This is a genomic window from Mesorhizobium sp. B2-3-13, from assembly GCF_006442195.1.
GTDB lineage: Bacteria > Pseudomonadota > Alphaproteobacteria > Rhizobiales > Rhizobiaceae > Mesorhizobium > Mesorhizobium salmacidum.
The window spans coordinates 1-55342 of the sequence record NZ_VFVQ01000007.1 but is presented as its reverse complement, the minus strand read 5'-3'; the positions used below and the strand labels follow the sequence as shown (position 1 = coordinate 55342).

Annotated in this window: 60 protein-coding genes and 1 tRNA gene (1 of these 61 cut by a window edge); 7 read left to right on the top strand and 54 right to left on the bottom strand. The window is 61.7% G+C overall.

Annotated features, from left to right (window positions below; genetic code table 11):
- Nucleotides 1–56, top strand: the end of a protein-coding gene (locus tag FJ941_RS10385; RefSeq protein ID WP_140505236.1) for an alpha/beta fold hydrolase. Its footprint begins 919 nt before the window's first position; 56 of the gene's 975 nt are visible here — the last part of the coding sequence; its start codon lies beyond the left edge, outside the window; the stop codon is at nt 54–56.
- Nucleotides 57–161: 105 nt separating this feature from the next.
- Here the strand turns inward: FJ941_RS10385 and FJ941_RS10380 are convergent, their stop codons facing one another.
- Nucleotides 162–1586: a DEAD/DEAH box helicase gene (locus FJ941_RS10380; RefSeq protein ID WP_140505234.1), complete on the bottom strand. Its 1425-nt coding sequence runs from the start codon at nt 1584–1586 to the stop codon at nt 162–164.
- A gap of 411 nt (nt 1587–1997) precedes the next feature.
- On the opposite strand from FJ941_RS10380, the gene FJ941_RS10375 reads away from it, so the two are divergent.
- Entirely contained in the window at nt 1998–3530 is a 1533-nt protein-coding gene (locus FJ941_RS10375) for an acyl-CoA carboxylase subunit beta (RefSeq protein ID WP_027145594.1), read from the top strand.
- 26 nt (nt 3531–3556) lie between these two features.
- Here FJ941_RS10375 and FJ941_RS10370 read toward each other — a convergent pair whose 3' ends face one another.
- The gene (locus FJ941_RS10370; protein ID WP_140505233.1) at nt 3557–5086 is read right to left on the bottom strand and encodes an NAD(P)H-hydrate dehydratase; all 1530 of its coding nucleotides are present in this window, start codon (nt 5084–5086) and stop codon (nt 3557–3559) included.
- Between the two features lie 357 nt (nt 5087–5443).
- Here FJ941_RS10370 and FJ941_RS10365 point away from each other — a divergent pair, with 357 nt between their 5' ends.
- Together FJ941_RS10365 and glnA are read left to right on the top strand one after the other, a co-directional pair.
- Nucleotides 5444–5782, top strand: a complete 339-nt coding sequence (locus tag FJ941_RS10365) for a P-II family nitrogen regulator (protein WP_006205430.1) — start codon at nt 5444–5446, stop codon at nt 5780–5782.
- An 83-nt stretch (nt 5783–5865) separates the two neighbouring features.
- The gene (gene glnA / locus FJ941_RS10360) at nt 5866–7275 is read left to right on the top strand and encodes a type I glutamate--ammonia ligase (protein ID WP_015317961.1); all 1410 of its coding nucleotides are present in this window, start codon (nt 5866–5868) and stop codon (nt 7273–7275) included.
- A 661-nt stretch (nt 7276–7936) separates the two neighbouring features.
- Here the strand turns inward: glnA and FJ941_RS10355 are convergent.
- The gene (locus tag FJ941_RS10355; protein WP_140505231.1) at nt 7937–8977 is read right to left on the bottom strand and encodes a glutamine synthetase beta-grasp domain-containing protein; all 1041 of its coding nucleotides are present in this window, start codon (nt 8975–8977) and stop codon (nt 7937–7939) included.
- 311 nt (nt 8978–9288) lie between these two features.
- On the opposite strand from FJ941_RS10355, the gene FJ941_RS10350 reads away from it, so the two are divergent.
- Entirely contained in the window at nt 9289–9483 is a 195-nt protein-coding gene (locus FJ941_RS10350; RefSeq protein WP_140505229.1) for a DUF2735 domain-containing protein, read from the top strand.
- Between the two features lie 79 nt (nt 9484–9562).
- Here the strand turns inward: FJ941_RS10350 and FJ941_RS10345 are convergent, their stop codons facing one another.
- From FJ941_RS10345 to rpsL, 40 genes are all read right to left on the bottom strand, one after another.
- Entirely contained in the window at nt 9563–11452 is a 1890-nt protein-coding gene (locus FJ941_RS10345) for an MFS transporter (RefSeq protein WP_140505228.1), read from the bottom strand.
- A 184-nt stretch (nt 11453–11636) separates the two neighbouring features.
- Nucleotides 11637–12428, bottom strand: a complete 792-nt coding sequence (locus FJ941_RS10340; RefSeq protein ID WP_140505226.1) for an ATP12 family chaperone protein — start codon at nt 12426–12428, stop codon at nt 11637–11639.
- 12 nt (nt 12429–12440) lie between these two features.
- Nucleotides 12441–13313 carry a DMT family transporter gene (locus FJ941_RS10335; RefSeq protein WP_181169759.1) on the bottom strand — a complete coding sequence of 291 codons (873 nt, stop codon included), beginning with the start codon at nt 13311–13313 and terminating at the stop codon, nt 12441–12443.
- A 47-nt stretch (nt 13314–13360) separates the two neighbouring features.
- The gene (locus FJ941_RS10330; protein WP_140505223.1) at nt 13361–14341 is read right to left on the bottom strand and encodes an RluA family pseudouridine synthase; all 981 of its coding nucleotides are present in this window, start codon (nt 14339–14341) and stop codon (nt 13361–13363) included.
- A 103-nt stretch (nt 14342–14444) separates the two neighbouring features.
- A complete protein-coding gene (gene crcB, locus FJ941_RS10325) occupies nt 14445–14819 on the bottom strand; it encodes a fluoride efflux transporter CrcB (RefSeq protein WP_140505221.1) in 375 nt (124 codons plus the stop codon).
- Nucleotides 14820–15240: 421 nt separating this feature from the next.
- Nucleotides 15241–16062 (bottom strand): aspartyl/asparaginyl beta-hydroxylase domain-containing protein, encoded by an 822-nt coding sequence (locus tag FJ941_RS10315; protein WP_181166124.1) that lies wholly within the window; start codon nt 16060–16062, stop codon nt 15241–15243.
- A 157-nt stretch (nt 16063–16219) separates the two neighbouring features.
- Nucleotides 16220–16897: a DUF930 domain-containing protein gene (locus FJ941_RS29410; RefSeq protein ID WP_246673764.1), complete on the bottom strand. Its 678-nt coding sequence runs from the start codon at nt 16895–16897 to the stop codon at nt 16220–16222.
- Between the two features lie 5 nt (nt 16898–16902).
- Complete coding sequence (locus FJ941_RS10305) at nt 16903–18210, bottom strand: replication-associated recombination protein A (RefSeq protein ID WP_140505219.1); 1308 nt, start codon at nt 18208–18210, stop codon at nt 16903–16905.
- A 146-nt stretch (nt 18211–18356) separates the two neighbouring features.
- Nucleotides 18357–19850: a DegQ family serine endoprotease gene (locus FJ941_RS10300; protein ID WP_140505218.1), complete on the bottom strand. Its 1494-nt coding sequence runs from the start codon at nt 19848–19850 to the stop codon at nt 18357–18359.
- 176 nt (nt 19851–20026) lie between these two features.
- Nucleotides 20027–20455: a 50S ribosomal protein L17 gene (gene rplQ / locus FJ941_RS10295; protein WP_027145580.1), complete on the bottom strand. Its 429-nt coding sequence runs from the start codon at nt 20453–20455 to the stop codon at nt 20027–20029.
- A gap of 101 nt (nt 20456–20556) precedes the next feature.
- Nucleotides 20557–21567 carry a DNA-directed RNA polymerase subunit alpha gene (locus FJ941_RS10290; protein ID WP_006205443.1) on the bottom strand — a complete coding sequence of 337 codons (1011 nt, stop codon included), beginning with the start codon at nt 21565–21567 and terminating at the stop codon, nt 20557–20559.
- A 102-nt stretch (nt 21568–21669) separates the two neighbouring features.
- Nucleotides 21670–22059 carry a 30S ribosomal protein S11 gene (gene rpsK, locus FJ941_RS10285; protein ID WP_006205444.1) on the bottom strand — a complete coding sequence of 130 codons (390 nt, stop codon included), beginning with the start codon at nt 22057–22059 and terminating at the stop codon, nt 21670–21672.
- A 141-nt stretch (nt 22060–22200) separates the two neighbouring features.
- Complete coding sequence (gene rpsM, locus FJ941_RS10280) at nt 22201–22569, bottom strand: 30S ribosomal protein S13 (RefSeq protein WP_006205445.1); 369 nt, start codon at nt 22567–22569, stop codon at nt 22201–22203.
- Nucleotides 22570–22785: 216 nt separating this feature from the next.
- Nucleotides 22786–23382 carry an adenylate kinase gene (locus FJ941_RS10275; protein ID WP_140505216.1) on the bottom strand — a complete coding sequence of 199 codons (597 nt, stop codon included), beginning with the start codon at nt 23380–23382 and terminating at the stop codon, nt 22786–22788.
- On the bottom strand, nt 23379–24719 hold the full coding sequence (secY, locus tag FJ941_RS10270) for a preprotein translocase subunit SecY (RefSeq protein ID WP_027145578.1): 1341 nt from the start codon (nt 24717–24719) through the stop codon (nt 23379–23381). The genes FJ941_RS10275 and secY overlap by 4 nt, the downstream gene beginning before the upstream one ends.
- A gap of 194 nt (nt 24720–24913) precedes the next feature.
- Nucleotides 24914–25387: a 50S ribosomal protein L15 gene (gene rplO, locus FJ941_RS10265; protein WP_140505214.1), complete on the bottom strand. Its 474-nt coding sequence runs from the start codon at nt 25385–25387 to the stop codon at nt 24914–24916.
- Nucleotides 25388–25409: 22 nt separating this feature from the next.
- Complete coding sequence (rpmD, locus tag FJ941_RS10260; protein ID WP_006205449.1) at nt 25410–25607, bottom strand: 50S ribosomal protein L30; 198 nt, start codon at nt 25605–25607, stop codon at nt 25410–25412.
- A 24-nt stretch (nt 25608–25631) separates the two neighbouring features.
- On the bottom strand, nt 25632–26195 hold the full coding sequence (gene rpsE, locus FJ941_RS10255) for a 30S ribosomal protein S5 (protein WP_032933400.1): 564 nt from the start codon (nt 26193–26195) through the stop codon (nt 25632–25634).
- 128 nt (nt 26196–26323) lie between these two features.
- On the bottom strand, nt 26324–26683 hold the full coding sequence (gene rplR / locus FJ941_RS10250; protein WP_140505212.1) for a 50S ribosomal protein L18: 360 nt from the start codon (nt 26681–26683) through the stop codon (nt 26324–26326).
- A 139-nt stretch (nt 26684–26822) separates the two neighbouring features.
- Nucleotides 26823–27356, bottom strand: coding sequence for a 50S ribosomal protein L6 (gene rplF, locus FJ941_RS10245; protein WP_013895694.1), 534 nt, complete (start codon nt 27354–27356; stop codon nt 26823–26825).
- Nucleotides 27357–27444: 88 nt separating this feature from the next.
- A complete protein-coding gene (gene rpsH, locus FJ941_RS10240; protein WP_006205453.1) occupies nt 27445–27843 on the bottom strand; it encodes a 30S ribosomal protein S8 in 399 nt (132 codons plus the stop codon).
- A gap of 12 nt (nt 27844–27855) precedes the next feature.
- Nucleotides 27856–28161 carry a 30S ribosomal protein S14 gene (gene rpsN / locus FJ941_RS10235; protein ID WP_010909282.1) on the bottom strand — a complete coding sequence of 102 codons (306 nt, stop codon included), beginning with the start codon at nt 28159–28161 and terminating at the stop codon, nt 27856–27858.
- A gap of 27 nt (nt 28162–28188) precedes the next feature.
- Complete coding sequence (gene rplE / locus FJ941_RS10230) at nt 28189–28767, bottom strand: 50S ribosomal protein L5 (RefSeq protein WP_032935916.1); 579 nt, start codon at nt 28765–28767, stop codon at nt 28189–28191.
- Nucleotides 28760–29074 (bottom strand): 50S ribosomal protein L24, encoded by a 315-nt coding sequence (gene rplX / locus FJ941_RS10225; RefSeq protein ID WP_006205456.1) that lies wholly within the window; start codon nt 29072–29074, stop codon nt 28760–28762. Before rplX ends, rplE begins: the two co-directional genes overlap by 8 nt.
- Nucleotides 29075–29086: 12 nt before the next feature.
- The gene (gene rplN / locus FJ941_RS10220; RefSeq protein WP_006205457.1) at nt 29087–29455 is read right to left on the bottom strand and encodes a 50S ribosomal protein L14; all 369 of its coding nucleotides are present in this window, start codon (nt 29453–29455) and stop codon (nt 29087–29089) included.
- Nucleotides 29456–29539: 84 nt separating this feature from the next.
- Nucleotides 29540–29779 carry a 30S ribosomal protein S17 gene (rpsQ, locus tag FJ941_RS10215; protein ID WP_010909280.1) on the bottom strand — a complete coding sequence of 80 codons (240 nt, stop codon included), beginning with the start codon at nt 29777–29779 and terminating at the stop codon, nt 29540–29542.
- An 11-nt stretch (nt 29780–29790) separates the two neighbouring features.
- On the bottom strand, nt 29791–29991 hold the full coding sequence (rpmC, locus tag FJ941_RS10210; protein ID WP_006205459.1) for a 50S ribosomal protein L29: 201 nt from the start codon (nt 29989–29991) through the stop codon (nt 29791–29793).
- A 13-nt stretch (nt 29992–30004) separates the two neighbouring features.
- On the bottom strand, nt 30005–30418 hold the full coding sequence (gene rplP, locus FJ941_RS10205) for a 50S ribosomal protein L16 (RefSeq protein ID WP_006205460.1): 414 nt from the start codon (nt 30416–30418) through the stop codon (nt 30005–30007).
- 27 nt (nt 30419–30445) lie between these two features.
- Complete coding sequence (rpsC, locus tag FJ941_RS10200; RefSeq protein WP_013895697.1) at nt 30446–31171, bottom strand: 30S ribosomal protein S3; 726 nt, start codon at nt 31169–31171, stop codon at nt 30446–30448.
- Nucleotides 31171–31560: a 50S ribosomal protein L22 gene (gene rplV / locus FJ941_RS10195; protein ID WP_006205462.1), complete on the bottom strand. Its 390-nt coding sequence runs from the start codon at nt 31558–31560 to the stop codon at nt 31171–31173. The genes rpsC and rplV overlap by 1 nt, the downstream gene beginning before the upstream one ends.
- A gap of 2 nt (nt 31561–31562) precedes the next feature.
- On the bottom strand, nt 31563–31841 hold the full coding sequence (rpsS, locus tag FJ941_RS10190; RefSeq protein WP_006205463.1) for a 30S ribosomal protein S19: 279 nt from the start codon (nt 31839–31841) through the stop codon (nt 31563–31565).
- A 16-nt stretch (nt 31842–31857) separates the two neighbouring features.
- Nucleotides 31858–32691 (bottom strand): 50S ribosomal protein L2, encoded by an 834-nt coding sequence (rplB, locus tag FJ941_RS10185; RefSeq protein WP_140505210.1) that lies wholly within the window; start codon nt 32689–32691, stop codon nt 31858–31860.
- 22 nt (nt 32692–32713) lie between these two features.
- Entirely contained in the window at nt 32714–33007 is a 294-nt protein-coding gene (locus FJ941_RS10180) for a 50S ribosomal protein L23 (protein ID WP_010909275.1), read from the bottom strand.
- Nucleotides 33004–33624, bottom strand: a complete 621-nt coding sequence (rplD, locus tag FJ941_RS10175; RefSeq protein WP_140505208.1) for a 50S ribosomal protein L4 — start codon at nt 33622–33624, stop codon at nt 33004–33006. The genes FJ941_RS10180 and rplD overlap by 4 nt, the downstream gene beginning before the upstream one ends.
- A complete protein-coding gene (gene rplC / locus FJ941_RS10170) occupies nt 33624–34346 on the bottom strand; it encodes a 50S ribosomal protein L3 (RefSeq protein ID WP_023757978.1) in 723 nt (240 codons plus the stop codon). Before rplC ends, rplD begins: the two co-directional genes overlap by 1 nt.
- A gap of 61 nt (nt 34347–34407) precedes the next feature.
- Nucleotides 34408–34716, bottom strand: coding sequence for a 30S ribosomal protein S10 (rpsJ, locus tag FJ941_RS10165; protein WP_010909272.1), 309 nt, complete (start codon nt 34714–34716; stop codon nt 34408–34410).
- 69 nt (nt 34717–34785) lie between these two features.
- The gene (gene tuf / locus FJ941_RS10160; protein WP_013895701.1) at nt 34786–35961 is read right to left on the bottom strand and encodes an elongation factor Tu; all 1176 of its coding nucleotides are present in this window, start codon (nt 35959–35961) and stop codon (nt 34786–34788) included.
- A 67-nt stretch (nt 35962–36028) separates the two neighbouring features.
- Nucleotides 36029–38119: an elongation factor G gene (fusA, locus tag FJ941_RS10155; protein ID WP_027146624.1), complete on the bottom strand. Its 2091-nt coding sequence runs from the start codon at nt 38117–38119 to the stop codon at nt 36029–36031.
- 29 nt (nt 38120–38148) lie between these two features.
- Nucleotides 38149–38619: a 30S ribosomal protein S7 gene (gene rpsG / locus FJ941_RS10150; RefSeq protein ID WP_008875664.1), complete on the bottom strand. Its 471-nt coding sequence runs from the start codon at nt 38617–38619 to the stop codon at nt 38149–38151.
- 73 nt (nt 38620–38692) lie between these two features.
- Nucleotides 38693–39064, bottom strand: coding sequence for a 30S ribosomal protein S12 (gene rpsL, locus FJ941_RS10145; protein WP_006333356.1), 372 nt, complete (start codon nt 39062–39064; stop codon nt 38693–38695).
- Between the two features lie 465 nt (nt 39065–39529).
- Here rpsL and FJ941_RS10140 point away from each other — a divergent pair, with 465 nt between their 5' ends.
- Together FJ941_RS10140 and FJ941_RS10135 are read left to right on the top strand one after the other, a co-directional pair.
- Entirely contained in the window at nt 39530–39811 is a 282-nt protein-coding gene (locus tag FJ941_RS10140; protein WP_127277968.1) for a transcriptional regulator, read from the top strand.
- Between the two features lie 144 nt (nt 39812–39955).
- Complete coding sequence (locus tag FJ941_RS10135) at nt 39956–40879, top strand: Gfo/Idh/MocA family oxidoreductase (protein ID WP_181169758.1); 924 nt, start codon at nt 39956–39958, stop codon at nt 40877–40879.
- Nucleotides 40880–40883: 4 nt separating this feature from the next.
- On the opposite strand, the gene FJ941_RS10130 is transcribed toward FJ941_RS10135, so the two are convergent.
- The 11 genes from FJ941_RS10130 to FJ941_RS10080 all read right to left on the bottom strand — a co-directional run bounded on the left by FJ941_RS10130 (nt 40884) and on the right by FJ941_RS10080 (nt 55194).
- Complete coding sequence (locus FJ941_RS10130; RefSeq protein WP_140505205.1) at nt 40884–41711, bottom strand: hypothetical protein; 828 nt, start codon at nt 41709–41711, stop codon at nt 40884–40886.
- Between the two features lie 146 nt (nt 41712–41857).
- Nucleotides 41858–42523: an O-methyltransferase gene (locus FJ941_RS10125; protein ID WP_140505203.1), complete on the bottom strand. Its 666-nt coding sequence runs from the start codon at nt 42521–42523 to the stop codon at nt 41858–41860.
- Between the two features lie 82 nt (nt 42524–42605).
- On the bottom strand, nt 42606–46802 hold the full coding sequence (rpoC, locus tag FJ941_RS10120; protein WP_027146628.1) for a DNA-directed RNA polymerase subunit beta': 4197 nt from the start codon (nt 46800–46802) through the stop codon (nt 42606–42608).
- Nucleotides 46803–46932: 130 nt separating this feature from the next.
- The gene (gene rpoB, locus FJ941_RS10115; protein ID WP_027146629.1) at nt 46933–51069 is read right to left on the bottom strand and encodes a DNA-directed RNA polymerase subunit beta; all 4137 of its coding nucleotides are present in this window, start codon (nt 51067–51069) and stop codon (nt 46933–46935) included.
- A gap of 265 nt (nt 51070–51334) precedes the next feature.
- Nucleotides 51335–51712, bottom strand: a complete 378-nt coding sequence (gene rplL, locus FJ941_RS10110) for a 50S ribosomal protein L7/L12 (RefSeq protein WP_027146630.1) — start codon at nt 51710–51712, stop codon at nt 51335–51337.
- A 54-nt stretch (nt 51713–51766) separates the two neighbouring features.
- Complete coding sequence (gene rplJ, locus FJ941_RS10105; protein ID WP_027146631.1) at nt 51767–52285, bottom strand: 50S ribosomal protein L10; 519 nt, start codon at nt 52283–52285, stop codon at nt 51767–51769.
- A gap of 410 nt (nt 52286–52695) precedes the next feature.
- Nucleotides 52696–53394 carry a 50S ribosomal protein L1 gene (gene rplA, locus FJ941_RS10100; RefSeq protein WP_027146632.1) on the bottom strand — a complete coding sequence of 233 codons (699 nt, stop codon included), beginning with the start codon at nt 53392–53394 and terminating at the stop codon, nt 52696–52698.
- Nucleotides 53395–53398: 4 nt separating this feature from the next.
- A complete protein-coding gene (rplK, locus tag FJ941_RS10095; RefSeq protein ID WP_010909262.1) occupies nt 53399–53827 on the bottom strand; it encodes a 50S ribosomal protein L11 in 429 nt (142 codons plus the stop codon).
- A gap of 175 nt (nt 53828–54002) precedes the next feature.
- Nucleotides 54003–54530, bottom strand: coding sequence for a transcription termination/antitermination protein NusG (nusG, locus tag FJ941_RS10090; RefSeq protein WP_015317996.1), 528 nt, complete (start codon nt 54528–54530; stop codon nt 54003–54005).
- Nucleotides 54531–54557: 27 nt separating this feature from the next.
- Nucleotides 54558–54761, bottom strand: a complete 204-nt coding sequence (gene secE / locus FJ941_RS10085; RefSeq protein WP_027146633.1) for a preprotein translocase subunit SecE — start codon at nt 54759–54761, stop codon at nt 54558–54560.
- Between the two features lie 357 nt (nt 54762–55118).
- Nucleotides 55119–55194 (bottom strand) — tRNA-Trp (locus FJ941_RS10080).
- Nucleotides 55195–55342: the final 148 nt, after the last annotated feature.

The window sequence follows — 55342 nt, the reverse complement described above, 5'->3', positions numbered from 1 at the left end:
CCACGGCTTTCCTGGCGCAACGGATTGCTGTCTGGGTCGAGGCGGTGGCGAAGTAAGGTTCGGAGACGAAAAGGGCTGATGAAGCATTGCTTCATCAGCCCCTTTCTTTGTTGGTCAGTCACCAGCCAACCACCAAGGGTTGGCCAACTGCATAAGGCGTATTAAGCAGCTCGCGCCGCCGGACGCTTGCCGCCGAAGCGGCGCTTGTTGTTGCCCTTGAAGGGCTTGGCGCCTTCGGGCTTGCGTTCGCCGGCAAAGGCTGGCTTGTCGCCGAAACGCTTGTTGCCGAAGCCGTTGTTCTGCTTCTTCTCGCCGCCCGGTCGCCGGCCGTCGCGACGCCCATTGCGGTCGCTGCGATCATTGGCGGGTTCGAAGCGCTCGTTCTTTTCCGCCGGATTGCGTGCCGGATCGGGGCTGCCGAGATGGTCGGCAACAACAGGCAGCTTGGTGCGGATGATCCGCTCGACCTGGCGCAGCTTGCTGTTCTCCGAAGGATCGCAAAGCGTGATCGCGATGCCATCCATCCCGTTGCGACCGGTGCGGCCGATGCGGTGGACGTAGCTTTCAGCCTCGTCCGGCAGGTCGAAATTCACGACATGGCTGATGCCGGGCACGTCGATGCCGCGCGCGGCGATGTCGGTCGCGACCAGGATGCGCACCGAACCGTCGCGGAAATCATTCAGCGCCTTCTGACGGGCATTCTGCGACTTGTTGCCGTGGATAACGGCGGCCTTGAAGCCGTCGCGCTCGAGGTCCTTGGTCACCCGGTCCGCACCATGTTTGGTACGCGAAAAGATGATGACGGACTTCATCGCCTCATCGGCGAGCATCGTCGACAACACCTGGCGCTTCTGCTTGGTGCGGGCGAAGACGACGCCCTGGACGATTTCGGCGGCCGCAGTGCTTTGCGGCGAGACTTCGACACGGACAGGGTTCTTCAGGAGGCCCTTGGCGAGTTCAGCGATCTCGTCCGGCATGGTGGCCGAGAAGAGCGCCGTCTGGCGATCGGGCGCGGTCGCCTTGGCAATGCGCTTGACGTCGTTGATGAAGCCCATGTCGAGCATGCGATCGCCCTCGTCCAGCACCAGCCATTTGGTGTCGGAGAGGATGAGGTCGCCCTCGCGCACGAGGTCGGTCAAGCGACCGGGCGTGGCGATGAGGATATCGACGCCGGGAGCAACCTTCTTCACCTGGCTGAAGCGCGAGACGCCGCCCAGCACGAGTGCCGTCGAGACATGCGCGCCTTTGGCGAGGATCTTGATGGTGTCCTCGATCTGCACCGCAAGTTCGCGGGTCGGCGCCAGGATCAGCGCGCGGGTCGTCTTGGCGCGCCGCTTGGTGCCGAGCGCGATGATCTTCGATAGGATCGGCAGCGCAAAGGCCGCGGTTTTGCCGGAGCCGGTCTGCGCAATGCCGAAAATGTCACGGCCTTCCAGCTGCGGCGGGATGGCCTGCATCTGGATCGGCTTCGGTTCGGCGAATCCGGCATTGTGGGTGGCCTTGAGCAGCGCACCCGTAATTCCCAGCGCCGCGAAACCGGAGAGTTCCGCGGTGTCGTTGCCGGGCAAAGTGTTTTCGTTGGTCAAAATAATCTTCTTTCACGCGGCCTCTGGCCGCAAACGTCAATCGCGGCAGGGCGCAACCTGCCGTCGAAAATTTGATATGGAACGACAAGGCGGGCGGACACGTGCGTCCACTCGGCTGCGCTGTCGTGCCCGCAGGCATCATGCCACGGGGCTTTTTCGCCACTTTGTGATGTACCGGAAAGAGGGGCCGATATACCGGAAAGAGGGAAAACAGACGCAACCAGTCTCATTTGTCGAGAAGGCCGGAATCTCCCGGCCCAAGCGCCTATGGGTTGCATATGGCTGAGTTCGCCCCGGAATGCAAGAGGCGCGATGTTGCGGTGCAGCAAAAACCAACCAAAAGCCGACGCTTGCGCTCCCCGACGGGCATCATTACCACAAACGCAGCTTCCGTTTTCTGGGGACCGAGCGATGAAAGACGTGCTGAAGGAACTCGAGCGGCGGCGTGACATCGCCCGCATGGGTGGCGGCCAGGCCCGCATCGACGCCCAGCACAAGAAGGGCAAGCTCACAGCGCGCGAACGCATCGAGGTGTTCCTCGATGAGGGTTCTTTCGAGGAGTTCGACATGTATGTCGAGCACCGCTCGACCGACTTCGGCATGGAGAAGACCAAGATCGCAGGCGATGGCGTCGTCACCGGCTGGGGCACGGTCAACGGCCGGCCGGTCTATCTCTTCGCCAAGGATTTCACGGTGTTCGGGGGCTCGCTGTCGGAAGCCCATGCCGAAAAGGTCATCAAGGTGCAGGAGATGGCGCTGCGCAATCGCGCGCCGATCATCGGCCTCTACGATGCCGGGGGCGCGCGCATCCAGGAAGGCGTCGCCGCCCTCGGCGGGTATGCCGAGATCTTCCAGCGCAATGTGCTCGCTTCGGGTGTCATTCCGCAGATCTCCGTCATCATGGGCCCTTGTGCCGGCGGTGACGTCTATTCGCCCGCGATGACCGATTTCATCTTCATGGTGCGCGATACCTCTTACATGTTCGTCACAGGGCCGGATGTGGTGAAGACCGTGACCAACGAGACGGTGACCGCCGAGAGCCTCGGCGGCGCTTCCGTCCACACAACGAAATCCTCGATCGCCGACGGCGCCTATGACAATGACGTCGAAGCACTCTTGCAGATGCGCCGGCTGGTCGACCTGTTGCCAGCTTCCAATACGTCGGAGCTCCCCGAGATCGAATGCTACCAGTCGGTCACCGACCATGACATGTCGCTCGACCGGCTGATCCCCGACAATGCCAACAAGCCCTACGACATCAAGGAGCTGATCCTGAAGGTCGCCGATGAGGGTGATTTCTTCGAGATCCAGCAGAGTTTTGCGAAGAACATCGTCACCGGTTTCGGCCGGGTAGAGGGCCGCACGGTCGGCTTTGTCGCCAACCAGCCAATGGTTCTGGCGGGCGTGCTCGATTCCGACGCCAGCCGCAAGGCGGCGCGCTTCGTGCGTTTCTGCGACTGCTTTTCAATCCCGATAGTCACCTTCGTCGATGTTCCGGGTTTTCTGCCCGGCACGGCGCAGGAGTATGGCGGCCTGATCAAGCATGGCGCCAAGCTGCTTTTCGCCTATGCCGAGGCGACCGTGCCGAAGATCACCGTCATCACCCGCAAAGCCTATGGCGGCGCCTACGACGTCATGGCGTCGAAGCATCTGCGCGGCGACATGAACTATGCCTGGCCGACGGCGCAGATCGCCGTTATGGGGGCGAGAGGCGCGGTCGAGATCATCTACCGCAAGGACATCGGCGATGCCGAAAAAATCGCTGCCCATACAAAGGCTTACGAGGACCGCTTCCTGTCGCCGTTCGTAGCCGCCGAGCGCGGCTATGTCGACGAGGTGATCATGCCGCACTCGACCCGCCGCCGTATCGCCCGGGCGCTTCGCATGCTGCGCAACAAGGATATGCAGAACCCCTGGAAGAAGCACGACAACATTCCGCTGTGAGCTGGTGTCGCGGGCATCGCGGTTGATCAGCGCCCGCCTCCGGCAGCAACCAGTTCGCGCAGCACCGGCATCATCGCCTGCGGCAAATCCTCGGCGACCAGCCCCGGCCCGAACCGACTGCCGGTCTCGGCGTGAATCCAGACCGCCGCGCAGGCCGCTTCGAAGGCCGGCATGCCTTGCGCAAGCAGTCCGGCCGTGATGCCGGACAACACATCGCCCGACCCAGCGGTGGCAAGCCAGGCCGCGCCATTGGAATTGATCGCTGCCCTGCCGTCCGGAGCGGTGATCACCGTATCGGCGCCCTTGTAGACGATGACGGCATTGGCTCGTGCGGCCGCCGCGCGTGCCTTGTCAAGCTTCGATGAGGCATTGTCATCGGCGATGCCAGGAAACAGCCTGGCGAACTCCCCTTCATGCGGTGTCATCACCAGCGCGGGCGCGTTCGGCCCGCGGGCGGCTTCGAACAAGACATCTGGCGCCTCACGAAACGAAGTGATCGCGTCGGCGTCGAAGACCAGGCCGGCAATTCCAGTGGACGCGGCCGCTGGCTTGCCCAACGCGAGTAGCGCAAGCGCGAACGCCTGGGTTTTTTCACCGACGCCAAAGCCAGGCCCGAGAACAAAGGCCGATGGCCGGCGCTCCTCGACAAATGCCTCAATGTCGGCAGCGTCGTCGGCCCTGCGCAGCATGATCGAGGTCAGGTGCGCGGCATTGACCTGCATGGCGTTGCCCGGCGACAGGACCGTCACCGCCCCTGCCCCGCTTCGGGCAGCGCCAAATGCAGAGAGCCGCGCCGCGCCGGTGGCATTGGGGCCGCCGGAAAAGACACCGACATGGCCGCGCTTGTATTTGTGCGCGTCGACGGCCGGCACCGGCAAATAGCGCAACCAAAGCGCTGGTCCATTCTCGAACGTCCGGGGCTGGAGCCTTGCAATGATCTCCAGCCCAATGCCGATATCGGCAAGCACGATCTCGCCGCATCGCTCCCGGCCGGGCAGGAGCAGATGGCCGGGCTTCTTGCGCGCAAAGGTCACTGTGAGCTCGGCCGAAAACGACCTGCCGAGCACCTTGCCGCTGTCGCCGGCAATGCCGGAAGGCAGGTCGACCGCGACAACCGGCAAATGCAGGTCGGTGACCAGATCGACCGCCCTGGCGGCCTCACCCGACAGCCGCTTGGACAGCCCTGCCCCGTAAAGCGCATCGACGACGATCGAGCCGGGTCCGGCATCCAAGTCCGATAGCGGCCGGGGCTTGATTGGGCATTCGGCGGCGGCGAGTGCCGCATCGCTATGCGGCTTCGGCGGGGCAGACGCCCAGACCGTGGTGGCGACGCCGCTGCCGGCGAGGATCCGGGCAACGACATAACCGTCGCCACCATTGTTGCCCGGGCCGCACAACACATGGACGTGCGCCGCCGCTGGATAGCGCCTGAGCACTTCGGCCGCGACGGCTTGACCTGCACGTCGCATCAATTCAATGCCGTCGGTTGGACCTGCTGCAATTGTCAGCCGATCCGCCTCGTCCATCTCGGCGGAAGTAAGAAGTTCGTGGCTCATGGATTGCCGATCCGCATTCGATCAAGCATTGTCCAGTTTTCGGCTCGACGCAAACGGGGAGGAGCTGGCGCTGTCATGACCATGTCGATCGGCGCAAGGATCGCAGGCACCAAGCTGCGCACCAGATGAGCAATTTGCCCAGATATTGGGCAGACATGCACAGGAGTGCCGGATAGGCTACAGCCATTCATGCCGCTTCCAATGCAGCGCATGACGCGAATTTGCATCTGGGGGTAACATAGCTTTGAAATCGCATGACACCGCTTCTGTTCCCTCCGACTGGCACAGTTCGTGCTTGATTGAGGCGCAAGCGGGGGCTCACAACCCGTTTTTTTGGCAGTGGAGGCCACTTTTTACATGAAAAAGATCGAAGCGATCATCAAGCCATTCAAGCTGGACGAAGTGAAGGAAGCGCTTCAGGAGGCCGGACTGCAAGGCATCACCGTGACCGAGGCCAAGGGGTTCGGGCGCCAGAAGGGTCACACCGAACTCTACCGCGGCGCCGAATATGTCGTCGACTTCCTGCCCAAGGTGAAGATCGAGGTCGTGCTCGGCGACGATGCCGTGGAAGGCGCGATCGAGGCCATCCGCAAGGCGGCCCAGACCGGCCGCATCGGCGACGGCAAGATATTCGTCTCCAACATCGAGGAAGTCGTGCGCATCCGCACCGGCGAAACCGGAATGGACGCGGTTTGATCCGAGCCGGCCATCCTCTAAGACCGGCCATCCTCTAAGAAACGTCATCCATCAAAAAACGTCAGCACACAGGGATACATGACATGACGACAGCCAAAGACATCATGAAGCAGATCAAGGACAACGACGTGAAATTCGTCGACCTGCGCTTCACCGACCCGAAGGGCAAGCTGCAGCACGTGACGATGGATGTTGTCGAGGTCGAGGAAGACATGTTTGCCGACGGCGTCATGTTCGACGGCTCTTCGATCGCCGGCTGGAAGGCCATCAATGAGTCCGATATGGTACTGATGCCCGATCCGGACACGGTCCACATGGATCCGTTCTTCGCGCAGTCGACCATGGTCATCCTGTGCGACATCCTCGATCCGGTCTCGGGCGAATCCTACAACCGCGATCCGCGCGGCACGGCCAAGAAGGCCGAGGCCTACATGAAGTCGGAAGGCATCGGCGACACCATCTATGTCGGCCCGGAAGCCGAGTTCTTCGTGTTCGACGACGTCAAGTACAAAGCGGATCCCTACAACACCGGCTTCAAGCTGGATTCGACCGAACTGCCGTCGAACGACGACACCGATTACGAGACCGGCAATCTCGGTCACCGCCCGCGCATCAAGGGCGGCTATTTCCCGGTGCCGCCGATCGATTCGGCACAGGACATGCGCTCCGAAATGCTGACGGTGCTCGCCGAAATGGGCGTGCGCGTCGAAAAGCATCACCATGAGGTGGCCGCCGCCCAGCACGAACTCGGCATCAAGTTCGACACGCTAGTCCGCAACGCCGACAAGATGCTGATCTACAAGTACGTCGTGCACCAGGTCGCCAATGCCTATGGCAAGACGGCGACCTTCATGCCGAAGCCGATCTTCGGCGACAACGGCTCGGGCATGCACGTCCACCAGTCGATCTGGAAGGGCGGCAAGCCAACTTTCGCCGGCAATGAGTATGCCGGTCTGTCGGAGAGCTGCCTGTTCTACATCGGCGGCATCATCAAGCATGCCAAGGCGATCAATGCCTTCACCAACCCGCTGACCAACTCCTACAAGCGTCTGGTGCCGGGCTACGAGGCGCCGGTGCTGCTCGCCTATTCGGCGCGCAACCGTTCGGCGTCCTGCCGCATCCCATTCGGCAGTTCACCGAAAGCCAAGCGCGTCGAAGTCCGCTTCCCGGATCCGGGCGCGAACCCCTATCTCGCTTTCGCCGCCATGCTGATGGCCGGCCTCGACGGCATCAAGAACAAGATCCACCCGGGACAGCCGATGGACAAGGATCTCTACGACCTGCCGCCGAAGGAGCTGAAGAAGATCCCGACCGTCTGCGGTTCGCTGCGCGAAGCGCTCCAGAGCCTCGACAAGGATCGCGGCTTCCTGAAGGCCGGCGGTGTCTTCGACGACGACCAGATCGACAGCTATATCGAGCTCAAGATGGCCGAAGTGATGCGCTTCGAAATGACCCCGCATCCGGTCGAATACGATATGTACTATTCGGTCTAAGATTCCGTTCGGATAGTGTTTCGAAGCCCTTGAAGGATTTCCCCCTTCAAGGGCTTTTTGCTGATCCAAGGAGGACGCATCTCAGCTGGGGCAGCCGGCCCTCTTGGCCGCCGCAGAAGACCTCCGATTGGGTGGCAAAAAACCCGTTCGAGCAAGTTGGCGGATGGCCTTTCGGGACGCAATCGAACGCCAGGAGCGAGCGGCGCACTGCCTCAGGCTGCAATGCCCGCTCGTCCGGCGCCCCGCCAATGCCGTCGTTCACGAAACCCCCGCCCCGTTCGAACAGCATCGCTTTGGCGTAACCCCCAAGGCGACGAATACGCATGCCGCGGCGTGGCCTGTCAACGCCGCCTGCCGGAGGCACAAATCGCCGATTTCGATGCATGAACAGTGGCTTATATAAAGGATCGGTGTGTACGGACGAGCTGAAACAGGCTGTTTTCCGGGCTTTTTCAATGAAACTCGGAAATGCATGAGACGAGTGGCGGCAAGGGGCGTCAACCAAAGCCTCTCGTTCGGCTGAAATTGCCCGTCCCTTTTCAACCTGACTTTTTTTGGGGGAATTCGCCGTTCCGGCAAAAAAGGCCCGGGCGTTTCCGCCGGGCCTTTTCCACAATGAACATCCGCGTGCGGCGCGGAGCTGACCACGCCGCAAAGAGAATCAGGCAGCGGCCGAAACCTCTGCGCTCGCCGGCACCGAAGCGATCGTCTTCAGGATCTGCGAGGCGATCTGGTAGGGGTCGCCCTGAGAATTCGGACGGCGGTCTTCCAGATAGCCCTTGTAGTCGTTCTTGACGAACGAATGCGGGACGCGGATCGAGGCGCCGCGATCGGCGATGCCATAGCTGAACCTGTTCCACGGCGCTGTCTCGTGCTTGCCGGTCAAACGTTTGTCGTTGTCCGGGCCGTAGACGGCGATGTGGTCCATCAGGTTCTTGTCGAAGGCCGCCATCAGCGCTTCGAAATAGGCCTTGCCGCCGACTTCACGCATATAGGACGTCGAGAAATTGGCATGCATGCCCGAGCCGTTCCAGTCGGTGTCGCCGAGCGGCTTGCAGTGGTATTCGATGTCGATGCCGTACTTCTCGGTCAGGCGCTGCATCAGATAGCGGGCCATCCACATCTGGTCGGCGGCCTTCTTGGAACCCTTGCCGAAAATCTGGAATTCCCACTGGCCCTTGGCCACTTCGGCATTGATGCCTTCGTGGTTGATGCCGGCCGCGAGGCAGAGATCAAGATGTTCCTCGACGATCTGGCGCGCAACGGAGCCGACATTCGAATAGCCGACGCCGGTATAGTACGGGCCCTGCGGCGCGGGATAGCCGCTTTCGGGGAAGCCGAGCGGACGGCCATCCTTGTAGAAGAAATACTCCTGCTCGAAGCCGAACCAGGCGCCTTCGTCGTCGAGGATGGTGGCGCGCTTGTTGGATGCATGCGGCGTAACGCCGTCGGGCATCATGACTTCGCACATGACGAGCACGCCGTTGGTGCGGGCCGGATCGGGATAGACGGCGACCGGCTTCAGCACGCAATCGGAGCTATGCCCCTCGGCCTGCTGCGTCGAGGACCCGTCGAAACCCCACAGCGGCAGCTGATCGAGCGTCGGGAACTCGGCGAATTCCTTGATCTGCGTCTTGCCGCGAAGATTGGGGACCGGGGTGTATCCATCGAGCCAGATATACTCGAGCTTGTATTTGGTCATTCTAGAGCCTCTCGTTGCTTGGACACCGCAAGCAGGCGATGTCGATGCATGGCCGAAACAGGCCGGCCTGCCGATGATTAAAAAGCAATTCGTATGCCACTCGGCCTCGGACGGGTGCGGCAAAATGGTCATGCCAAGGCTTTGATTTTGCTGAGCCGTCTCAGCAATGCGTCAAGATCGCCCAAACGGCAATACTGCTTAAATCATAGGCAAATCATGATCTTTTCATGAGCATATTGCCTAAATGAATCGCAGAACCTATTTTGATGAGAACTGAATCGGCAAGCTTCTGAAAAGCAGGGAGACCGGCAATGCAAGTCACGCAATCGCGTCCGTCGGCGAAAATCCTGATGTTCCCGCTGGCAGCGCGCAAATCTGCCTTAAATTTAGGCGCCAAGGCCAAATTCGCGGCAGAGCTTGCCGCGCTTCGCGGCGAGCACGCCGATTCCGATGGCTGGTATCACGAGGCCGCCGTCGAGGAAGAGAACCCGCAACGGAAGAGCTGAAGCCCTCCACGTCGATCTCACATGAAAAAGCCCGGCGCGATCGCTCGCGCCGGGCTTTTCGCTCGTATCGGCCGATCGGCTACTCCTTGGCGTGCAGGTCGGTACCGAGCGTATCCTTGACGAAGATCATGCCGATGATCAGCGTCATTGCCGCGATTACCACCGGATACCAGAGGCCATAATAGATATCGCCCTTGTAGGCGCTGAGCGCGAACACCGTCGCCGGCAGCAGGCCGCCGAACCAGCCATTGCCGATGTGGTAGGGCAATGACATGCCAGTGTAGCGAATGCGAGTCGGGAACATCTCGACAAGGATCGCCGCGATCGGCCCGTAGACCATGGTCACGAACAGCACCAGGATGAACAGGATACCGATTGTCATCGGCCAGTTCACCGCCGCCGGATCGGCGAACATGGCGAAGGCGCCGCCGCCCGGTATGTTGTAGACGGTGACCTCGGGTGCGCCCGCTGCCTCCTCGGTAGTCAAGAGCTTGTCCTTGACCGCCTGATCAATCGGCACAGTCGCCTTCTCACCGGCACGGATCGCGGCAGCGTCCAGCTTCAGTTCCGGGTTGGCGGCAACAAACGCATCGAGTTTCGGGTCCGCAACCTTGATCGCCGCACGCTTCAGCGGATAACCGCCGTCCCGCAGGGACATGTTGACAGCCTTGGCGAAGGCCGCGTCCTTGGCCTTGGCCTGATCGCCGGCGGCGACCGCGTCGTAGGACGCCACCGTCTCTGTACCAATCTTGACTGACGCGGCCGTCCCGGGCGCGGCCGTCGACACCACATCGTACGGAACCGAGTTCTTGGTCAGGAACGAAGTCGCGATGTCGCAGGACGTCGTGAATTTCGCGGTTCCGACCGGATTGAACTGGAACCTGCAGTCGCCGGGTGCTGCCGTCACAGTTGCCCGAGTGCTCTGCTGTGCCTTGGCGAGCGCCGGATTGGCGGCCCAGGTCAATGCCTTGAACAGCGGGAAGGTGCAGACTATGGCAAGCGCCAGGCCAGCCATGATGATCGGCTTGCGGCCGATCTTGTCGGAGAGCCAGCCGAACACGACGAAGAAGATCGAGCCGAGCGCCAGCGCGACGGCGATCATGATGTTGACCGACTGCGCGTCGACCTTCAGCACGTTTTGCAGGAAGAACAGCGCGTAGAACTGGCCATTGTACCAGACGACGGCCTGACCGGCGGTGAGGCCGAGCAGCGCCAGGAGAGCGATCTTCGCGTTTTTCCACTGACCAAAGGCTTCCGAGAGCGGCGCCTTGGAGCCCTTGCCCTCGTCCTTCATCTTCTGGAAGGTCGGGGACTCCGAGAGAGACAACCGGATCCAGATCGAAATGGCGAGCAGCAGGAAAGAGACGATGAAAGGAATGCGCCAACCCCAGGCGGCGTAGCTCTCCTTGCTCAGCGATCCCTGCACAATCAGGATGACGATCAGCGACAGAAACAGGCCGAGCGTCGCTGTCGTCTGGATCCAAGAGGTGTAAAAGCCGCGGCGGTCATCGGGCGCGTGCTCGGCGACATAGGTCGCCGCACCACCATATTCGCCGCCCAGCGCCAAACCCTGCAGCATGCGCAGGGCAATCAGGATCACCGGAGCAGCGATGCCCAGGGTTGCATAGCCGGGCAACAGGCCGACCAGGAAGGTCGACAGGCCCATGATCGTCATGGTGACCAGGAATGTGTATTTGCGGCCGACGAGGTCGCCGATGCGACCGAACAGCAGCGCGCCGAACGGACGCACCAGGAAACCTGCGGCAAAGGCCAGCAGCGCGAAGATGTTGCGCGTTGCCTCGGGAATCGTCGGACTGAAAAAGGTCGAGCCGATGAAAGCCGCCAGCGAGCCGTAGAGATAGAAATCATACCATTCGAAAACGGTGCCGAGCGAGGAAGCGAAGATGACTTTCTTCTCCTCCCGCGTCATGCCCCGGCTCCTTCCGCCGACGGTCGATGCCATTGCCATTGAGTTATCCTCCCGTGAGACCCAGCCCTAGATGCTGTGCGCCAACGTCCGCGTTCTCCTCCGAACGCGGACTCGAAAAGCGCAGCCAGCACATGAAAAATGGCAGAAAGCGCCGGGGAAAGGCACCGCGACGATGGGATTATGACTTTCGTATTAGGTGCAGTGCGAAGGCGGAGCGAAGCGCTCAGGCCCGCAGCGCTTCGAGCAAGCTGACAGCGGCCATCATGTCTCGTTTGCGGGCGGCACGACGCGCGGCTGCTTCGGCGTCCTGTCCCCAATGCGCGATCTGCCAGTCCTCGTCGACATGGCCGGCGGCCCAGGCCTCCTCGCCATCGAGCTCGCCGAAATCGACCGCCAACGCCAGCAATGCCGATCCGGTCAGCGATGTCATGACATGAATGGCGGCCAGGCGCAGCGGCTCGGCGCGCTGCGCCAGATGGCTGCCCAGCACGGCAATGGTTTCGCGCGGCTGCTCGACATGGATGATACCCTCGGCAAGGTTGAAGCGAACCCCAAGCGCGGCGCGTGCCCAGTCGATGACGGGATCCCACTGCTCGTTCTGCCGCGCGACCAGCCCTTGCGGGGCATCGGCGCGGTAACAGAGCAGATCCGACGAGGCAAAACGCAGAATGTCTTCCAGCACCGCCTGAGGATCGCTGGCCACGCCATCGATGGCGGTGTTGACCAGCCGCATCACCGGCATCGTCACCGGATTGATCGTCTCGCCCTGTTCCGCGAACTCGCCGGCAACCAGCGCCGCGGCCGTTTCAGTCGGCAGCGCCAGCAGCGCCTTGCCCGGCGTGCGCACCGGCCTGCCGTCGAGTTGCACCGCAAAACCAGCTTCCACCGGCACGACCGAGACCTCCTTGTAGAAGCGCTTGGGCAGCGGCATCTTCATCTGGATCTGGGCGCGACGTACCGGATCCGGATCGGAAAGATACTTGGCCGCTTCAAGGTCGTTGAGGATGTCACGCATGAAGTCTCTTTCTCACACCGGTGTCAGCTTGCGCGCCGGCCGGTTGACGATGATCAGCCCCGCCGCAATCAAGCCAAGTGCCAGAAAAATGCGAATGGTCAGCGGCTCGTTCAAGATGATCGCACCGCATAAAACACCGAAGACCGGCGACAGGAAGGTGAAGCTCGACAGCCCTGAGGCCGGATAGCGGCGCAGCAGCCAGAACCACAGCACGTATGTAAAGGCGACGATATAGATTGCCTGGAAAAGCAGCGCCAATGTCGGCAGCAAGGCTGGATCGCGAACGGGTGGGCCAGCGAGAGGCATTACCAACACGCCAACGATCGCCGCGCCGGCGAGTTGATAGAGCAGCAGCTTCTCCGCGCTTGCCTCGACCAGTTTCGATCGTTTGATGAGGATGTTGGTCAGGGCCCAGAAAAACCCGGAACCAAGGCTCAGGAGATCGCCGAACAGCATGTTTCCGGTACCCCCGAGCTTGTCGGAAAAAACGGTGGCGAGACCCGCGAAAGCCAACAGCAGGCCAAGGAACTTGCGCGTGGTGATCTGTTCGCCGAGCAGAAAGTGGCCGCCGATCAGCATCCAGAACGGCATTGAGTTGACCAGCAGCGTGTTGCGGGCAACGGTGGTGTGCTCCAGCCCGACATAGAGGCAAAGGAACTCGACGCCGAAAAGCACGCCGACCGCGATGCCGGCCAGCAATGTCCCATCCCTGGTGAAGAGCGCAATGCCGCGCCAGCGGCACCAGAGGAAGACGCAGAAGCCGCCAATGACCGAGCGTGCGATTGACAGGAAGACTGGGTCGTAGCCGGCGTAGGAGATCTTGGCGGCGACGTAGTTCAGGCCCCAGGAAAAGGTCAGCCCGACCATGATGGCGGCGGCGGCCATATCGACCGTGTCGCGCCGATCGAGCGCGTCGGTGGCGCCGCTCACGGTCAATCCTCCGCGCTGGCGTCGTCGAAGCCGATCAGGTTCCAGCTCTGGCGCATGTGCGGCGGCATCGGCGCGGTGACGTCGATAACGCCCTTGTCCGGGTGCGGGATAATGATGCGGCGTGCGTGCAGGTGCAGGCGGTTTTGAATGCCGCCGGGAAAATCCCAGTTGGTGTCGGCTTCGAAGTATTTCGGGTCGCCGATGATCGGGCAGCCGATATAGGCGGCATGGACGCGGAGCTGGTGGGTGCGGCCCGTATAGGGCTCCATCTCCAGCCAGGTCATGGTCTGCGCCGCCTGCTCGATGATGCGGTAGTAGGACACGGCATGGTCGGCGCCCTTTTCACCATGCGCGGCCACGCGCACGCGGTCACCATCCTCTGTCGGCTCCTTGATCAGCCAGGTCGAGATCTTGTCCTCGCGCTTGGGCGGCACGCCTTTGACCAACGCCCAGTAGGTCTTCTTGGTTTCTCGCGCCCGGAACGCCTCCGAGAGCTTCATGGCGGCAAGCCTGGTACGGGCGACAACCAGCACGCCCGACGTATCGCGGTCGAGCCGATGCACCAGCCGCGGCTTCTCGCCCTTCTGGCTGCGCCAGGCTTCCAGCATGTCGTCGACATTGCGCGTGACGCCGGAGCCGCCCTGAACCGCAAGGCCCGCCGGCTTGTTGAAGACGAAGACCTTCGGGTCCTCATGGAGCAGCATCTTGGCGAGCACATCGGCGTCGCCCTGGTTGCGGATCGAGTGGCCCGTGAGCGCACTCTCGCCCTTCTTGTCCACCTCGAGCGGCGGCACACGCACCATCTGGCCCGGCTCGACGCGGGTGTCGGCCTTGACCCGGCCGCCATCGACGCGGATCTGGCCGGAGCGCAGCAGCTTCTGCAGATGGCCGAAGCCAAGTCCCGGGAAATGCGTCTTGAACCAGCGATCGAGCCGCATGCCCGCCTCGCCGGCCTCCACCGTGATCTGTTCAACGCCTGCCATTTTTCGCTATCCGTTTTCCCGAGCAGGGCTCTTGGCCTGCGCTTGGCGCGGCAATAACACTAATGCATGCCGGCCAAAACCATAAAGCATGCCATGGCGTGCTTTATGACAGGCTTCTTGCGAGCCAAAGTCCCAGAAACAGGGCAATGATCGCGCCAATGACGCTTGCAAGCGCGTAGCCGAACGCAGGCAGCGTGGCTCCCCGTTCCCACAGCGCCGCGAAATCGAGCGAAAAGGCGGAAAAAGTGGTGAAGCCGCCAAGGATGCCGGTGGCGACGAATAGCCTGAGCTCGTTCGATCCGCCGCGGCGCGCCAAAATGGCGATGAACAGGCCCATCGCAAAGGAGCCGATGATGTTGATCGCCATCGTTCCCCAGGGATAATTGGGGCCGACAAGGCGCAGCGCGCCCATACTGGTCAAATGGCGGATGCCGGCACCGATGCCGCCGCCGACCATAACGAGAAGCAGATTGAACATGGAAGTTTACTGCCTCACACAGTAGCCTCGGTCAATGCCGATCGACCGTCACCACTCAGGCGTTGTCCAGCCTGGATATTTCTTCCTGAATTCGCCATACAGGGCATCGATTTCCGGTTTGCTGACCGGACGCATCTGCTCGTAGAGATAGCCGGTAACGTTGCCCGACAGCCGGTATTCCGCAATGCGTCTGTATGCGGCTCCGATGTCTTTCCCCCGAAACAATGTATTGCGCAGGCATTGTAATGCGGATCTGCGCCCCCGGCTGCAGGTGGGTCACTGGCGTTCAGAGACAGGATCTCATAAGATCCAATGTTCAAAATGCATACTAAGATGGCGCGAGCGGCCACCAAAATGCCGCTCCTTGCGCAGGAAGCGGCTGCGCTGCCGGCGGACCAGGCAGCTTCAGCCGCTCTTCAGATCAGGTGGTTTTCGGCTTTGTGGAGCCGATCATCTTCCAGTTCTTGTAGAACATCGAATTGATGCGCTCGACGCTCACCGAGACGACCGCAAGCATGCCAGCGATCAGGCGAGGCACCGGGGACGGCCTGATAATATCCATGAACACGCAGTAGCGGCGGCCATCATATTCGTTGACCGAGCGATGCAGCAGCGTGTCGTCGAAAATGAACTGCGGATTGTCGTACCAGTAGTTCTTGACATTGCCGCATTCGACGAAAATCTCAGCTTTCACCGGGATCAGATTGTAGAGGATGCGCAGGCTGAGCCGCAGCGGCCCGAAATGCCAGGAGGTCGATTCGCGCTTGCTGAAGACGGAAACGGCGATCGTCTTGATGTATTTGAAATCCTTGTTGAATTCCTCGACGTTGTCTATCCTGTGCTTGCCGTACCACTGGTAGACATACATGCCGCGCCGGCCGGCGCCGAAATTGGCGTCGATATCGGCGATGATCTCATCCTTGCGCGCCTTGAAGACATCAAGGACCTCGTTGACCTCACGCTGATAGTCGGCGGGAAACTGCTCCAGCTTCCACACGCCCGGATTTCTGTAGCACAGAAGATCGACCAGTAGGTTGAAGGGTGAGAGCAACCAGGTGAAAAGCCCGTTGCCAAGGAAGTAGCCGCTGAACAGCGCCAGATCCTTCCTGTCGTTGCGCAGCACATCGATCAGACCACAGACGATGAAGATCGTCGTCAGGATCGGTATGAAATAGAAGCCAAGGGCAAGAATCGGGATGGCAATAGCGAATTTGCGAAGCGATTTGCGAAGGGTTTTTGTCATTTTTCCACGCGCGATGCGCGATCCTGTTGCGAATGAGGTGCCCAAATCATGGCAACGGCCACCGCCCGACCGTGCGCCTTGATAAGGTTTTTTGGGTCACCGCACAACGGCCATGGTATCCGGCCGGGCTGGCTGCCTGGTGGAGCCTGCCGGGCTGTCAATGCACCGCCGGCAAGCCAAGCTCGTCCCATTTGTCCCTGGCCACGGGATCGCCGACCAGGAACTCAAAGCCAATGACGCTTTCGCCGTCCTGTGCGAGCCGGCATTTGAACTTAAGACTGTACCAGTTTTTGCGGCTGCGAAAAGCCGCACCATCAGCGGCGATCGTCGTGCCGGTGATCTTTTCCTCGGCGGTTGCATAGGGCACCATCCGCTCCGGCTGGAAATCCGCATGCCATTGGCGGATCTGATCCATGGCCTCCAGATTGCAAAGCTGCACCATCCCCTTGTCGGATGCGAAGGTCTTGAGATCGGCGCGCGCGTGCCTGCTGCGCCGACCGGCCAGGGTCTTGGCCGACAGCATCCGCGTCGGGCGAATCATGGCAGGCGCGGCGGGCGGTTGAGTTTTGGGCGGGTTCGAAGCAGGCGGTGGCTCTGCCGCCCTCGCCTCCGGCACCGCCGCAGCGGCGGAGGCCGGCGGCGGTCTCGCCGATGCCTCGAACTGTTCAGGCGCCAGGATGTTGACCGACACCCGCTCTTCCTCCAGCCGGTTCGGCCGCTTCGGCAACGGCATCAATGCCAGTGTCGCGGCGAACAGTGTATGGAGGACGACCGAAGTTGAAATGCCCCAGGGCGAAGCCTCGTCCCGAAGCGTGACGACCACCGGGCGACGCAAATCGGCTATTCCCGCTCTTTGCGCAGCTTTGCCCAGTAGTCGAGCCGCTTTCTGATATCGCGCTCGAAACCACGCTCAGGCGGATCGTAAAAGGTCTGTCGACCCATCTTTTCGGGAAAATAGTCCTGGCCTGAAAAGGCGTCCGGCTCATCATGGTCGTAACGGTAGCCGGCGCCGTAGTCCTCCTCTTTCATCAGCTTGGTCGGTGCGTTGAGGATATGCTTGGGCGGCAGCAGTGAGCCATGTTCCTTCGCGGCCCGCGTGGCTGCCTTGAAGGCCGTATAGACGGCGTTGGATTTGGGCGCGGTGGCGAGATAAACGGTGGCCTCGGCGAAAGCGAGTTCGCCCTCCGGAGAACCGAGATAGTCATAGGCATCCTTGGCGGCATTGGCGATGACCAGTGCCTGCGGATCGGCAAGCCCGATGTCCTCCATCGCCATGCGTACCAGCCGGCGGCCGAGATAGAGCGGATCCTCGCCGGCATCGAACATGCGCGCGAGATAGTAGAGTGCGGCATCCGGATCCGAGCCGCGCACCGACTTGTGCAGCGCCGAGATCAGGTTGTAATGGCCATCCTGGCCCTTGTCGTAGATCGGCGCACGGCGCTGGACGATGCGCTGCAGCCCTTCGGGATCGAATATCTCGCCAGGCTTGGCGGCACGCCAGACTTCCTCGGCCAGCGTCAGCGATGCGCGCCCGTCGCTATCGCTCATGCGGATGAGCATCGCCCGCGCCTCGTCATCGAGCGGCAGCGCCCTGCCCTCTGTCTCCTCCGCCCGCGTCATCAGCTTGGCGATACTGTCTTCGCCGAGCGAATGGAAGACCATGACCCGCGCGCGCGATAACAAGGCCGCGTTGAGTTCGAAGGACGGGTTTTCGGTTGTGGCGCCGACCAGGACGACCGTCCCATCCTCCATGACGGGGAGAAAAGAATCCTGCTGGGCACGGTTGAAGCGGTGGATCTCGTCGACGAAAAGCAGGGTTTGGCGGCCGTTGGCGCGGCGCAACTTGGCCGCCTCGAACACTTTCTTCAGATCGGCGACGCCGGAAAAGACGGCCGATATCTGCTCGAAGGCAAGGCTGGTCTCGCCGGCGAGCAGCCTCGCCACCGTGGTCTTGCCGGTGCCGGGCGGCCCCCAGAAGATCATCGAGCCCAGCGAACCGGAGCCGATCAGCCGGGTCAGCGCGCCATCGGGGCCCGTCAAATGCTCCTGGCCGACGACCTCGCCAAGGTTCTTCGGACGCAACCTGTCGGCCAGCGGCCGCCCGGGCGGCACCTTATCCGGTTCGTCGACGCTGAACAGATCGGCCATGCACTTCCTCAGAGCAATCCCAGGAAAACCGTGAAGCGGTTTTCCGTCCGGAATTGCGTCAAAACAAGGAGATAGAGCAGATCGGCGTTTCGGCAAAACGCTGATCCGCTGTAAGTTTGAAGCGCGATCCCTTCAGGGGCTCGAACTCAGTAACGCAATACCTGGCGCAGTATCTGCCCACCGCGCTCGACGGTAAAGCGCCACCAGCGCGTATCCTGCTGCGCTACCTGCGCCAGCGTTGCGGCGGTGTCGATGCTGGTGCCGTTGACCTCGCGCACGACGTCGCCCGGCTGGAAGCCGAAATCGGCGGCCGGCGAATCACGGTTGATGTCGATCACGGTCACGCCCTTGAGATCGGTGCGCAGGCCGAGCTTCTGGGCAAGCCGCGGCGACAGTTCCGAGACCTTGGCGCCCGAGAACGGGCTGCGGCCATGCAGCGTCACTTCCGAGGCTTTTGCCCCCTCCGGCGCGCGCTCCAGCGCGATGTCCATCGCCGCCTGCTGGCCCTTGGTCAGGATCGCGAAATTTGCCTTGGTGCCGATCGACAGCGTCGCCATGCGATAGTCCAGCGCCTCGATGCTCTCGACCGGCTTGCCGTTGATCTGCAGCACGACATCGCCCGGCTTCAGCCCTGCCTTGCCGGCGGGACCCGTCGCGTCGACCGAGGAGACCAGCGCCCCGATTGGCTTTTCCATGCCGAGCGATTCGGCGATCTGCGGCGTCACCGCTTCGAATTCGGCGCCGATATAGGGCCGTTCGAAGAAATCGAGGCCGGCCTTGGCGGCATCGGCGAAAGCCCGCACCATATTGGCGGGAATGGCAAACCCGATACCGATCGAGCCGCCGCTGCGGCTGTAGATGGCGGTGTTGATGCCCACAAGTTGACCGCCCATATTGATCAGCGCACCGCCGGAATTGCCGGGATTGATGGCGGCATCGGTCTGGATGAAATAGCCAGAGTCCGAAACGCCGATATGGCTGCGAGCAAGGGCGGAAACGATACCGCTGGTGGTGGTCTGGCCGACGCCGAAGGGATTGCCGATGGCCAGCACCAGGTCGCCGACCTCGAGCGCGTCGGAATCGCCGATGGCGATGACCGGAAACGGCTTGTCGGACTCGATCTTGAGCACGGCCAGATCGAGCGTTTCGTCCTTGAGCATCACCTTGCTGGCGAATTCGCGGCCGGCGGCGGTCGCCACCTTGACCTCGTCGGCGTCCTTGATGACATGGAAGTTGGTGACGATGACACCGCTCGGATCGACCAGCACGCCCGAGCCCAGCGAAGACTGCGCACGCGGCTGGGCGCGGCCGAAAAACTCCTCGAAGAAGGGATCGCCTTCGAAAGGCGAGGTCACCTTGGCCGTCTGCGAGGCATAGACATTGACCACGGCCGGCGCCGTCTGCTTGACCAGCGGCGCGAAGGAAAGCTGGACCTCCTCGCGGCCGAACGGCACGCGCTTGTCCGGGCCGGAAGTGGCATTCTCGCCTTCGACGCCATGCAACAAGTCGGTCAGTACATCGGAGAGCCCCGGATCGGCTGGCTTGGCGGCGTCCTCGGCCAGCGCCTGCCGGACTGCCGGTGCGGCTGCGAACACCATGAAGGCGCAGAGCAGAACAAGGGACAGTTTTTTGGCGCGCATTGCGAATCCTCCAAGCGAGTTCGGGCGCATTGTCCCGACGAATGTGCAAAATGAAAGGCTAAGCCGCTGAAATCCGATTATTTTCGCGACAATCAATATTTTTGGGTACGCCTTGCGCGCCGAATATGAAAAAGGGGCCCGCGGGCCCCTTTAAATCAATCTGGAAAGACGAAACCTTATGCGGCTGCGGCTTCGTCCGTGCCTTCGGCTTCGATGCGGGCGCGGTCGCCGGCGCCCTTGGCCGAGGTGTCGCGGTCGACGAACTCGATGACCGCCATCGCGGCATTGTCGCCGTGACGGAAGCCGGCCTTCATGATGCGCAAATAGCCGCCGTTGCGCGTGGCGTAGCGCGGGGCGATGGTATCGAACAGGCGCTTGACGACGCCTTCATTGCCGATCTGCGCGATCACCTGGCGGCGGGCGTGCAGGTCGCCGCGCTTGCCGAGCGTCACCAGCTTCTCGACGATTGGACGCAGGTCCTTCGCCTTCGGCAAGGTGGTGACGATCTGCTCGTGCTCGAGCAGCGACACCGCCAGGTTGGCGAACATCGACTTGCGGTGGCTTATGCTGCGGGCGAAGCGGCGGCCTTTGAAACCGTGGCGCATGGCTCTCTTCCTTCTTCAGTTCAAGAGGCCACGGCCTCTGATGGTTTTCCGCACGACCGTCGGATCGAGCGGCTCACGCCGCCGATCCTTGGAGTTCATGCTCAATATTGGTCTTCGTAACGCTTTGCGAGGTCTTCGATGTTTTCCGGCGGCCAGTCCGGCACTTCCATACCGAGGTGCAGGCCCATCGCCGCCAGAACTTCCTTGATCTCGTTCAGCGACTTGCGGCCGAAGTTCGGGGTGCGCAGCATCTCGGCTTCGGTCTTCTGGATGAGATCGCCGATGTAGACGATGTTGTCGTTCTTCAGGCAGTTGGCCGAACGCACCGAAAGCTCGAGTTCGTCGACCTTCTTGAGCAGCGCCGGATTGAAGGCGAGCTCGGTGACGGCTTCCGCGGCGACTTCCTTCTGCGGCTCGTCGAAGTTGACGAACAGGCCAAGCTGGTCCTGCAGGATGCGGGCGGCGAAAGCCACCGCATCCTCGCCCGAGATCGAACCGTCGGTCTCGATGGTCATGGTCAGTTTGTCATAGTCGAGAACCTGGCCCTCGCGGGTGTTCTCGACCTTGTAGGAGACCTTCTTGACCGGTGAATACAAGCTATCGACCGGGATCAAGCCGATCGGCGCGTCTTCGGCGCGGTTGCGCTCCGCAGGCACATAGCCCTTGCCCGTGTCGACGGTGAATTCCATGCGGATTTCAGCGCCTTCGTCCAGCGTGCAGATGACGTGGTCGGGGTTGAGGATCTCGACGTCGCCAACCGTCTGGATGTCGCCGGCCAGAACCGCGCCCGGGCCCTGCTTGCGCACGACCATGCGCTTGGGGCCATCGCCTTCCATGCGGATGGCGATTTCCTTGATATTCAAGACGATGTCGGTCACGTCCTCGCGCACGCCGGCGATGGACGAGAATTCATGCAGAACACCGTCGATCTGCACGGCGGTGACAGCCGCACCGCGCAGCGAAGACAGGAGCACGCGGCGCAGCGCGTTGCCGAGCGTCAGGCCAAAGCCGCGTTCGAGCGGCTCAGCGACCAGCGTGGTCAGCGTCTTCTTCTTCGACGAGAACTCGATCTTGTTCGGCTTGATCAGTTCCTGCCAATTTTTCTGGATCATGATGCTTTCCTTCCGTTGACCCACCACCATCCAATCGTGGCGGGCGACCTGGAATACCGCGGAGGAGCGCCTTGGGCGCTCACGCGGCGTTCGATAAATTGCTTAGACGCGGCGCTTCTTGCGCGGGCGGCAGCCATTGTGCGGGATCGGCGTCACATCACGGATCGAGGTGATGGTGAAGCCAGCCGCCTGCAGGGCGCGCAGCGCCGATTCACGACCGGAGCCCGGTCCGCAGACCTCGACTTCGAGCATGCGCATGCCGTGTTCCTGGGCCTTCTTGGCAACGTCCTCGGCAGCCATCTGGGCGGCGAACGGGGTCGACTTGCGCGAACCCTTGAAGCCCTGGGCACCGGCCGACGACCAGGCGATCGAATTGCCCTGCGCGTCGGTAATGGTGATCATCGTGTTGTTGAAGGTCGAATTGACGTGGGCAACGCCCGACGAGATGTTCTTGCGTTCGCGGCGGCGAACACGTGCGGCTTCCTTGGCCATGGTAGTCCTTTCAGTTGATCTCTACACCGCCGTAATGCCAGCGGCTCCACCTGGAAAAGTGAATAGTGAATTGGTGAGTAGTGACGAGGTGCAGGCGTTAACGCCGGTTCTCACTACTCACTAACAGCTACTCACCCCCAATTACTTCTTCTTGCCGGCGATCGACTTGGCCGGGCCCTTGCGGGTACGTGCATTGGTGTGCGTGCGCTGACCGCGAACCGGCAGCGAGCGGCGGTGACGCAGGCCGCGGTAGCAGCCGAGATCCATCAGACGCTTGATGTTCATCGACACTTCGCGGCGCAGGTCGCCTTCGACCTGGTAATCGCGGTCGATGGTCTCGCGGATCTGCAGCACTTCCGCGTCGGTCAGCTGGTTGACGCGGCGCTCGGCCGGGATGCCGACTTTGTCGACGATCTCCTGGGCGAACTTCTTGCCAATGCCGTGAATGTACTGAAGCGCGATGACGACGCGCTTGTTGGTCGGAATGTTGACGCCGGCTATACGAGCCATGTTCTTCTCTTCTCCATATGGGCCGGCCAACCCTCAAAAAGGCAGATCCGGCGCTATCCACATTGCCCCGCGTCCGGTGGAGGCCGGCCCTTGCGGGAGTTTCCAGTTCAAAGCGACTGCCTTGCCCTTGCGGGCAAGCAAAGTGCGCACCTGATAGGAAGACGGGCCGCCATACCGCAGCGAGCCGCCTCCGTCAAGCTTAATCTTTAAATTCCCTTACCGCGCCTTCGCCGCCGCCACGACCACGGCTTCGATCTCCGCGGTCACCGCGTCGATACTGGCCATGCCGTCCACGGTCTTGAGCTTGCCCTTGGCGTAATAGTAGCCCGTCAGCGGAGCGGTTTTCTTATAGTACTCCCGCAGGCGCTCTTCGAACACAGCGGGATTGTCGTCCTTGCGCACCGGCTGGCCAGCCGCCTTGGCATCATCGGCGCGCTTGACGATCCGACCGACCAGGGCCCTGTCGTCGACGACAAGTTCGATGACCGTATCGAGACCAATGCCGCGCTCCGAGAGCATCGATTCGACCGCATCGGCCTGCACCAGCGTACGCGGATAACCATCGAGGATGAAACCCCTGGCGCAGTCGGCCTGATCAATACGCTCAGCGACAATGGCGTTGACGATGGTGTCCGAGACCAGCTCGCCGGCATCCATCACCGCCTTGGCGCGCTTGCCGACCTCGGTACCCGCCTGGACGGCGGCACGCAGCATGTCACCCGTCGAGAGCTGGGGTATGCCGTGTTTTTCTACCAGTCTTTGTGCTTGTGTCCCCTTGCCCGCCCCCGGCGGCCCAAGCAAAATCAACCTCATCTGGCTTTCTTCCCCCCGCGCAGCTTCGACTTCTTGATCAGCCCTTCATACTGGTGAGCGATCAGGTGACCCTGAATCTGCGCAACCGTATCGAGCGTGACACTGACCACGATCAGAAGCGATGTGCCACCAAGGTAGAATGGTACGCCAGTCGCCGAGATCAGGAACTCCGGCAGCAGGCACACCAGCACCAGGTAGATGGCGCCGACGACGGTGATGCGGGTGAGAACGTAATCGATGTAGTCGGCGGTGCGCTCGCCCGGGCGGTAGCCCGGGATGAAGCCCGAATGCTTCTTGAGCTGGTCGGCGGTGTCCTTCGGATTGAAGACAATCGCGGTATAGAAGAAGGCGAAGAACACGATCATCGCCGCGTAGAAAGCCATGTAGAGCGGCTGGCCGTGGCCGAGCGAGGCCAGGATGGTGCTCGCCCAGGCCGGCATGTTGGTCGTCTGCGAGAAGCCGGCGACGGTGGCCGGCAGCAGGAGCAGCGACGACGCGAAGATCGGCGGGATGACGCCCGACGTGTTGAGCTTGAGCGGCAGGTGCGAGGTATCGCCCTGGAACATGCGGTTGCCGACCTGGCGCTTCGGATACTGGATCAGCAGGCGGCGCTGCGCGCGCTCGAAGAAGACGATGAGCGCGATGACGACAATGGCCAGCACGATGATCGCCAGGATCAGGCCGGTCGACAGCGCGCCGGTGCGGCCAAGTTCCAGCGTGCCGGAAATGGCACGCGGCAGGCCGGCGACGATGCCGGAGAAGATGATCAGTGAAATGCCGTTGCCGATGCCGCGCGCGGTGATCTGTTCGCCAAGCCACATCAGGAACATGGTGCCGCCGACCAGCGTGACGACGGTCGAGAGACGGAAGAACATGCCGGGATCATTGACGATGCCGTTACCGTTCTCCAGCCCGACCGAAATGCCGTAGGCCTGCACCAGCGCCAGGAGCACGGTGCCGTAGCGCGTGTATTGGTTGATGACCTTGCGGCCCTGCTCGCCTTCCTTCTTAAGCCCTTCGAGCGAGGGAATGACCGAGGTCATCAGCTGCATGATGATGGAGGCGGAGATATAGGGCATGATGCCGAGCGCGAAGATCGCCATGCGCTGCACGGCACCGCCGGCGAACATGTTGAACATGCCGAGCACGCCCTTGCTCTGCGAGGAGAAAGCCTGGGCGAAGGCGTCGGGATTGATGCCGGGAAGCGGGATATAGGTGCCGAGGCGATAGACGAGCAACGCGCCGATGGTGAACCAGATGCGCTTCTTCAGGTCCTCCGCCTTGGCGAAGGCCGAGAAATTCAGATTCGAGGCTAGTTGTTCAGCAGCCGAAGCCATGCCTGATTCTCCGCTTGGTAACGCTTGATGGCCCGTGGGGTCAGGCGGTGCGTTTCACCGAAGCTCACGAGATAAGCTCCGGGCTGTAAACATGCAAGCGGCCGCGTTGACGCGGCCGCTAAATTGAGCAGATCAAAGCTCGATCGAAAGCAAAAAGCGAATGCCACACTTGCCGACCGCGCTTCAAATTGCCGTTACTCGGCAGCTGCCTTTTCCGGCAGCTTGACCGAACCACCGGCCTTTTCGATCTTCTCGATCGCGGCCTTGGAGGCGCCGGCGACGTCGAAGGCAAGCTTGGCCTTGAGTTCGCCGTCGGACAGCACGCGCACGCCATCCTTGACGCGACGGATGACGCCGGCGGCGACAAGCGTTTCGGCCGTCACGGTTGCCTTGACGTCAAGCTTCTTGGCATCGACGGCTTCCTGGATGCGGGCCAGCGAGACGACAACGAAGCTCTTGGCGAAGATGTTGTTGAAGCCACGCTTCGGCAGGCGCCGGTAGAGCGGCATCTGGCCACCCTCGAAGCCGTTGACGGCAACGCCGGAGCGCGCCTTCTGCCCCTTGACGCCGCGACCGGCGGTCTTGCCGGAACCTGAGCCGATGCCACGGCCGAGACGCTTCTTGGAGTGCGTCGCGCCGTCCTTGTCACGCAGATCGTTGAGTTTCATCTTGCTTCTCCTGCGCTTTGGCTCAGCCCTCGTCCACGACGCGGACGAGATGCTGGACGGCAGCGATCATGCCGCGCACGGAGGGCGTATCCTCCAGCGTGCGCTGCTTGTGCATCTTGTTGAGGCCGAGGCCGACCAGCGTCGCGCGCTGTTCCTTCGGACGGCGGATCGGCGAGCCGATCTGCTCAACGGTGATGGTCTTGGTTGCTTTCTTGGCCATGGTCAAAATCCCTGGTCAGGTCGACTATTCTTCAGCCGCAACGGCGGTGCCGCGGCGGGCCTGAAGGGTCGAATACTTGATGCCGCGCGCCGCAGCCACATCCTTGGGATGCATCTGGCTCTTCAGCGCGTCGAAGGTGGCGCGAACCATGTTGTAGGGGTTCGACGAACCCATCGACTTGGCGACCACGTCATGCATGCCGAGCGTCTCGAAGACGGCGCGCATCGGGCCGCCGGCGATGATGCCGGTACCCTGCTTGGCGGCGCGCAGCAGCACGCGCCCCGCACCCCAGCGTCCTTCGACGTCGTGATGCAGCGTGCGGCCCGAGCGCAGCGGCACGAAGATCATGTCGCGCTTGGCCGATTCGGTTGCCTTGCGAATGGCTTCCGGCACTTCGCGCGCCTTGCCGTGACCAAAGCCGACACGGCCCTTCTGGTCGCCGACGACGACGAGTGCGGCGAAGCCGAAGCGGCGGCCACCCTTGACGACCTTGGCGACGCGATTGATGTGGACGAGCTTGTCCACCATGCCGTCATCGCGCTCTTCACGCTCGCGGCCGCGGCCGCCTTCCCTACGTTCCTGTGCCATATCCTGTTCCTTGTTCTTTTCCGGAAGCACGGGTTGCTGATTGCTGATGCCGCTTTTGGGTCATCAGCGGTGAACTTCTCCTTTGCATGATCTTGTCCGAAAAGTCTGCAACTTTTCGGGATCATGCATTAGAAGCTGAGACCGCCTTCGCGGGCAGCCTCGGCCAGCGCCTTGACGCGGCCGTGATAGATGTACGGGCCACGGTCGAAGACGACTTCCTTGACGCCGGCCTTGGCGGCGCGCTCGGCGATCAGCTTGCCGATCGCGGCGGCGGCGGCGGTGTCGGCGCCGGTCTTGAGCGAACCCTTGAGGTCCTTCTCGAGCGTCGAGGCGGCAGCGATAGTGTGCCCCTTGGCGTCGTCGATCACCTGGACGTAGATGTTCTTCGATGTGCGGTGCACAGAAAGGCGCGGACGCTCGCCGGCGACTTTCTTGATCTGGCGGCGGACGCGTTGCGCACGGCGCTGGATGGCTTCCTTGGTACCCATGATGTCTTCCTTGCCTTCAAAAAACGGGGGCCGCCATATGCGGCAGGCGAAGCGCCTCCCGCGACCGCTCCCCGCGGCGTTACCACTTCCGTGGCCTGGCCCTGTCCGAAAAGTCTGCAACTTTTCAGGGCCAAGCAGACTACTTCTTCTTGCCTTCCTTGCGGACGATCTTCTCGCCGGCGTAACGGACACCCTTGCCCTTGTAAGGCTCGGGACCGCGGTATTCGCGGATTTCCGCGGCAACCTGGCCGACCTGCTGCTTGTCGATGCCGGCCACGGTGATTTCGGTCGGCTTGGGCACGGTGATCGTGATGCCGGCCGGCGTCTCGTAGACGACATCATGGCTGAAGCCAAGAGCCAGCTGCAGGTTCTTACCCTGCAAGGCAGCGCGATAGCCGACGCCGGTGATCTCGAGCTTCTTCTCGAAGCCGTCCTTGACACCCTGCAGGATGTTGACGATCTGCGTGCGCGACATGCCCCACTTGGAGCGAGCTGTCTTGGTCTGGTCGCGCGGCTGGACAGCGATCTCGCTGCCTTCCATCTTGACCAGCACTTCGTCGTTCACCACGAACTTCAGCTCGCCCTTGGGGCCCTTCGCCGTCACGGTCTGGCCGTTGACGGTCGCGGTCACGCCCTGCGGCAGCGAAACGGGTTTCTTTCCAATACGAGACATTTTGTTGTCCTCGTCACTTCTCTTGTTTCAGGTCTCTGTCTTCGGAACGATCCGAAGACCGGATTCCAATTTGCGGTGAGCTGCCAGATCAGAAGATCTGGCAGAGGATCTCGCCGCCGACGTTCTGCTCGCGTGCTTCGTGGTCGGCCATCACGCCCTTCGGCGTCGAAAGGATGGCGATGCCGAGGCCGTTGGCGACGTGCGGGATCGACTTGGCCGAAACGTAAACGCGGCGGCCGGGCTTCGAAACGCGGGCGATTTCGCGCACGACCGGAGCACCGTCGAAATACTTCAGCTCGATTTCGATCTCGGACTTGCCGTTGTCGAAGTCGGTCTGGCTGTAATCGCGGATATAGCCTTCAGCCTTCAGCACGTCGAGGACGCGGGTGCGCAGACGCGAGGCCGGCGTCGAGACACTCGACTTCTTGCGGCCATAGGCGTTGCGGATGCGGGTCAGCATATCGCCGAGAGGATCGCTCAATGACATGTTATGTCCTCCTTACCAGCTCGACTTGACCAGGCCCGGGATCTGGCCGTTATTGCCGAGGTCCCGAAGCGCGATGCGCGATACTTTGAGCTTGCGATAGTAGGCACGCGGACGGCCGGTGACTTCGCAGCGGTTGCGGATGCGGATCTTGGCCGAGTTGCGCGGCAGGGCAGCAAGCTTCAGCTGAGCGCGGAAGCGCTCTTCCATCGGCTTGGACTGATCCATGATGATCGCCTTCAGCGCGGCGCGCTTGGGACCGTACTGGTCGGCAAGCTTGCGGCGCCTGTTGTTCTTCTCGACTGAGCTGGTCTTTGCCATTTCAGATTTTTCCTTTTCTCGCTGCCGTTACTGGCGGAAGGGGAAGTTGAAAGCCTTGAGCAAAGCCCTGGCTTCGTCGTCCGTCTTCGCAGTCGTACAAACGATGACGTCCATGCCCCAGATCTGATCAACCTTGTCGTAGTTGATCTCCGGGAACACGATGTGTTCCTTGATGCCCATGGCGTAGTTGCCACGGCCATCGAAGCTCTTCGGATTCAATCCGCGGAAGTCGCGGACGCGCGGCAGCGCAATGTTCACGAGGCGATCGAGGAACTCGTACATGCGTTCCTTGCGCAGCGTGACCTTGGCGCCGATCGGCATCTTCTCGCGAACCTTGAAGCCCGCGATCGAATTGCGGGCGCGGGTCACGACGGCCTTCTGGCCGGCGATCATCGCCAGGTCCTCGGCCGCGACCGAAGGCTTCTTCGAATCGGCGGTCGCTTCGCCCACACCCATGTTCAGCACGATCTTGTCGATGCGCGGAACCTGCATCTCGTTGTCGTAGCCGAATTGCTCCTGCAGCGCCTTGCGGATGGTCTCGTTGTAGACCTGCTTGAGGCGCGGCGTGTTGTTGGCAGTCGCCTGCTTGGTTTGAGCCTTAGCCATTGATGACTTCTCCCGAGCGCTTGGCGACGCGCACCTTCTTGCCGTCCTTCTGGAAGATGAAACCGACGCGGGTCGGCTTGCCATCCTTGGGGTCGGCCAGCGCGATGTTCGACAGCTGGATCGGCGCTTCCTTGGTGATGATCCCGCCCTCTTGGGACTGGGACTGCTTCTGGTGACGACGGATCATGTTGACGCCGCGCACCAATGCGGTGTCATCCTTCGGCTGAACCGAGAGGACTTCGCCCGAACGGCCCTTGTCCTTGCCGGCCAGCACGACGACCTTGTCGCCTTTTCTAATCTTTTGCATTGGTCCGGCTCCTTACAGCACTTCAGGCGCGAGCGAGATGATCTTCATGTGGTTCTTGGCGCGGAGTTCGCGCGGAACCGGTCCGAAGATACGCGTGCCGATCGGCTCTTTCTTGTTGTCGACGAGAACGGCCGCGTTCTTGTCGAAACGGATCACGCTGCCGTCCGGGCGGCGGATGTCCTTGGCCGTGCGAACCACGACCGCCTTCATCACATCGCCTTTCTTAACGCGGCCGCGCGGAATGGCTTCCTTGATCGACACCACGATGATGTCGCCCACGGAAGCGTATTTCCGCTTCGAGCCGCCCAGCACCTTGATGCACATGACACGACGCGCGCCGGAATTATCCGCCACGTCGAGGTTTGTTTGCATCTGAATCATGACTGGCCGCCTTCTTCTTTTCTAACGGGACGGGCTCGAAGCCCCTCCCCGGTCTGTCCAAAATTCGTTGTTTACGCCCGGAGGTCAGGCTTGGTCCGAGGACACGACGATCCAGCGCTTGTCCTTGGAAATCGGCTTCGATTCCTGGATGAACACCTGATCGCCGACCTTGTGGGCGTTGTTCTCGTCGTGCGCCTTGTACTTCTTGGTCATGCGCACGGTCTTCTTCATCACGGGATGCGTGAAGCGCCGTTCGACCTTGACGACAACCGTCTTCTCGTTCTTGTCGCTGACGACGGTGCCCTGCAGAATGCGCTTTGGCATGGTTTTCGTCCTTAAGCCTTCTTGGCCGCGGACTTTTCCGCAGCGATGGTCTTGATACGCGCAATGTCCTTGCGAACCTGCCTCACGCGCGCGGTCTTCTCGAGCTGGCCGGTGGCCTTCTGGAAGCGCAGGTTGAACTGCTCCTTCTTCAGGCTGGCCAGGTCGTCGGTCAGCTGGTCCTGGGTCTTGGTCCGGATGTCTTCGGCTTTCATGATCAGCCCGTCCTTATTCTGCGATGCGCTGTACGAAGCGCGTCCTGACCGAGAGCTTGGCCGCGCCGAGACGCAGCGCCTCACGGGCGGTTTCTTCATTGACGCCATCGATCTCGAACATGATGCGGCCCGGCTTGACGCGCGCCGCCCAGTAGTCGACCGCGCCCTTGCCCTTGCCCATGCGGACTTCGGTCGGCTTCGACGTGACCGGGACATCCGGGAAAATACGGATCCACACGCGGCCGGCGCGCTTCATTTCGCGAGTGATCGCGCGGCGGGCCGCCTCGATCTCACGCGCGGTGACACGGTTCGGCTCAAGCGCCTTCAGCCCGAAACCACCGAAATCCAGGTTGGTGCCGCCCTTTGCGGTACCATGGATACGGCCCTTGAACTGCTTGCGGAACTTTGTGCGCTTTGGCTGCAGCATCGTTCTAACTCCAAATTCCTAAATGTCTCAGGCGTTTTCGCGACGACGACCGCGTTCGCGATCACCACCACCGCCATGCGCAGCATCACCCTCGGTCGCACGACGCTCCGAAGCCATCGGATCGTGCTCGAGGATTTCGCCCTTAAATACCCAGACCTTGACGCCGCAAATGCCGTAGGCCGTATTCGCCTCGGCCGTGCCGTAGTCGACATCGGCGCGCAGCGTATGCAGCGGCACGCGACCTTCACGGTACCATTCCATGCGCGCGATCTCGGCGCCGCCAAGGCGGCCGGCGCAGTTGATGCGGATGCCTTCGGCACCGAGGCGCATGGCCGACTGCACGGCACGCTTCATGGCGCGGCGGAACGCGATGCGACGCTCGAGTTGCTGGGCGATCGACTGGGCGACCAGGGTCGCGTCGATTTCCGGCTTGCGCACTTCGACGATGTTGAGGTGCGTCTCGGACTTCGTCATCTCCATCAGCTTCTTGCGAAGCTTCTCGATGTCGGCGCCCTTCTTGCCGATGATCAGACCCGGGCGCGCGGCATGGATGGTGACGCGGCACTTCTTGTGCGGACGCTCGATCACGACCTTCGAGATCGCGGCCTGCTTGAGCTCCTTCTCAAGATACTTGCGGATCTTAATGTCCTCATGCAGCAGCTTGCCGTACTCGCCGGTGTTCGCGAACCAGCGCGAATCCCAGGTGCGGTTGATGCCGAGGCGAAGACCGATCGGATTGACTTTCTGGCCCATTATGCGGCCTCCCCTTTTTCTTCGACTTCACGAACGACGATCGTGAGGTGCGAGAACGGCTTCTCGATACGGCTGGCGCGACCACGGCCACGAGCGTGGAACCGCTTCATGACGATTGACTTGCCGACATAGGCTTCCGCCACGATCAGAGCATCGACGTCGAGGTCGTGGTTGTTTTCCGCGTTGGCGATTGCCGATTCCAGCGTCTTCTTGACCGTGCCGGAAATCCGCTTGGCCGAGAATTCGAGATCGGAAAGCGCTGTCGCGACCTTCTTGCCGCGGATCAGCGCGGCAACCAGGTTCAGCTTCTGCGGGCTGATACGGATCGTGCGCAACACGGCGCGCGCTTCGTTGTCAGCAAGCCTGCGCGGAGCTTTGGCCTTGCCCATGATTATTTCCTCTTCGCCTTCTTATCCGCGCCGTGACCGTAATAGGTCCGCGTCGGAGCGAATTCACCGAACTTGTGACCGACCATGTCCTCGTTCACCGAGACGGGAACATGCTTCTGGCCGTTGTAGACACCGAAGGTGAAGCCGACGAACTGCGGCAGGATGGTGGAGCGACGGCTCCACATCTTGATCACCTCATTGCGACCACCTTCACGAACCTTGTCCACCTTCTTGAGAAGGTAGCCGTCGATGAAGGGGCCTTTCCAAATAGAACGAGTCACTTGGCGTTACCTCTTCTTAGCTCTTGCGCTGATGGCGCGAGCGCAGGATGAACTTGTCGGTCGCCTTGTTGGACCGCGTCTTCTTGCCTTTGGTCGGCTTGCCCCACGGGCTGACCGGATGGCGGCCACCGGAGGTGCGGCCTTCGCCGCCGCCGTGCGGATGGTCGACCGGGTTCATGGTCACGCCGCGATTGTGCGGACGCTTGCCACGCCAAACCGTGCGGCCGGCCTTGCCATCGTTGATGTTGCCGTGGTCCGGATTGGACACGGCACCGACGGTGGCCATGCAGGAGCCGTGAACGACACGCTGTTCGCCCGAGTTGAGGCGCAGGATCGCCATACCCTGGTCGCGGCCGACCAGCTGGCCGTAACCACCTGCCGAACGGGCGACCTGGGCGCCCTTGCCGGGCTTCAGCTCGATGTTGTGGACGATGGTGCCGACCGGCATCGAGGCCAGCGGCATCGCATTGCCCGGCTTCACGTCGACCGCTTCGCCTGCCACGATCTTGTCGCCGGGAGCCAGACGCTGCGGAGCGATGATGTAGGACAGCTCACCATCATCATACTTGATCAGCGCGATGAAGGCGGTGCGGTTCGGATCATATTCGATGCGCTCGACCGTGCCGACAACGTCGAACTTGCGACGCTTGAAGTCGATAATGCGATACGAACGCTTGTGACCGCCGCCGATGAAGCGGGCGGTGATGCGGCCGTGATTGTTGCGACCGCCCGATTTGGTCAGGCCTTCGGTCAGGCCCTTGATGGGCTTGCCCTTGTAGAGGCCCGAGCGGTCGACGATGACCAGCTGGCGGGTGCTCGGCGTTATCGGGTTGAATTTCTTAAGTGCCATTGTCCTGTCCTCGCGGCCTTGCTCAGAGACCCGTCGCGACGTCGATCGACTGGCCGTCGGCCAGCGTCACGATCGCCTTCTTGACGTCGCTCTGGCGGCCGATCGTGCCGCGGAAGCGCTTGATCTTGCCCTTGCGGACAAGCGTGTTCACGGCCATCACCTTGACGCCGAACAGCGCTTCGACGGCGGCCTTGATTTCCGGCTTCGACGCCTTCTTGGCGACGTTGAAGACGACCTGGTTCTGCTCGGAGGCCATGGTCGACTTTTCGGTGATCGCCGGCGAGACGATCACGTCGTAGTGACGAAGGTCGGTCATTTAAAGCGCTCCTCGAGAGCCTCGACGGCGGCCTTCGAAAGGACCAGCGTGCCGCGGCGCAGAATGTCGTAGACGTTGATGCCCTGGATGGGCAGCACGTCGATGTTAGGGATGTTGGTGGCTGCCAGCTTGAAGTTCTTGTCAAGCTCGGCACCGCCAATCACCAGGGCGTTGGTCAGGCCCAGCGTCGCGAAATTCGCGATCAGCGCCTTCGTCTTGGCCTCGGTCAGCTTCAGCTCGTCGATGATGATGATCGACGCGCTCTTGGCCTTGGCCGAGAGAGCATGCTTGAGGCCAAGCGCACGAACCTTCTTGGGCAGTTCATGCTCGTGGCTGCGAACGACCGGGCCGTGGGCCTTGCCGCCGCCGCGGAACTGCGGAGCGCGTGCCGAGTGGTGACGGGCGCGGCCCGTACCCTTCTGCTTGTACATCTTGGCGCCGGTGCGCGCGATTTCGGCGCGGCCCTTTGCCTTGTGCGTGCCCTGCTGCTTCTTGGCAAGCTGCCAGCGCACGACGCGCTGGAGGATGTCTTCGCGCGGATCAAGGCCGAAAATTCCATCGGAAAGTTCCAGCTTGCCGGCGTCTTTACCGCCGAGCGTTGTGATCTTGAGATCCATTATTCCGCTCCCTCTGTGGCCGGAGCCTCGTTCTTCGCAGCCGCCGCAACAGCGCGGATCGCGGCGGGCTTCGGCGCATTGGCCGGCAGCGCCACCTTGGCCGCGTCGCGGACCAGGATCCAGGCGCCCTTCGATCCGGGAACCGCACCGCGGATCAGGATCAGGCCGCGGTCGGCGTCGGTCGAGACGATCTCGACATTCTGCGTGGTGACGCGGGTGTCGCCCATGTGGCCAGCCATATGCTTGCCCTTGAACACCTTGCCAGGGTCCTGACGCTGGCCAGTCGAACCGTGAGTACGGTGCGAGACCGAGTTACCGTGCGTGGCACGGCCACCACCCATGTGGTGGCGCTTGATGACGCCCTGGAAACCCTTGCCGATCGTCGTGCCCGTCACATCGACCTTCTGGCCGGCGACAAAGTGCTCGACGGTGATCTCGGCGCCAACATCGATCATGTTGTCGGCGGAGACGCGGAACTCGGCAACCTTCGCCTTCGGCTCGACGGAAGCGGTCGCGAAATGGCCGCGCATCGCCTTCGACGTGTTCTTCACCTTGGCGAGGCCAACGCCGAGCTGAACGGCGGTGTAGCCATTCTTCTCCTGCGTGCGCTGTGCCACGACCTGGCAGTTCTCCATCTGGAGAACGGTGACGGGAACATGTTCCCCGGCATCATTATAGATGCGGGTCATTCCCACCTTCTTTGCAATCACACCTGAACGCATCGGTTCAATTCCTTTAGAGTTCCGGGCCAGGGACACCGCCCCCTACCGCGCTCTCATTCCCTTAGAGCTTGATCTCGACGTCGACGCCGGCGGCCAGATCGAGCTTCATCAAAGCATCGACGGTCTGCGGGGTCGGATCGACGATGTCGAGCAGACGCTTGTGCGTGCGCATCTCGAACTGCTCGCGGCTCTTCTTGTCGACGTGAGGCGACCGGTTGACCGTGAACTTTTCGATCCGCGTCGGCAGCGGAATGGGCCCGCGGACGTTTGCACCGGTGCGCTTGGCCGTCGACACGATTTCCTTCGTCGAGGCGTCGAGCACGCGGTGGTCAAACGCCTTCAGGCGGATGCGGATATTCTGTCCGTTCATGCGTCACTTCCTTGTTCTGGCGCGGCGCGGGCAACTGCGGCGCCCGCGACAGATCGGTTTAAGTCCAAATTACTCTTTGATGGTGACGACGATGCCGGCACCGACGGTGCGGCCGCCTTCACGGATGGCGAAGCGCAGCTTCTCTTCCATGGCGATCGGCACGATCAGCTCGACATCGACCGTGATGTTGTCGCCGGGCATCACCATCTCGGTGCCTTCCGGCAGCGACACGATGCCGGTCACGTCGGTCGTGCGGAAGTAGAACTGCGGACGGTAGTTGGTGAAGAACGGCGTGTGACGGCCACCTTCGTCCTTGGTCAGGATGTAGGCTTCGGCCACGAACTTCTTGTGCGGCTTCACCGTGCCGGGCTTCGCCAGAACCTGGCCGCGCTCGACACCTTCACGGTCGACGCCGCGCAGCAGCGCGCCGATGTTGTCGCCGGCCTGGCCCTGATCGAGCAGCTTGCGGAACATTTCTACGCCCGTGCAGGTCGTCTTGGTCGTCGGACGGATGCCGATGATTTCCAGCTCCTCGCCGACCTTGACCACGCCGCGCTCGACGCGGCCGGTCACGACCGTGCCACGGCCCGAGATCGAGAACACGTCCTCGATCGGCATCAGGAACGGCTTGTCGAGCGGACGAACCGGCGTCGGGATGTAGGCGTCGACCTGAGCCATCAGCTCGCGGATCGCGTCCTCGCCGATCGTCTTGTTCGAATCCTCAAGCGCTGCCAGCGCCGAACCCTTGACGATCGGAATGTCGTCGCCGGGGAATTCGTTCTTCGACAAAAGTTCGCGAACCTCGAGCTCGACCAGTTCGAGCAGCTCGGCGTCGTCGACCTGGTCGACCTTGTTCAGGAACACCACGATCGACGGCACGCCGACCTGACGGGCAAGCAGGATGTGCTCGCGGGTCTGCGGCATCGGGCCATCGGCGGCCGACACGACCAGGATCGCGCCGTCCATCTGCGCGGCACCGGTGATCATGTTCTTCACATAGTCGGCGTGGCCGGGGCAGTCGACATGCGCGTAGTGGCGGTTGGCCGTCTCGTATTCGACGTGAGCCGTCGAGATCGTGATGCCGCGCGCCTTCTCTTCCGGCGCCGCGTCGATCTGGTCATAGCGCTTGTATTCGCCAAAATACTTGGTGATCGCAGCCGTCAGCGACGTCTTGCCATGGTCGACGTGACCAATCGTGCCGATGTTCACATGAGGCTTAGTGCGCTCGAATTTACCTTTTGCCATGTGATGTCTCCATTTCCTGCTCGCCCATGCGGGCTTTGAATTGCGTTACCGCGGCAGCTCTTTCGAGTTACGCGTATTTCTTCTGGACTTCCTGAGCGACCGCGGTCGGGACCGGCTCATAGTGATCGAACTGCATCGTGTAAGCCGCGCGGCCCTGGCTCATCGAGCGCAGGTTGTCGACGTACTTGAACATGTTGGCGAGCGGCACCATCGCGTTGATGACGACGGCCACGCCGCGCGCTTCCTGGCCCTGGATCTGGCCGCGACGGCCGTTCAAGTCACCGATGACGCTGCCGACGTAATCTTCCGGCGTCACCACCTCGACCTTCATGATCGGCTCGAGCAACTGCACGCCAAGCTTGGGAGCAGCTTCACGAAAGCAAGCACGGGACGCGATTTCGAAGGCAAGAACCGAGGAGTCGACATCGTGGTAGGCGCCGTCGATGAGCGTTGCCCTGACGCCGATCATCGGGAAGCCGGCGAACGGACCAGCGCCCATGACGCTCTGGATGCCCTTTTCAACGCCCGGAATGTATTCCTTCGGCACCGCGCCGCCGACGATCTTGGACTCGAATACGAAGTCCTCGCTCTCGGAATTCGGCTCGAACACAACCTTGACGCGCGCGAACTGGCCGGTACCGCCGGTCTGCTTCTTGTGCGTGTAGTCCTGCTCGTGCTTGCGGGTGATCGTCTCGCGATAAGCCACCTGCGGCGCGCCGACATTGGCTTCGACCTTGAACTCGCGACGCATGCGGTCGACGATGATGTCGAGGTGCAGTTCGCCCATTCCGGAGATGATGGTCTGGCCGCTTTCCTCGTCCGTCTTGACGCGGAAGGACGGGTCCTCGGCAGCCAGGCGATGAAGGGCGAGCCCCATCTTTTCCTGGTCGTTCTTGGTCTTCGGCTCGATGGCGATCTGGATAACCGGATCGGGGAATTCCATGCGCTCGAGGATCACCGGGTGCAACGGATCGCACAGCGTGTCGCCGGTGGTGGTGTCCTTGAGGCCGGCCAGGGCGACGATGTCGCCGGCGAAAGCCTCTTCGACGTCGGCGCGCGAATTCGCATGCATCTGCAGCATGCGGCCGATGCGCTCCTTCTTGCCCTTCACGGTGTTGTCGACAGAGACGCCCTTGGTGAGCTTGCCCGAATAGATGCGGGCAAAGGTCAGCGAACCGACGAACGGGTCGTTCATGATCTTGAAGGCGAGCATCGACAGCGGCTCGTTGTCGTCCGCATGACGCTCGATCTCGGCGTCGGTCTTGGCATCGACACCCTTGATGGCCGGAACGTCGGCCGGCGACGGCAGGTATTCGACAACGGCGTCGAGCAGCGGCTGCACACCCTTGTTCTTGAAGGCCGAGCCGCAGAACATCGGGTAGAACTTGACCGCGATCGTGCCCTTGCGGATCAGCGAACGGATCTCGTCATTCGACGGCATCTTGCCTTCGAGGTAGTTCTCGAGCGCCGTCTCGTCCATTTCGACGGCGGCTTCGATCATCTTCTCGCGATATTCCTCGGCACGCGCCTTGAGGTCGGCCGGGATCTCGACGACGTCCCAGGCAGCACCTAGGGTTTCATCGCGCCAGACAAGCGCGTTCATCTCGACGAGGTCGACGACGCCCTTGAATTCGGTCTCGGCGCCGATCGGCAGCTGCATGACGACAGCCTGCGCACCGAGGCGCGAGCCGATCATCTCGACCGAGCGGTAGAAGTCCGCGCCGATCTTGTCCATCTTGTTGCAGAAGATCATGCGCGGCACGCGGTACTTATCGGCCTGACGCCAGACGGTTTCCGTCTGCGGCTCGACACCGGCGTTGGCATCGAGCAACGCAATGGCGCCGTCGAGCACACGCAGCGAACGCTCGACCTCGATGGTGAAGTCGACGTGTCCAGGGGTGTCGATGATGTTGAAGCGGTGCATCTTGCCGTCACGAGCCTTCCAGAAGGTCGTGGTCGCAGCGGACGTGATGGTGATGCCGCGCTCCTGCTCCTGCTCCATCCAGTCCATGGTGGCAGCGCCGTCGTGCACTTCGCCGATCTTGTGCGACTTGCCCGTGTAATAGAGGACGCGCTCGGTAGTCGTCGTCTTGCCGGCGTCAATATGCGCCATGATACCGAAATTGCGGTAGTCTTCGATTTTGTATTCGCGGGCCATCGTAGCTGCCTCTCAGTCCTGTTCGCGCTTTACCAGCGGTAGTGTGCGAAAGCGCGGTTGGCTTCAGCCATCTTGTGGGTGTCTTCACGCTTCTTCACGGCAGTGCCGCGGTTGTTGGCCGCGTCCATCAGCTCGCCGGAGAGGCGGTCGACCATGGTGGTCTCGTTGCGGTTGCGGGCCGCGGCAATCAGCCAGCGGATCGCCAGCGCCTGGCGGCGCTCGGGGCGCACGTCGACCGGAACCTGGTAGGTGGCGCCGCCGACGCGACGCGAACGCACTTCCACATGCGGCGCGACATTGTCGAGCGCCTGGTGGAAAACGGTGACCGGCTCCTGCTTGGTCTTCGACTGGACCTGGTCCAGCGCGCCATAGACGATCGTCTCGGCGACCGACTTCTTGCCGTCATACATGACGGCGTTCATGAACTTGGTGACGATCAGATCACCGAACTTGGGATCCGGGTTGATCTCACGCTTTTCTGCACTGTGACGACGCGACATGGCTTTTGTCTCTCAATCTCGTAGCCTTGCGCCGGAAAGCGACAAGGCCGGAAAATCTTACTTCGGACGCCCCTTACTTCGGACGCTTGGCGCCGTACTTCGAACGGCGCTGCTTGCGGTTCTTCACGCCCTGCGTGTCGAGCACGCCGCGGATGATGTGATAGCGCACGCCCGGAAGATCCTTGACGCGGCCGCCGCGGATCATGACCACGGAGTGTTCCTGAAGGTTGTGACCTTCGCCGGGGATGTAACCGATCACTTCAAAACCATTGGTCAGGCGGATCTTGGCCACCTTGCGCAGCGCCGAGTTCGGCTTCTTCGGCGTCGTCGTATAGACGCGCGTGCAGACGCCCCGCTTCTGCGGGTTCTGCTGCATGGCCGGGACCTTGTTGCGCTTCACCGGCGCAATGCGCGGCTTGCGGATCAGCTGGTTGACGGTAGGCATTAAACCCTCTTGTCTCTCAATTCCGTGTCTCGTGCCGGTCAAGGCTCGCTCAAAGCGTCATTTCCATACGCAAATTCGGGCCACAAACCGCGCCTTGCGGTCTTGCCCGAACAAATCGCAGAGGAAGCGGAAACCGCTTCGTGCACGCCGGAGATGTCTTTTCGCTCGTAAAACGAACCCTGTTTGAGGCAAACTCCAAAGCGTGTCGCTTCGGAAGCAAGAGCCTCACATCGGTTCTGACTGGGCGGCTTCTACTCGTAAGCCCGCGAACCGTCAAGCCCGCAGTGGCAAATATTGCATTGAAGGCGGGGCTTGGCAGCCATGCGAAAACCGCAAGTAATTTTCTTTCGCCGTTTTGCAAGGGCGAGGAAGAAAGTGACCGGCCTTTGGCTGTTGCGGGGCCTTGCTTCATGCGAAAAAGGCCGCATGAACACTGACAATCCCTCGCCGCGGAGGAATCGGCCCGTGAACGACAATGAAGAACGCCCGGTCACCATCATCACCGGCCGGGTGTGGAAGAAGAAAGGCGGCAAGCCGGAAGGCGTGCATGTCATGCTGGTGGCGCCCGATGACGATTCGGCGGTGCGCCGCGCGCTCGAATCGCTCGCGGCGGAAGGCTATGCCGAAGCCGAACTCGACCAGATCGGCGACATGGAGGGCGAGCCCGACGATGAGCCGCATCTTTCGGCCTTTCAGGGCGCGCTCGAAGGCGAAGTGTCGATCGTGACCTTCGACGTTCCGATCTGATCGCAAGCGTGATGCCCCTCACCTGCCCTGGGCCGCAGTGCCGATTCGTTCGGATAACTGGCATGGCCGGTGCTTGCCCGTCATGTCCGATCTGCTAAGAGACGCGCAGTCGTCCAAACCCGGCGGAGCCTCATGTCCTCATCCATCTCGCCCATAAGAATCGGCATTGTCGGCGTCGGCAAGATCGTCCGCGACCAACACCTTCCGGCACTGGCCAAGGATCGGGACTACCAGCTGATCGCGGCGGCCAGCCGGCACGGCAAGGTCGACGGCATCGCGAATTACCCTGATATTGAGACGATGCTTGGCGCGGTTCCCGAACTCGACGCCGTGTCGCTGTGCATGCCGCCGCAGTTCCGCTATGACGCCGCGCGCAAGGCGCTCGAGGCCGGAAAGCACGTCTTCCTGGAAAAGCCTCCGGGTGCCACGGTCAGCGAAGTCGAGGACCTGAAGGCGTTCGCGACGAAACAAGGCGTCTCTTTGTTCGCCAGCTGGCACTCGCGATACGCGCCGGCGGTGGAAGCCGCACGGACATTCCTGGCTTCGACCAAAATCAAATCGGCGGCGATCGTCTGGAAGGAAGATGTACGGCGCTGGCATCCGAATCAGGACTGGATCTGGCAGCCTGGCGGCTTCGGCGTCTTCGATCCCGGTATCAACGCGCTGTCGATCGCAACCTACATCCTGCCGGCCATGTACATCAGTTCGGCCGTGCTCGATTTTCCCGAGAACCGTGATGCACCGATCGCGGCGCAGGTCGCCTTCCGCGCGGCGAACGGATCTGATGTGACGATGGACCTCGACTGGTTGCAGACCGGACCGCAGAGCTGGGACATCCTGGCCGACACGGATGCTGGACAGATGGTGCTCTCGGGTGGCGGCTCGAAGCTCGCCGTCGACGGCAGTGTCGTACATCAGGAGCCGGAAGCGGAATATCCGATGCTCTACCGGCGTTTTGCCGAGATCGTGCACGCCGGCGTATCGGATGTGGACCTGGCGCCGCTCCAGCACGTGGCCGACGCGTTCATGCTGGGCAAGCGCAACGTAGTCGAGGCGTTTTTCGACTGACCGATTACCGCTCAGGCAAATCTCTTTTTCGGGGCCACTTATCTACCTCCTGCCACATTCGCTCCAGCATTTTCCGCTGGGATGACTCCCAATAAGAGACCGTCGAAACGCAAAGGCGTTCGCCGTATCCGAGTACGAGCTCTTCCAAAGGCGTTTTTTGGATTTCGGCGAGAGGTCGGCGATCAAAGTGAGCTATTAGACCATCAAAATAAAACCGGTAGAATGGCACCTCATAATCCGGCTCTCCGTTGTTACCTTGAATAGTTTTGACGCGAGGAATGGGAGTGTGATTATGCTCAAATCCAAACGTTGAAAGCTGGATAAGTTGGATCTGGAAGTAATCGATCGGATCTGGATTTTCTCCAACGATCATTCTTCGCAGCGTTTCCAAATCTCCCTCTGAAAGCCGCACCTCTGAAAACTCTTCGCGCGTTGAGGCCCCAGCCCGCCAAAGCAAGCTGAGAAAGAAGACGCGAAGCCGTCTCCAGTTGTTATTTCCAACGAAGCGAATTCCCCACTCGGAGCCCGGGATAAGCTCATTGTCAGTGAGCGTTCTCGTTGGCCCCCAGCCACTCCATACCAGCTTGGTCTCCCGCAGCGCACGGATGGCCCAATCGTCGAGTTTAGCGAGTATTGTCTCACCTTCTTGCGTCACAAGTTCTGGGTCGTACCAGCTGCTGTGCCGTGTCACAGGTCGCCTTCCGATACCACCCTGAACAAGTGGTTCACCCAATCCACCCGCTCTGGTCAACGCTTTCGGGATTAGATGAGAATCCACAAACCTTCCAGTTGAACCGGTTAGCTTGCAAACGCCTTGAGCCATTTTTGACATCCAAGAATCCCAACGATAGGCCGCTCCCATTTAGAACGCGGATGCGTCGAACAGAAAGTCATGCCCTCCTATAGGTGTGCGTGGACCAATCCTAAAATGACAACGGGCGCAATAGATCTGTTCGACGACAGCCAGCGGCGCCACTTTCACTTGACAACCGCAATCGCAAACCCGTCATAGCCCTTGGCGCCCACGGTCTGGATGGCGGTGCCGTCCAGCCGTTTGTCGCCGCCGATGAAGGAAAACGCCGCGCGTGCGCCTTCGACATTGGCATCGCGACCATCCTCATCCAGCACGGCGCCGTCACGGATGACGTTGTCGCAGATGATGACCGTTCCGGAGCGCGACAGCCGCAAGGCCCAGGACAGATAGTTCGGGTTGTTCGGCTTGTCGGCATCGATGAAGATGAGGTCGAACGGACCGGCGTTCTCGCCATCCAGTGCTGCAAGCGACTGGAGCGCCGGGCCGACGCGCAATTCCACACGGTCCGCAACTGCTGCCCGCACGAAATTCGAACGCGCGATGCTGGCATGGTGCGGATCGAGTTCGAGCGTCACGACTTTGCCGTCGGCGGGCAATCCCCGCGCCATCCAGATGGTCGAATAGCCGCCCAGCGTGCCGATCTCGAGCACCTTCTTCGCGCCGCTGATGCGCACCAGCAGCGAGAGCAGTTTTCCTTGCGCCGCCGAGACGTCGATCGCCGGCAGGCCGTTGTCGCGGTTGGCCGCCAGAACCGCGTCGAGAACGGGATCCGCCTCGAAGAGCGAGGAGACGATGTAGTTATCGACAGCCGTCCAGATCTTCGTGCTCATCTGTTTTCCTCCGATTGTAGAAATGAAAAAGCCGCCGGGTTGCCCCGACGGCTTCTGTTGCCTGAGATTTTTGCCGCCTCGCTTACTGCGCGGCGGTTGTCATGTCCGCCAGCATCGGCTCGGCGACTTCCACACCGGAGGCCTTGCGGCGCTCGTCGATGATGAGTTCGTCGCGCGAGGTGGCGATGCGCCGGATCTGGCTCATCGTGCCGCCGGTACCGGCCGGGATCAGCCGGCCGACGATGACGTTTTCCTTCAAGCCCTGCAGCATGTCGGTCTTGCCGGCAACCGCGGCTTCCGTCAGCACCCTGGTCGTCTCCTGGAAGGAGGCGGCCGAGATGAAGGACGGCGTCTGCAGCGATGCCTTGGTGATGCCGAGCAGCACCGGCTGGCCCTCGGCCGGCTTCTTGCCGTCCTCGACCAGACGCTCGTTGACCTCTTCCAGTTCGATCACGTCGACATGATCGCCCGGGATGTAGGTCGAGTCGCCCTGCACCGTGATCTCGACCTTCTGCAGCATCTGGCGAACGATCACCTCGATGTGCTTGTCGTTGATCGACACGCCCTGCAGGCGGTAGACTTCCTGGATCTCGTTGACGAGATAGGAAGCAAGTGCCTCCACGCCCTTGATCGCCAGGATGTCGTGCGGCGCCGGATTGCCGTCGAGGATGTAATCGCCCTTCTCGATGACGTCGCCGTCCTGGAGATGGAACGGCTTGCCCTTCGGAATCAGGTACTCGACCGGCTCAAGCGTCGAGTCGTGCGGCTCGATGATGATGCGGCGCTTGTTCTTGTAGTCGCGACCGAAGCGGATCGTGCCATCGATCTCGGCGATGATGGCGTGATCCTTCGGACGACGTGCCTCGAACAGTTCGGCGACACGCGGCAGACCGCCGGTGATGTCCTTGGTCTTGGCGCTTTCCATCGGGATACGCGCCAGGACGTCGCCGGGGCGAACCTGGGAACCCGGCTCGACCGAGAGAATGGCCTCGACCGAGAGCAGGAAGCGGGCATCGCCCCCCTTCGACAGCTTGCCGACCTTGCCCTTGGAGTCCAGGATGGCAATCGCAGGCTTGAGGTCGTTGCCGCGCGGCGTCGACCGCCAGTCGATGACCTCACGCTTGGTGATGCCGGTCGACTCGTCGGCCGTTTCCTGAACGGAAATGCCGTCGACCAGATCCTCATACGACACCTTGCCCTCGATTTCAGTGAGGACAGGACGGGTATAGGGATCCCACTCGGCGATACGCTGACCGCGCTTCACCTTGTCGCCATCGTCCACGAAGATGCGTGAACCATAGGTGACACGGTGCGTCGCGCGCTCCTTGCCGGCTTCGTCGAGGATCAGCACCGCCATGTTGCGGCCCATGACCATCTGCTGGCCGTCCGAGTTGCGCACCACGTTGCGGTTGCGGATCTCGACCTTGCCCTCATAGGAGGCTTCAAGGAACGAGCTGTCCACCACCTGCGCGGTACCGCCCATGTGGAAGGTGCGCATGGTGAGCTGCGTGCCCGGCTCGCCGATCGACTGCGCCGCGATGACGCCGACGGCTTCACCCTGGTTGACCGGGGTGCCGCGGGCCAGATCGCGTCCGTAGCAGACCGCGCAGACGCCGATCCTGACCTCACAGGTCAGGGCCGAGCGGATGCGGACCGACTGCACGCCGGCCTTTTCGATCTGCTCGACGTCACGTTCGTCCATGAGCGTTCCGGCCTTGACCAGAACCTCGCCCGACACCGGATGGGTGATATCGTCGAGCGATGTACGGCCCAGCACGCGCTGGCCGACCGAAGCGACAACCTGACCGGCATCGACGATCGGCTGCATGGTGAGGCCCTTGTCGGTGCCGCAATCCACGGAGTTGACGATGCAGTCCTGCGCCACGTCGACCAGACGACGGGTGAGGTAACCCGAGTTCGCCGTCTTCAAGGCGGTGTCGGCCAGACCCTTGCGGGCGCCGTGGGTCGAGTTGAAGTACTCGAGCACGGTCAGGCCTTCCTTGAAGTTCGAGATGATCGGCGTCTCGATGATTTCACCCGACGGCTTGGCCATCAGGCCGCGCATGCCGGCAAGCTGGCGCATCTGGGTGGGCGAGCCACGCGCCCCGGAGTGCGACATCATGTAGATCGAGTTCATCGGCTTCTGACGGCCATTGTCTTCGAACTCGACCGCCTTGATGCGGGCCATCATTTCGTCGGCGACCTTTTCCGAGCACTTGGCCCAGGCGTCGACGACCTTGTTGTACTTTTCGCCCTGCGTGATCAGGCCGTCATTGTACTGCTGCTCGTACTCTTTGGCCAAGGCCTCGGTGTCCGACACCAGCTTGATCTTGGTGTCCGGGATCAGCATGTCGTCCTTGCCGAACGAGATGCCGGCACGGCACGCATGAGCAAAGCCGAGCGCCATGATGCGATCGCAGAAAATGACCGTCTCCTTCTGACCGCAATGGCGGTAGACGGTGTCGATCATCTTGGAGATGTTCTTCTTGGTCATCTCCTGGTTGGCGGTCTCGTAAGGCACATTGACGTTCTTCGGCAAGAGCTCGCCGATGATCATGCGGCCAGGCGTGGTGTCATGGATCTTCGACACGACCTTGCCTTCGGCGTCGACCGTGCGGAAGCGGCCCTTGATCTTGGCGTGCAAGGTCACGGCCTTGGTCTCGAGCGCGTGCTGGAGTTCGCCCATATCGGCAAACACCATGCCCTCGCCCGGCTCGTTCTGGTTGACGATCGAGAGGTAGTAGAGACCCAGAACCATGTCCTGCGACGGCACGATGATCGGCGCGCCGGAGGCCGGGTGCAGGATGTTGTTGGTCGACATCATCAGCACGCGGGCTTCCAACTGCGCTTCAAGCGACAGCGGCACGTGAACGGCCATCTGGTCGCCGTCGAAGTCGGCGTTGAAGGCCGTGCAGACCAGCGGGTGAAGCTGGATCGCCTTGCCTTCGATCAGGATCGGCTCGAACGCCTGGATGCCGAGGCGGTGCAGCGTCGGCGCGCGGTTCAAGAGAACCGGATGCTCGCGGATCACCTCGTCGAGGATATCCCAGACTTCCGGACGCTCCTTCTCGACCAGCTTCTTCGCCTGCTTGACCGTCGAGGAGTAACCCTTGGCGTCGAGACGGGCGTAGATGAAGGGCTTGAACAGTTCGAGCGCCATCTTCTTCGGGAGGCCGCACTGATGCAGCTTGAGCTCCGGACCGGTGACGATGACCGAACGGCCGGAATAGTCGACGCGCTTGCCGAGCAGGTTCTGACGGAACCGGCCCTGCTTGCCCTTGAGCATGTCTGACAGCGACTTCAGCGGACGCTTGTTGGCGCCGGTGATGACGCGGCCGCGACGGCCGTTGTCGAACAGCGCATCGACGGCTTCCTGCAGCATGCGCTTTTCATTGCGCACGATGATGCCCGGCGCCCGCAGCTCGATCAGCCGCTTCAGGCGGTTGTTGCGGTTGATGACGCGGCGATAGAGATCGTTCAGGTCGGACGTCGCGAAGCGTCCACCATCCAGGGGAACCAGCGGGCGCAGGTCCGGCGGGATCACCGGAACGACCTTCATGATCATCCATTCCGGGCGGTTGCCGGATTCCATGAAGTTCTCGACGACCTTGAGCCGCTTCAGATACTTCTTCTGCTTCAGCTCGGACGTGGTCGAAGCCAATTCCGAACGCAGGTCGCCGGCGATCTTCTCCAGGTCCATGCCGGCCAGAAGGTCATGAATGGCCTCGGCGCCGATCATGGCGGTGAACGAATCCTCGCCATACTCGTCGACGGCGATCATGTACTCTTCCTCGCTGAGCAGCTGGTGCTCCTTCAGCGCGGTGAGGCCAGGCTCGGTGACGATGTAGTTCTCGAAGTAGAGGACGCGCTCGATGTCCTTCAGCGTCATGTCGAGCAGCGTGCCGATGCGCGAGGGCAGCGACTTCAGGAACCAGATATGGGCGACGGGTGCCGCCAGCTCGATATGGCCCATGCGCTCACGGCGAACGCGCGACAGCGTGACTTCGACGCCGCACTTCTCGCAGATGACGCCCTTGTACTTCATGCGCTTGTACTTGCCGCACAGGCATTCGTAGTCCTTGATCGGGCCAAAAATGCGCGCGCAGAACAGACCGTCACGCTCCGGCTTGAAGGTGCGGTAATTGATGGTCTCCGGCTTCTTGATCTCGCCGAACGACCAGGACAGAATCTTCTCAGGGCTGGCAAGCGAAATCCGGATGGAATCGAACACCTGCGCAGGCGCCTGCGGATTGAAGAGATTCATGACCTCTTGGTTCATGCCGTTCTCCTTTTCGGGGTCCTCGAAAACCCCTTGCATCTAACGCGGGCCGAATGCCCGCTGAGTGGTCGGCCCACCGGCCGTCGAATTTCGTGGACGCGCCGCGGCATTCCGCGACGCGCCGTAGCCGTTACTCGGCTGCGTCCGGCAGTCGAACCGGAGCTTCGTCGAGCTTGGTGTTCTCCAGCTCGACATTGAGGCCAAGCGACCGCATTTCCTTGACGAGCACGTTGAAGCTCTCGGGAATGCCTGCCTCGAACGTGTCGTCGCCACGCACGATCGCCTCGTAGACCTTGGTGCGGCCGGCGACGTCGTCCGACTTCACTGTCAGCATTTCCTGCAGCGTGTAGGCGGCGCCGTAGGCTTCCAGCGCCCAGACCTCCATTTCGCCGAAGCGCTGGCCACCGAACTGCGCCTTGCCGCCCAGCGGCTGCTGGGTGACGAGCGAGTACGGGCCGATCGAACGCGCGTGGATCTTGTCGTCCACCAGGTGGTGAAGCTTGAGCATGTAGATATAGCCCATCGTCACCTTGCGATCGAACGGCTCGCCGGTGCGGCCGTCATAGAGCTGCGACTGACCGCTGGTATGCAGGCCTGCCTGCTCCAGCATGATGTTGATGTCAGCCTCATGCGCGCCGTCGAACACCGGGGTCGCGATGGAGACGCCGCGGCGCATCTGCTCGCTGAGGCGAACGATGCTCTCGTCGTCATACTCGCGGACCGGCTCGTTGCGGTCGTTGGCCGGCATGAAGCTTTCCAACGTCTTGCGCAGCGGCTTGATATCGCCGGCAGCCTTATACGTGTCGATCAGCTCGCCGATCTTCCTGCCCATGCCGGCACAAGCCCAGCCTAGATGCGTTTCCAGGATCTGGCCGACATTCATGCGGCTCGGCACACCCAGCGGGTTGAGCACGATATCGGCATGCGTGCCGTCCTCGAGGAAAGGCATGTCCTCGACCGGAACGATGCGCGACACGACACCCTTGTTGCCGTGACGCCCGGCCATCTTGTCGCCGGGCTGCATCTTGCGCTTCACCGCCACGAAGACCTTGACCATCTTCATGACGCCCGGAGGCATTTCGTCGCCGCGCTGCACCTTCTCGACCTTGTCCATGAAGCGTTGCTCAAGCGCCTTCTTGGAATCGTCGTACTGGCCACGCAGGGCTTCCAGTTCGCTCTGGAGCTTTTCGTTCTCCACCGCGAACTGCCACCACTGCGAACGCGGATACTCGTCGAGCGTGTCCTTGGACAGCGTAGAGCCCTTCTTGAAGCCCTTCGGTCCAGCGATCGCTTCCTTGCCGACGAGAACGTCGGAAAGACGCGCATAGACGTTGCGATCCAGGATCGCCTGCTCGTCGTCACGGTCCTTGGCGAGGCGTTCGATCTCCTCGCGCTCGATCGCCATGGCGCGCTCGTCCTTCTCCACACCGTGGCGGTTGAACACGCGCACCTCGACGACGGTGCCGAAGGTGCCCGGAGGCATGCGCATCGAAGTGTCGCGCACGTCGGAAGCCTTTTCACCGAAGATGGCGCGCAGAAGCTTCTCTTCCGGCGTCATCGGGCTTTCACCCTTCGGCGTGATCTTGCCGACCAGGATATCGCCAGGCTGAACTTCCGCACCGATATAGACGATGCCGGCTTCGTCCAGGTTCTTCAGCGCTTCTTCCGAGACGTTGGGAATATCGCGCGTGATTTCCTCCGGACCGAGCTTGGTGTCGCGGGCCATGACCTCGAATTCCTCGATGTGGATCGAGGTGAAGACGTCGTCGGCCACGATACGCTCGGAGAGCAGGATCGAGTCCTCGTAGTTGTAGCCGTTCCACGGCATGAACGCGACCAGCACGTTGCGGCCGAGCGCCAGATCACCGAGCTCGGTCGACGGACCGTCGGCGATGATGTCGCCCTTGTTGACCCGGTCGCCCATACGCACCAGCGGACGCTGGTTGATGCAGGTGTTCTGGTTCGAACGCTGGAACTTCATCAGCCGGTAGATGTCGACGCCGGACTTGCCCGGGTCGAGATCCTCGGTGGCGCGGATAACGATACGCGTCGCGTCCACCTGGTCGACGATGCCGCCACGACGGGCGCCGATGGCGGCACCTGAGTCACGGGCGACGATCGGCTCCATGCCGGTGCCGACGAACGGCGCCTCGGCGCGCACCAGCGGCACGGCCTGACGCTGCATGTTCGAGCCCATCAGAGCGCGGTTGGCGTCGTCGTTCTCGAGGAACGGGATGAGCGCCGCGGCAACGGACACCATCTGCTTGGGCGACACGTCCATCAGGTCGACGTTTTCGCGCGGCGCCATCATCACTTCGCCGGCGCTGCGGCAAATGACGAACTCGTCGACGAAGCCGCCGTTCTTGTCGAGCTCGGCGTTGGCCTGCGCGACATGGTGCTTGGCCTCTTCCATCGCCGAGAGATAGACGACGTCATTGGTCAGCTTGCCGTCGACGATCTTGCGGTACGGGCTTTCGATGAAGCCGTACTTGTTGACGCGCGCGAAGGTCGCCAGCGAGTTGATCAGACCGATATTCGGGCCTTCCGGCGTCTCGATCGGGCAGATGCGGCCGTAATGCGTCGGGTGCACGTCGCGCACTTCGAAGCCGGCGCGCTCGCGGGTCAGGCCGCCCGGTCCAAGCGCCGACAGGCGACGCTTGTGGGTGATCTCCGACAGCGGATTGGTCTGGTCCATGAACTGCGACAGCTGCGAGGAACCGAAGAACTCGCGCACGGCGGCTGCCGCCGGCTTGGCGTTGATCAGGTCCTGCGGCATGACCGTGTCGATCTCGATCGAGGACATGCGTTCCTTGATCGCGCGCTCCATGCGAAGCAGGCCGACGCGGTACTGGTTCTCCATCAGCTCGCCGACCGAACGCACGCGGCGGTTGCCGAGATTGTCGATGTCGTCGATCTCGCCCTTGCCGTCGCGCAGTTCGACCAGCGTCCTGACCACGGCCAGGATGTCGTCCTTGCGCAGCACGCGCACGGTGTCCTCGGCCTTGAGCTCGAGACGCATGTTCATCTTGACACGGCCGACGGCAGACAGGTCGTAGCGCTCGCTGTCGAAGAACAGCGAGTTGAACATGGCTTCGGCGGTCTCGAGCGTCGGCGGCTCGCCCGGGCGCATGACACGGTAGATGTCGAACAGCGCGTCCTGGCGGCTCTCGTTCTTGTCGACGGCGAGCGTGTTGCGGATATAGGCGCCGACATTGACATGGTCGATGTCGAGGACCTGGATCTCCTGCTCGCCGGTGCCGAGCAGCACCTTGAGCGTCTTGTCGTCGATCTCGTCGCCGGCCTCGAGGAAAATCTCGCCGGTGGCATAGTTGACGATGTCCTCGGCAAGGTAGTTGCCGAGCAGATCCTCGTCGGTCGCCTTGATCGCCTTGAGACCCTTCTCGCCGAGCTGACGTGCCTGGCGGGCGGTGATCTTCTTGCCCGCCTCGACGACGATCTCGCCGGTGTCGGCGTCGACCAGGTCGCCGACGGCCTTGAGGCCGCGGAAACGCTCGACGTTGAACGGAATGCGCCAATGGTCGCCGGCGCGCTTGTAGGTGATCTTGTTGTAGAAGGTCGACAGGATCTCCTCGCCGTCCATGCCGAGCGCCATCAGCAGCGACGTCACCGGAATCTTGCGGCGACGGTCGATGCGGGCGTGCACGACGTCCTTGGAATCGAACTCGATGTCGAGCCACGAGCCACGGTAGGGGATCACACGGGCGGCAAACAGAAGCTTGCCCGACGAGTGCGACTTGCCCTTGTCGTGGTCGAAGAAGACGCCCGGCGAGCGGTGCATCTGCGAGACAATGACGCGCTCGGTGCCGTTGACGATGAAGGTGCCGTTCAAGGTCATGAGCGGCATGTCGCCCATGTAGACGTCCTGCTCCTTGATGTCCTTGATCGACTTGGCACCGGTATCCTCGTCGATATCGAACACGATGAGGCGCAGCGTCACCTTCAGCGGCGCGGCATAGGTCAGATCGCGCTGACGGCATTCGTCAACGTCGAATTTCGGTCCTTCGAACTCGTACTTCACGAACTCCAGCATGGAGGAGCCGGAAAAATCGGAGATCGGGAAGACCGACTTGAAAACAGCCTGCAGTCCTTCGTCGGGACGTCCGCCCTTGGGCTCGTCCACCATCAGGAACTGGTCATAGGATGCCTTCTGAACCTCGATGAGGTTCGGCATCTCCGCAACTTCCGGGATCTTCCCGAAGAACTTGCGTACGCGTCTGCGGCCATTGAAAGTCTGGGTCTGGGCCATCGTCGCTCCTTAGCTCTAAACTCGGGACGAACCTCGCCGCGGTTCGTCTTGCATACTGAGCCACCTGGGCGGCGGCTCTCTGTCTGTTCTCCGGCCGCCTCTCCAATTGCTTGGCGGTTACCGGCTAAAACGGGAGAAAACCCGTTTCCTGAAGGCCGGTTTACGGCCCTCAGGAAAGAGGTTTTCGTACATCTCGCGTCACGCAGCCTCCCCTGTCACCCAAGGGAGTGGCGGACGGCGCGAGGCCGCCCGCCGCTTGATACGCTTACTTCAGCTCGACCTTGGCGCCGGCTGCTTCCAGCTGGGCCTTGAACTTGTCGGCGTCGGCCTTGGAAACGGCTTCTTTGACCGGCTTCGGAGCCGCTTCGACCAGGTCCTTGGCTTCCTTGAGGCCAAGACCGGTGATGGCGCGGACTTCCTTGATGACGTTGATCTTCTGAGCGCCGGCGTCGGTGAGGACGACGTCGAATTCCGTCTTTTCCTCGACGGGAGCAGCAGCAGCGGCAGCACCGCCGGCAGCGGCAACCGCGACCGGAGCAGCAGCCGAAACGCCCCACTTTTCTTCCAGAAGCTTCGACAGCTCAGCCGCCTCGAGGACGGTCAGCTTCGAAAGGTCGTCTACGATCTTTGCGAGATCAGCCATTGTTGTATTCCTTCGTTAGGTTCGAACGTGTGTTTTTGATAGCGAGGAACGGCCTCATGCCGCCTCGTCCTTCCGGGCGTAAGCGCCGATGACGCGCGCGACCGAGGCCGCTGGCGCATTGACGATCTGGGCGATCCGGGTTGCCGGCGTGGCGATCATGCCAACCAGCCTGGCGCGCAGCTCATCGAGCGACGGAAGTGTGGCGAGTGCCTTCACACCGTCGGCGTTGAGCGAGGTGGTGCCCATTGCGCCGCCGAGGATGACGAGCTTGTCATTCCCCTTGGCGAAATCGGACGCGACCTTCGGCGCCGCAATCGGATCCTCCGAATAGGCGATCAGCGTCTGTCCCTTGAACAGGTCGATGATCGATGCGGAGTCCGTGCCCTGAAGAGCGATTTTGGCGAGACGGTTCTTCGCGACTTTAACGGTGCCACCGGCGGCGCGCATTTTCGACCGAAGGTCGTTCATTTGCGCGACGGTGATACCGGCATAGTGGGCCACGACGACTGAACCTGCGCCCGAAAACGCATCATTCAGGCCCGTGACGAGTTCGCGTTTTTCCGCTCTGTCCACTGCCTATCTCCAGTTGACCCCAGTCCCGTTAATGGGAACATTCCCATTTTCGAGGACAGGCGTCGGGTTGCCTTTGCCGGCCGGGCCATCCAGTAACGGATCTCCCGAACGACGCTCGAGGATCCTGCCCCCTTTCGCCACATCGACGGCCAAGCCGGCGATGCGCAGACAAAAGGCAAACACGGTTCGAACCTTTCATTGGAGCTTGTTGCTCCGTTGTCCGGTTTTCACCCGTCTCATGCAGGCCCACATGAATTAAGGCCCTCCTCTTGAATCAAGGTTCGGGCCGCCCGCAATCTCGGACAGGATGTCCGGAAGCCTTCCGGCTTCCGGTACCGGGCCCAGGATTAATCCAAGGCCCGGAATTCAGTCACGGACCGGCCTTCGAGAGGCCGATCCAAATGGTCCAATCATGACGCGGCGAGCGTCGAGACGTCGAGCTTGAGGCCTGGGCCCATCGTCGAGGTGACAGACACCTTCTTGACGTAGTTGCCCTTGGCGCCGGTCGGCTTTGCCTTGGTCACCGCATCGGCGAAGGCACGGATGTTCTCTTCCAGCGCCTTGACGTCGAACGAGACCTTGCCGACGCCGGCATGAACGATGCCGGCCTTTTCGACGCGGAACTCGACAGCGCCGCCTTTCGATGCCTTGACGGCCGCGGCGACGTCGGTGGTGACGGTGCCGACCTTCGGGTTCGGCATCATGCCGCGCGGGCCGAGCACCTTACCGAGACGGCCGACGAGCGGCATCATGTCCGGCGTGGCAATGCAGCGATCGAAATCGATCGTGCCCTTCTGGACGATGTCGACCAGATCCTCGGCACCGACGATGTCGGCACCGGCGGCCTTGGCCTCTTCAGCCTTGTCGCCACGGGCGAACACGGCAACACGGACCGAGCGGCCGGTGCCGTTCGGCAGGTTGACCACGCCGCGGACCATCTGGTCCGCGTGACGCGGGTCGACGCCGAGGTTCATGGCGACTTCGACGGTCTCATCGAACTTGACCGAGGAGCGATCCTTGAGCAACTTCAGCGCATCACCGAGCGCGTAAGCCTTGTTGGGATCGATGCCTTCACGGGTCTTCGATACACGCTTTGCAATCTTTGCCATGATCTTAGCCCACCACTTCCAAACCCATCGAGCGGGCCGAGCCCTCGACCATACGCATGGCCGCTTCGACGTCGTTCGCGTTCAGATCCTTCATCTTGGCGGTCGCAATTTCGCGAACCTTGTCGCGCGAAACGGTGCCAGCCTTGACCTTGCCCGGCTCCTTCGAGCCCGACTTCAGGTTCGCGGCCTTCTTCAGGAAGTAGCTCACCGGCGGCGTCTTCATGACGAAGGTGAACGACTTGTCCTGGTAATAGGTGATGACGACCGGAACCGGCGATCCCTTTTCCATTTCCTGGGTCTGCGCGTTGAACGCTTTGCAGAACTCCATGATGTTGATGCCGCGCTGACCAAGCGCCGGGCCGATCGGGGGCGACGGCGTAGCCGATCCCGCGGAGACCTGGAGCTTGAGCTGGCCTGCAATTTTCTTAGCCATCTCTTTTCCTGCCTTTGTCTATGCCGGCCCCACGATCTGGGAAACACCGGCGGTTGCAGTCTGGTGGTGCGGTTCTTGCGGCCGGCTAAAGCCGCCTTCGCCTCCCACCGTTCTCAAGGCCGCGCGTTGCCGCACCGCCTCACCTGATCGCCAGACCGGCATCAGGGATTTCGGATCAGCCCTTTTCGACCTGCCCGAATTCCAGATCGACAGGCACGGCGCGCCCGAAGATCGAAACTTCCACCTTGAGCCGCGCCCGCTCCTCGTCCACTTCCTGGACGAAACCGTTGAACGACGCGAAGGGACCATCCGAAACGCGGATCGCCTCGCCGATCTCGAAGGTGACCGAGGGCTTCGGCCGCTCGACGCCTTCCTGCACCTGGTTCAGGATGCGCTGCGCTTCCGCCTCGGTGATCGGCACCGGCTTGGAGTCGCCGAGGAAACCGGTGACCTTCGGCGTGTTCTTGACCAGCGAGAACACGGCGTCGGTCAAATTAGCCTTCAAGAGCACGTAGCCCGGGAAGAACTTGCGCTCGGCGTCGACCTTACGGCCGCGACGAACCTCGACGACCTTCTCGGTCGGCACCACGATCTGCTCGATATCGGCGGACAGACCCTTCTGCTTGGCCTTGTTCTCGATGTCCTCGGCGACCTTCTTCTCGAAGTTCGAATAGGCGTGGACGATGTACCAGCGCGTAGCCATTTTTACGACTTCTCCTAATCGCCGGACTTAGCGTCCAATGCCCAGAATCTGCTCGACCGCGAGGCCCATGAGCTGATCGGCGGTGAAGAAGAAGATCATCGCGATCACAGCGAAGGCCAGGACCATGATCGTCGAGATCATCGTCTCGCGGCGCGACGGCCAAGTCACCTTGGCTGTCTCCGCGCGCACCTGCTGGAGAAAGACGAAAGGATTTGTGGTTTTCGAAGCCATATGCCGCCTGTCTTCAAGACCCGTTGGCCGGGTCCCCTGGATGATCCCGCTGGCCGGGACGTGCCGCCTGAGCCCAATCTCGCGCCGAATCAGCGCAATCATTTCGCCCATGCAAATCAGACGCGTAAAGCCGGCTTCCCAGCTTCACGCGTCGCGTGTCTGTTTCGTCTACATAAAACCGATTCTTGATCCACGCAAGTGGCAAGTGTCCGCTTTATGACCAAACGCCGCCTCGGAACCATCCAGTCGTTCCGTTCCGGCTATGGCACCTTTATGCCCCAATGAGCCCAATATGGCAAGCGGGTCACCGATTTTCAAAGGCCGCCTGCAAAATCGTTGTGATGCCATCTTGGAAAATGGCACGGGCAGCAGGGCTCGAACCTACGACCTGCGGTTTTGGAGACCGCCGCTCTACCAACTGAGCTATGCCCGTACACGTGCGCCTCGGCGCAGGCGCTTCCTAAAAGCTTCCGCACGCTCTGTAAAGAGCGGTTTGCAAGCAAACATGCCTTAACCCTGCGCCAGAAATCGGGATAGTCGGCAACTCAGCCAGAAACCGCCCCCCCTGCCCCCCCCCGCGG

Excerpts from the sequence above, each read along its gene's own strand:
- FJ941_RS10375 (WP_027145594.1), top strand. The coding sequence starts at position 1,998 with ATGAAAGACGTGCTGAAGGAACTCGAGCGGCGGCGTGACATCGCCCGC.
- FJ941_RS10370 (WP_140505233.1), bottom strand. The coding sequence starts at position 5,086 with ATGAGCCACGAACTTCTTACTTCCGCCGAGATGGACGAGGCGGATCGG.
- FJ941_RS10365 (WP_006205430.1), top strand. The coding sequence starts at position 5,444 with ATGAAAAAGATCGAAGCGATCATCAAGCCATTCAAGCTGGACGAAGTG.
- glnA (WP_015317961.1), top strand. The coding sequence starts at position 5,866 with ATGACGACAGCCAAAGACATCATGAAGCAGATCAAGGACAACGACGTG.
- FJ941_RS10355 (WP_140505231.1), bottom strand. The coding sequence starts at position 8,977 with ATGACCAAATACAAGCTCGAGTATATCTGGCTCGATGGATACACCCCG.
- FJ941_RS10350 (WP_140505229.1), top strand. The coding sequence starts at position 9,289 with ATGCAAGTCACGCAATCGCGTCCGTCGGCGAAAATCCTGATGTTCCCG.
- FJ941_RS10345 (WP_140505228.1), bottom strand. The coding sequence starts at position 11,452 with ATGGCAATGGCATCGACCGTCGGCGGAAGGAGCCGGGGCATGACGCGG.
- FJ941_RS10340 (WP_140505226.1), bottom strand. The coding sequence starts at position 12,428 with ATGCGTGACATCCTCAACGACCTTGAAGCGGCCAAGTATCTTTCCGAT.
- FJ941_RS10335 (WP_181169759.1), bottom strand. The coding sequence starts at position 13,313 with ATGGCCGCCGCCGCCATCATGGTCGGGCTGACCTTTTCCTGGGGCCTG.
- FJ941_RS10330 (WP_140505223.1), bottom strand. The coding sequence starts at position 14,341 with ATGGCAGGCGTTGAACAGATCACGGTGGAGGCCGGCGAGGCGGGCATG.
- crcB (WP_140505221.1), bottom strand. The coding sequence starts at position 14,819 with ATGTTCAATCTGCTTCTCGTTATGGTCGGCGGCGGCATCGGTGCCGGC.
- FJ941_RS10315 (WP_181166124.1), bottom strand. The coding sequence starts at position 16,062 with ATGACAAAAACCCTTCGCAAATCGCTTCGCAAATTCGCTATTGCCATC.
- FJ941_RS10305 (WP_140505219.1), bottom strand. The coding sequence starts at position 18,210 with ATGGCCGATCTGTTCAGCGTCGACGAACCGGATAAGGTGCCGCCCGGG.
- FJ941_RS10300 (WP_140505218.1), bottom strand. The coding sequence starts at position 19,850 with ATGCGCGCCAAAAAACTGTCCCTTGTTCTGCTCTGCGCCTTCATGGTG.
- rplQ (WP_027145580.1), bottom strand. The coding sequence starts at position 20,455 with ATGCGCCACGGTTTCAAAGGCCGCCGCTTCGCCCGCAGCATAAGCCAC.
- FJ941_RS10290 (WP_006205443.1), bottom strand. The coding sequence starts at position 21,567 with ATGATCCAGAAAAATTGGCAGGAACTGATCAAGCCGAACAAGATCGAG.
- rpsK (WP_006205444.1), bottom strand. The coding sequence starts at position 22,059 with ATGGCCAAGGAAGCCGCACGTGTTCGCCGCCGCGAACGCAAGAACATC.
- rpsM (WP_006205445.1), bottom strand. The coding sequence starts at position 22,569 with ATGGCTCGTATAGCCGGCGTCAACATTCCGACCAACAAGCGCGTCGTC.
- FJ941_RS10275 (WP_140505216.1), bottom strand. The coding sequence starts at position 23,382 with ATGAGGTTGATTTTGCTTGGGCCGCCGGGGGCGGGCAAGGGGACACAA.
- secY (WP_027145578.1), bottom strand. The coding sequence starts at position 24,719 with ATGGCTTCGGCTGCTGAACAACTAGCCTCGAATCTGAATTTCTCGGCC.
- rplO (WP_140505214.1), bottom strand. The coding sequence starts at position 25,387 with ATGAAACTCAACGATCTGCGTGACAAGGACGGCGCGACGCACTCCAAG.
- rpmD (WP_006205449.1), bottom strand. The coding sequence starts at position 25,607 with ATGGCCAAGAAAGCAACCAAGACCATCACCGTTGAGCAGATCGGCTCG.
- rpsE (WP_032933400.1), bottom strand. The coding sequence starts at position 26,195 with ATGGCACAGGAACGTAGGGAAGGCGGCCGCGGCCGCGAGCGTGAAGAG.
- rplR (WP_140505212.1), bottom strand. The coding sequence starts at position 26,683 with ATGGGTACCAAGGAAGCCATCCAGCGCCGTGCGCAACGCGTCCGCCGC.
- rplF (WP_013895694.1), bottom strand. The coding sequence starts at position 27,356 with ATGTCTCGTATTGGAAAGAAACCCGTTTCGCTGCCGCAGGGCGTGACC.
- rpsH (WP_006205453.1), bottom strand. The coding sequence starts at position 27,843 with ATGTCATTGAGCGATCCTCTCGGCGATATGCTGACCCGCATCCGCAAC.
- rpsN (WP_010909282.1), bottom strand. The coding sequence starts at position 28,161 with ATGGCAAAGACCAGCTCAGTCGAGAAGAACAACAGGCGCCGCAAGCTT.
- rplE (WP_032935916.1), bottom strand. The coding sequence starts at position 28,767 with ATGGCTAAGGCTCAAACCAAGCAGGCGACTGCCAACAACACGCCGCGC.
- rplX (WP_006205456.1), bottom strand. The coding sequence starts at position 29,074 with ATGCAAAAGATTAGAAAAGGCGACAAGGTCGTCGTGCTGGCCGGCAAG.
- rplN (WP_006205457.1), bottom strand. The coding sequence starts at position 29,455 with ATGATTCAGATGCAAACAAACCTCGACGTGGCGGATAATTCCGGCGCG.
- rpsQ (WP_010909280.1), bottom strand. The coding sequence starts at position 29,779 with ATGCCAAAGCGCATTCTGCAGGGCACCGTCGTCAGCGACAAGAACGAG.
- rpmC (WP_006205459.1), bottom strand. The coding sequence starts at position 29,991 with ATGAAAGCCGAAGACATCCGGACCAAGACCCAGGACCAGCTGACCGAC.
- rplP (WP_006205460.1), bottom strand. The coding sequence starts at position 30,418 with ATGCTGCAGCCAAAGCGCACAAAGTTCCGCAAGCAGTTCAAGGGCCGT.
- rpsC (WP_013895697.1), bottom strand. The coding sequence starts at position 31,171 with ATGGGCCAGAAAGTCAATCCGATCGGTCTTCGCCTCGGCATCAACCGC.
- rplV (WP_006205462.1), bottom strand. The coding sequence starts at position 31,560 with ATGGGCAAGGCCAAAGCTCCGCGCAGGCTTGCTGACAACGAAGCGCGC.
- rplB (WP_140505210.1), bottom strand. The coding sequence starts at position 32,691 with ATGGCACTTAAGAAATTCAACCCGATAACGCCGAGCACCCGCCAGCTG.
- FJ941_RS10180 (WP_010909275.1), bottom strand. The coding sequence starts at position 33,007 with ATGACCGACCTTCGTCACTACGACGTGATCGTCTCGCCGGCGATCACC.
- rplD (WP_140505208.1), bottom strand. The coding sequence starts at position 33,624 with ATGGATCTCAAGATCACAACGCTCGGCGGTAAAGACGCCGGCAAGCTG.
- rplC (WP_023757978.1), bottom strand. The coding sequence starts at position 34,346 with ATGCGTTCAGGTGTGATTGCAAAGAAGGTGGGAATGACCCGCATCTAT.
- rpsJ (WP_010909272.1), bottom strand. The coding sequence starts at position 34,716 with ATGAACGGACAGAATATCCGCATCCGCCTGAAGGCGTTTGACCACCGC.
- tuf (WP_013895701.1), bottom strand. The coding sequence starts at position 35,961 with ATGGCAAAAGGTAAATTCGAGCGCACTAAGCCTCATGTGAACATCGGC.
- fusA (WP_027146624.1), bottom strand. The coding sequence starts at position 38,119 with ATGGCCCGCGAATACAAAATCGAAGACTACCGCAATTTCGGTATCATG.
- rpsG (WP_008875664.1), bottom strand. The coding sequence starts at position 38,619 with ATGTCGCGTCGTCACAGTGCAGAAAAGCGTGAGATCAACCCGGATCCC.
- rpsL (WP_006333356.1), bottom strand. The coding sequence starts at position 39,064 with ATGCCTACCGTCAACCAGCTGATCCGCAAGCCGCGCATTGCGCCGGTG.
- FJ941_RS10130 (WP_140505205.1), bottom strand. The coding sequence starts at position 41,711 with ATGTCAAAAATGGCTCAAGGCGTTTGCAAGCTAACCGGTTCAACTGGA.
- FJ941_RS10125 (WP_140505203.1), bottom strand. The coding sequence starts at position 42,523 with ATGAGCACGAAGATCTGGACGGCTGTCGATAACTACATCGTCTCCTCG.
- rpoC (WP_027146628.1), bottom strand. The coding sequence starts at position 46,802 with ATGAACCAAGAGGTCATGAATCTCTTCAATCCGCAGGCGCCTGCGCAG.
- rpoB (WP_027146629.1), bottom strand. The coding sequence starts at position 51,069 with ATGGCCCAGACCCAGACTTTCAATGGCCGCAGACGCGTACGCAAGTTC.
- rplL (WP_027146630.1), bottom strand. The coding sequence starts at position 51,712 with ATGGCTGATCTCGCAAAGATCGTAGACGACCTTTCGAAGCTGACCGTC.
- rplA (WP_027146632.1), bottom strand. The coding sequence starts at position 53,394 with ATGGCAAAGATTGCAAAGCGTGTATCGAAGACCCGTGAAGGCATCGAT.
- rplK (WP_010909262.1), bottom strand. The coding sequence starts at position 53,827 with ATGGCTAAGAAAATTGCAGGCCAGCTCAAGCTCCAGGTCTCCGCGGGA.
- nusG (WP_015317996.1), bottom strand. The coding sequence starts at position 54,530 with ATGGCTACGCGCTGGTACATCGTCCACGCCTATTCGAACTTCGAGAAG.
- secE (WP_027146633.1), bottom strand. The coding sequence starts at position 54,761 with ATGGCTTCGAAAACCACAAATCCTTTCGTCTTTCTCCAGCAGGTGCGC.